This window comes from Myxococcus sp. CA040A, from assembly GCF_013336725.1.
Lineage (GTDB): Bacteria > Myxococcota > Myxococcia > Myxococcales > Myxococcaceae > Myxococcus > Myxococcus llanfairpwllgwyngyllgogerychwyrndrobwllllantysiliogogogochensis.
Genome location: NZ_JABUMR010000012.1, coordinates 167,208 through 220,304, shown reverse-complemented (window position 1 = coordinate 220,304; position 53,097 = coordinate 167,208). Strand labels below are relative to the sequence as shown.

The following is a 53,097-nucleotide window of genomic DNA, read 5'->3' as shown; positions in this document are numbered from 1 at the left end:
CTCATGGTGCGGGTGCATGCCTACCTCGCTGCTCGCAACGCCCAACGCTCTGCCAGTCCATCCCTGCGCCGAGCCGACCTCAGGCGTGCCGTCTGAGGCCGTTCGAGAATCACGAACTCTGGTTTAGGGCGCCGGCGTCGGCGCGGTGGGCTCCTTCGCTGACCGCGCTTGCTCGCGCAGCAGCGCCTTACGCTCCCGCTGCGCCCGGTCCGCGAGGACGGAGGCTTCAAGTTCATCGGCGAACGGGCAGTTCAAGACTCCCGCATCCTTCGCTGCATCCCGGATGACCCGGCCCTTGCTCCCGGGCTCGACATAGGCGACCGCATTCAGCAATGCCAGGCCGTCCTCGGAGCGAGCGCGCTCGCCGGCCCAGGATGCCGCGATGGTCAGGACGTCCTCCTCCTTGATGGGCAGGTCGCGGGCCTTCGAGCGCTCCACGGAGTGGCAGAGGTTTTCCATGTCACTCTTGTAGCTGGCGCAGCCCGTGGTGAGCACGATGACGGTCAACCCCAGCAAGCAGCGGCGTCGCGATGTCTGACGGTTCATGGCCGTCAGTCTAATCCAAGTGCCGTTCTGTCGGGCGGCGCCAACTGGCCGACGCTACATGCAGTCCCCGCTCAGCGGGCCGATGCTCAAGGGGCCCTCCGTCCAGTCGGAAGAAGATGGAGCGGCTTCTCCTTTGGCCCGTGGAGTGCTCGGACGTGTCCTGCCGGGTTTCGAGGACGCGTTTGTCCGCCGCGTCGGAAGCTGCCCGGGTCTCGGGAACCACCGGTCCGGCGTGGTGCCAGGCACGTTCTTCGTGATGCCCTTTTCGTTCACGAAGACGGAGATGGCCTTGCCGCCACCGGAGGTGCGTCAACCCGTGGCTACCTGGAGCCCTGCCGCGTGCCCTCGCTCCCGGTGGCCTTGGGTGCTCCCGGGGGCCGCTGGTTCGGCGCGGTGGAGGCTCCACCGCCGGGCCGCAGTGCGTTCTGGCCCAGGCGCGAGAAGTTGATGGAGTTGCTCAGGATGCGCACCGCCTCCTGGTCCGCGTGGAAGCCCATGGAGTTCTCCGCCTCCACGAAGTCCAGGTAGAACTGGGCGCGCTTCTGGAGGTCACGCGCCTTGGCCAGTGCTTCCTCGGGGAGGCCCGCCTTCTGTGCGCTCTCGAGGTCGTGGATGAGGTCCACCAGCGCGTCCATGGCGATGTTGCGAGTCTCGAAGGTGCGCGTCTGGATGGTCTCCACGCGGTCGAGCAGCTCCGCCTCGCTCCACTTGTGGCATGTCTGGCAGGCGCGGTTGATGTTGAGCAGCGGGCTGCGCACGTGGTGGTCGCTGATCTTCATCGCCCCTTCACGCTGGTAGGGCATGTGGCAGTCCGCGCAGGCCACGCCGCTCTTCGCGTGGATGCCCTGGTTGTACATCTCGAACTCGGGGTGCTGCGCCTTGAGGACCTTCGCGCCGGTGAGCTTGTGGGTCCAGTCGGTGTGCCTGTCCTCGTCGTAATAGGCCATGATCTGGTCGACGTTGATGCCCTTGGCCCAGGGGTAGGTGAGGCGCTTCTCCTTGCCCTTGAAGTAGTACTCGACGTGGCATTGCCCACAGACGTACGTGCGCATCTCCTGGCGCGTGGCGTGCTCATTCACGCGGAAGTCAGGCACGCCCTGGCTGGCCTTGAGCGCGGCGATGCCCTCGATGAAGCCAGGGCGTGTGACGCGCAGCTGCATCGTGGTGGGGTCGTGGCAGTCGATGCAGGACACCGGGTGCTCCACGAGCTTGCGCGCCTCGGCGAAGGGCATCTGGTTCATCTTCTCGAAGCCCTTGATGAGGTCCCCGTCGCCCAGCTTCTTGTAGGGGACGTACACGCTGCCGTGACAGTGGATGCAGGTGCCCGGCTGCTGCGTTACGTGCTGGCGCTCTGTGAAGACCTGGTCCTCGAGCATGTGCGCGTGGCCACGCTCCTCCCGGAAGTCGGTGGCGAAGGCATAGCCGCTCCACATGGTGACCAGTCGCGGGTCTTCCTCGAGCCGGCTCTGGGCCACCACCGAGCGCGGGTCCGCCTGGGTGGGCGTGCGCGCCACCGCCTCGCTGCCACCGTAGCGGGTGCGCTGCTGGTCCACCGTGCGCTTGTAGCCGTCGTACTGCAGCGGGAAGTTCTTCCCCCACACGGCGGGGTCGGTGATGGTGTCGTCGAGTTCCACCACCCGGTAGAAGGGGTTCTTTGCCTCCTGCTTGCGCTCCATGATGTTGACCAGGAGCGCGGTGACGCCCGCCGAGGCCAGCGCCGCGGCCACAGCGACCGCGACCACGAGTCTGGTGCCGCTGAAGCGTCGGCGCTTCTCCGGAGCCTTCTCGGGCTCGGTCATCGTGCATTCTCCTTACGGATGAGCTCGGGGTTCCCCGAACCTTCGGGGTGGCCCACGGAGTTGTGGCAGGTGAGGCACTGCAGTTGTTCGCTGGGGGCCACCTGCTCGTGGCCCGTGGGGGGCGTTTCAATGGCCTCCACGATGGAGCCGTGGCATTTGCGGCAGGCGTTCTCCGTCACCACGCGATTGCCCGGACGCAGGCGGATGGGGTCCGGGAAGGTGCCGGTGGTGAAGTAGTAGGAGTGCCAGAAGCCGTTGCTCGCCTTCGTGTAGTACTTGGGCAGGAAACCCGCGGGCGTATGGCAGTCGTTGCAGGTGGCCACCGCGTGGTGGCTGCTCTTGCGCCAGCCTTCGTACTGCTCGTTCATGATGTGGCAGTTGGCGCAGGCGGCCGGGTCGTCTTGCAGGTAGGACGAGCCCTTCGCGTACACGAAGGTGAAGCCGCCGAGGCCAACCGCCACACCGATGGCAATCCCGAGGATCACGGCCAGCACGGTGCGGGAGGCGGAGGGCACGCAGGGCAACCTAGCAATGCTCGTGCTACGCGGAAGTGGGATGTTGCTGTCGCGTGCGGATGGTGAGGCCTGTCGGATTGCCGGAGTGTGGCTCCGGGCGCGGCGCTTCGTGATGACGCGCAACACTTGCGCGCTACGGCGCAGTCTTTGCGCGCCGCGCAGCCTTTGCGCCGCTGGCGCGTCGTTTTCGCGAGTGCGTTCTCATGGACCGACTCCCGCGCGTCGGCATCTACCGCGAGGACCGGCGGCGTGACGTTTGAGCAGAGGCTCCGTCCCGTGCTCCAGTTCCTTCCACGCGACTTCACTCATGCGCGTGGAACCCCGAGCGCGCGCTCATGCCGTGTCAGCGCTTTCGCGAGAGTCGACGGGGAGTGGAAGGGGACGACGTCAGCCCTACAGTGCCGCGCACCCGTGCGTCTGTAGCGCGGCGCCCTCGGTCTCGAGGATTCCCTCCAGCACCCAGAAGCCGTTGATCTTCTCGCCCTGGAAGTGGAGCACTCCGCGACCGGTCGACCCCGCCACTGGCATTCGCCAGTCCACCCGGCCAGAGGTCGCGGACCAGGCCTGACTTTTCCGAGGGACCTTCAGGTAGCCGTAGGACCAGCCCCACCACGCCGCGTCGATGGGCTCGCCCAGCAGGTTGCGAGCCTCCGCGCATGCCGCCAGTTTCTCCAGCGCGGCCCGGGGTGCGCCACTCATGCGCAGCCTCATCCGGTCGTACACCTGATAGGTCACCGTGAGGACCAGTAGCGCCAGCACGCCTTGAACCGCGCGTTTCGAGAGGCTGACGGGACGCGAGGAGGGCCGAGGCATCTGCCCAGTGTCCTCCACAACATCCGGAGCCATCAACCGCGTTCCCATCCAGTCTCGGGAGGAAGGGCAGGGCGAGTCTCCGATGGGCGGGAATGGGCACGCCCGCTCGACATGGCGGCCGGGATGGAGATGGGGCCCGGGAGGCTTCATCCCTCGGCCCGACGGTTTCGTCCCGCCGTAGAGGGGATTGAGCCCTTCCCGCGCAAGACGCCTGTCTCGGCGGCGTAGACATCCGGGTGGAACCACGAAGTGGCGACAGACCGCACGGCTCGTGGTCTCCGCCGACGGCCGAGGGAGTTACATGCGATTCATGAAGTCGTGGCGGCGCTTGCTCATGGTGGGCACCTTGTTTGTGGTGTGTGCTCCAGGATGTCGACCTGGTCCGGAGGAGGGCGCCGCACCGGAGGCGCCTCGCGCGGACCTGGCCCACCAGTCCCAGGAAATCACATGCGGGAGCAGCCAGGTCCCTGTGATGACGAGCGGCACGTTGCCAGTCGGCATCGTGACTCGCTCGGGGGCTTTTGGCCCCGGTTACGAGGCCTGGCTGGCATTCGATGAGGTCGATAGCTCCGGCTCGATGTGGATCTCCGGGCTACAGCAGAGCCCCGCGTGGATTGGCTACGAATGGGCGGACGGCCCGCGGCGAATCATCCGCTACGCCATCCGCTTCTCGAATGGCTCGCTTACGTCTCGCGCGCCCAAGGCCTGGACGCTCCAGGGCTGGAATGGCTCGCAGTGGGTGGTGGTGGATACCCGAACCAACGAAGTGAACTGGGGGGGCACGGAGCGCCGTGTCTACACCCTGGCGGCCTCCGCGACCTATCCGAAGTTCCGCCTCAACGTGACGGATGACAATGATTCGCGCGCGGGCATCGAGGTCGTCTCGATGGGGCGGCTCGAACTGCTCGGCTGTCTGCCGGATACGACGCCACCCACGGCGCCTGTCCTCGCGCACTTCACCCCGGCCCCACCGTCCACCACTTCGAACCCCAATCTGATTGGAAACGCGGAGACCGGGTCGACGGTGCGCGTCTACCCCAACGCCAACTGCTCGGGGACGCCATCGGTCTCGGTCACCGCGGGAACGGAGCAGCTCTTCCTGGCGGTCGTCCCCGTGAATCCCAACGCGACGACGGTCTTCACCGCCACGGCGACGGACGCCTCCGGGAATGTGTCCGCATGCTCGCAACCCCTGAGCTACGTGCATGACAGCATGGCTCCGGCGGCGCCCGTGATGACGGACTTCCAGCCCGTGTCACCGGGCAACTCACTGACGCCCCAGGCTCGCGGCACCGCGGAGAAGGGGAGCACGGTTCAGGTCTTCAAGGGCTCGGGCTGTGTGGCACCGGTCGTGGTGACCGCCGTGGCGGATGCCTCCACGGGCGCGTTCTCGGCCTCTGTGTCTGTCACAGCCAACACGACGACGAGCTTCTCCGCGCGGGCCGTGGACCTGGCGGGGAACGTGTCGGCGTGTGCCACCGCCATCAGTTACGTGCAGGACAGCATTGCCCCGGCGGTGCCTGGGCTGACGGGGTTCCTGCCGGTGTCTCCAGGCAACTCGCTCACGCCTCAGGTGCGCGGCACTGCGGAGAAGGGGGGCACCGTTCAAGTCTTCAAGGGCTCGGGCTGCGTGGCGCCTGTCGCGGTGAGCGCCTTGGCGGATGCCTCCACGGGCGTGTTCTCCGCTTCTGTGACTGTCACGGCCAACACGGTGACGGATATCTCCGCGCGGGCCGTGGACCCGGCGGGGAACGTGTCGGCGTGTTCGACGGCCATCAGTTACCGGCACGACGGCATCGCCCCTCCCGCGCCTCGGTTCATGCCGGGATTCATTCCCGTCGATGGGAACGCTAGCGGGGGGCTGGTCCGCGCGATGGGGGAGGTGGACTCGCGAGTCACGCTCTTCAGGGATGCTTCGTGCGCCACCCTGTTCTCGCCATCGGGTCCCTTCGTGGTGGGCGTGGATGGCTCGGTGACGATGGCGCTGACGCCGGGCCAGCGGCTCGGGCCGCTGTTCGCGGATGCGCGCGACGTGGTGGGCAATCGCTCCGCATGTGTTCCGGTGCCGGTGGGCTGCGACATGGGCTTCGCGGACTGCGACGGGAATCCGGCCAACGGGTGTGAGGGGGACCTGCTCGCGGACGAGGCGAACTGCGGGGCCTGCGGCATCGTGTGCGCTGGCGCTCCGTCTGCCCGTGCCGTGTGCGGCGCGGGGACCTGCGGGCTGGGCTGTGTGGTGGGCACGTTCGATTGTGATGGCAGCGCGGCCAACGGCTGCGAGTCCCCCAGTGCGTGCGCGCCGTTGGCGTGTGGCGTGGACATCTCGTCCGAGCTGATGATCACCGACCTGTCCGTGGTCGATGACCCCATGCGGACCACGGGTGACGGTGTGTGGACCTTCGGTCACCTCATGCGCGAGATGAACGGTGGTCAGGACCCGTCGGACCTGGTGCGCGACTGGTTGTCCACCTGGATGTCGGACCAGTTCATCGGTGCGACGGAGGTCGGGGCGCGGCCCAACATGGCGGCGATGGTGCTGCAGCCGTGGGAGAACAGCAGTGGGCCGGGACCCTCCCTGGACTTCAACGTGGCCCCGTTCCGTCTGCTGGCCATCGTCAACCGGATGGACTTGCGCAAGGAGGGCGAGTTCGCGGGCGAGGGGCGCTTCGTGTTCGGCGTGACGGACCCCAGCGGCCATCCCCTGCCGTTCACCGTCATCCTGGAATACATCCTGCCCGGGGGCTCACCGGATGAGTTCCAGCGCTGGGCGCGGGACTGGCACGAGTTGGGGCGCATCGGTGTCGGGAGCCCCGGCTACAACGAGAAGCTCGAGGCACTCACGAGCCGCTTCACGAAGTCCTTCGTCGCGCGGGGCGCGCACCTGGGCAGCGCCATCCACCAGGTCCGCACCAACGAGAACGCGTTGGTGCCGCTCTGGGAGCTGCGTGAGTTCCACCTGGGCCCCGGAGGGTTGATGCCCGCGCACGTCGCGCTTTCGCCCACCCTGTTCTGGGACGGCTCGCGCACCCTGGGGGACTATGTCAACCTGAACCTGTCCTCCATCCTCACGGAGACGCACACCGTCCCGGAGTTCTTCGAGAACCAGCCCCTGCTCGCGGGCTCCGCGTTTACGTTCCCCAACTTCGCGTGGGCCGTGCCGCAGGTCTCCACCGAGGCGCGCCACAAGTTCTCGTTGAACACCTGCAGTGGCTGTCACGGAGGGGAGACGGGCACCGTCTTCTTGCACGTGCACCCTCGCGCCGAGGGAGTGTCGTCGGCCTTGTCTCCTTTCCTCGTGACGTCTGGGCCCATTCCGGATCGGTTCGACCCCTCCGTGACGCGAACCTTCGCGGACCTGGTTCGGCGCCAGGCGGACATGACGTCGCTCGTGTGTGGCGTGCCCGCGGCGAATCCTCTCGCTCGGGCAATGGAAACCCTGGGCACGTCGATGCTCTCGGGTTCGAGTGAATCGGTCCGGCCCGCGGTGCCTGGCTTCCCGCCGCCCTCCAACCTGCCGGCGGGTCGCGTCCACTGAGGTGAGCCGTCGCTGAACGCAGCGGTCGGGGCAGGGCGCCGCGTGCATCGGGCGCCCTGTGGGGGGCATGGAGCCAGCCGTGGACCTCAGGATGCGGCGCTTCGTGAGCCGTTGATCGCGACGCTCGTTGATTGCCTCGCATCTCCCGACTCAGTCAACAGGGCCCCCACCGCTCTGATGTGTCATACTCCACGGGCAAGTCCTACTCGTTTCAAGTAGCGCATGGAGGCCGACATCAACAATGGCGGCTTCATGCAGTTCTTCTGCAGGAAGTATCCATCGCCTCTCATGACCACGATTCCATGAGGGAGCCCTTCAGGGGACTCCAACTCAGTGAGGGGCGGGCCCTGGACGTGGGCCCGCCGGGAAGTGTCATCGGGTGCGGCGTCAGCCCATGTTGCCGCGGAAGCCGATGGGGCCCTCACCGTTGTACGTCATGGTCCCGGTCAGTGACTCCCCGCTGTTGCCGGAGGTCAGGTCGAGGGCGATGACGTTCTGCCCCTGCCGGGAGCCGAGGACGAACGTGCCACCTGGATTCCAGGGCGCGGTCGGCCCACCCCACTGGTTCTCCACCACGTAGTTGTTCGGGCTGGTGAGGGTGGCGCGGAAGGCGATGGGCCCCTCGCCGTTGTAGGTCATGCTCCCGGTCAGCGTCTGGCCGCCATCGCTGGAGGTGACCTTCATCGCGACGACGTTCTGCTTCTCGCGGCCGCCAATCACCCAGTTGCCCCCCGGATTCCAAGGAGCCGACGAGCCACCCCATTGGTTCTGGACCTTGTAATTAGACATGCCTGGCATTCCTTTGTTTGTGGGTCGGATGCCCAAGGGCAGTCCTCAGTGCGGTTTCAGTCCGGGCGGGGGCGGCTGGGCTGCCTTCGGGTGCGCGGAGAATAAGTCGGTGAGCGCCTGGGATTGATGTGAAAGTCGTCGAGTGTCGATGTGTGGTCGATTGGTATGTGATTGTGTCTAGCCCTCAGGTCCCGGGTATCTGGGCGAAATGCGGCATCGTCATAGGTCTCGGCCATCGCGCCCTGGTGACGGCCAGCACCCTGCGCTGGCCACCTGACCCGCTGTGGGGTGGTCACCGCGCGGGAGCTGGCGAAGGCCACGCTCGACAGGCGACGTCCGCACCCGGAGAACGGCATCGGTGGGACTCCTCGTCGGAGGGGGATGATTGTCGGGTGATGGGGATTCAAGGGGCCTCTTGAATCCCATCCCGGGGAGAAGGTCTCATGGGTCGCTCGGGCCTGCTGGGGCAGGGGCCTGGATTGAGGAGACATCGGATGATGAAGGCAAGGTTCGCGGGACTGGGAGCCATCGGCGCCCTGGTGGGGCTGTCGACGGGGTGTGGCTTCGAGAAGAGTGTGTACGACATCGAGATGAACGAGGCCGAGCTGAGCGCCGTGCCCTATGTCTGCGACAACGGCCGCGAGGGCGTCGGCCGCGCCTGGGACGTCTCTTCGCAGCAGCGGTGGACCATCACCGCGGGAGAGCGCTCGGACACTCGTATCGAGGTCCCTGGCTTCTTCCGGGCCCTGCTCCATGGGTACACAGATGTGCCGATCGAGACGCCCTTCGTCCTCAACGGCACCTCGTCCGACAGCGGCCCCTACCAGTTCGTGGATCTCAATTCAGAGACCTTCGATGACATCGGCAGCGGGACCACGGTGCAGCGCTTTTTCATCGAGGGTGACTCGCTCGAAGCGGACCGGATCAAGGGCTTCGTCGACGTCCGGACCACCGCCGTGTCAGAAGACTTCAAGAACGTCACGTGCACCCATTGGGTGAGCTTCACCGGCCGCCGTGTGGACTGAGCGTCGTCCGCCACCATGGACACCCTTGATGTGATGGAAGGGTGTTCGATGTCGGAGAAGAGGCAGAGGCGGCGGCGACGTCGCTTCAGCCCTGCGTTCATGATGTTCCACCCGCATATCCTCAGCCGTGCCCTCGGTCGGCAGGGCCCGCCTCGGAAGCCGGCCGTGCTGCCTCAATCGGTGCCCGCGCCTTGCTTCGTCCTGCCGGCCGCCGCGTCGACCCGCGTGTCCTGGGCGATCCAGTTCACCTCCCAGGTCTTGCCTCCGTCGTCCGAGAAGGCCTGCTCGAAGCGGACGGAAGTAGGCGTCACGTTCGAGATGACGAAGCGCACCAGGATGGCGCGCCCGTCGAGTTGCTCCTGGGCGTAGAACTCACCGCGTCCTTCCTTGAACTCGCCCACGGTCGGCACGGCGAGGGTGCCATCGCGGCTGTTCGCGAAGTGCAGGCTCCACTGGCGCGTCCGCGGATTGTACAGGCGCAGGTTGAGGCCCTCGAATCGCCCACCCTCGCCGTCGGCCACGAGCTCCACGAGGTTTCCGCGGCCGTTCCACACCTTGCGCACGACAGTGGTCCCCTTCATCTCCACCCAGGTGTTCGAGCCCGTCAGCGGACGCAGGCGCCGCTTCAGCTGCGTGCGCCAGGTGCCGATCTCGAAGTCGAAGTCGCGCTGGCCATCGCGCGGGGCAGGCGCAGAGGCTTCGCGCTCCTGGGCAAGCCCCGGGAGTGGGTACAACACGAGTGCGGGCAAGCAGGCGAAGAGCAGCGGCCGGAGCAGGTGGAGGGGGTTCATGCACGCGAAGCTAGAGGCGTGCGCGCCGCCCCGCTGTCAGGAACCTGCGCGGACCTGCTGCAGCTCCGCACGCAGGCGCGCGGGGCTGCTCCCCAGCACCTGGCGCACGCTCTGCGAGAGGTGGCTGTGGTGCGAGAAGCCCAGCTCCAGTGCGAGCCGCGCGAGGTCCTGCTCGCCCTCCGCGAGCCGCTGCAGCGCCGTGAGCACCCGCAGCTGGCGGCGGTAGGCGCGCAGGGACAGCCCCGTCTCCGCGTGGAAGAGGCGCATGAGGTGGAAGGGTGAGCAGCGGGCCTCCTGCGCCACGGTGTCGAGCGAGAGGTTCGCCGAGAGCTGGGCCGCGAGCAGCGCGCGCACGCGGCCGACCGTGCGGCGCCGTGCGCCCCGGTCTCCGCGCGCAGGGGCCTCCGCGCGCTGCCTGTCCGAAGCGGCTACCTCGAGCAGTGCGAACACCGTCTCCTCACGCGAGAGCCGGTCTCCGCGCGGGTCGCGCAGGGCGGCACACACGCGCGCGTGGCGCAGGTGCACCGCGGCGCTCAGCCCCAGCTCTGGATGGTCCGGGCCACGCCGGCCCCACAGCTCGTCGAAGAGCTCCGGTGCGAGCTTGATGACCGTCGCATCATCTCCCTCCGCGCCCGGATGGCCGACCCGGTAGTCCACGCGCGGGTGGTGCAGCAGGGCGGTGCAGGGGTCCGCGACGAAGCGCCGCAGCCCCCGGTGGTAGCTGAAGCAGCCGCGGCGCAGCAGCACCAGGTGTCCCGGGTCCCCGCCTCGCTCCTCCGCGGGCCCCGCGCGCGGATGCCGGCAGCGCGAGTCGAGCACGCGGAACTGCTCGGACTCGAGGAGGGTCAGCAACTGGGCCATGGGACTCCACCATCCTCCTGTGCGGGGCGCGTGTGAAGCCCTCCGGCAGGCCTACGCGTCGCGCGCTGGCCCTTCGCCACGTCCAGCCGCGCGAGCAGGTCTGCCCCCAGCACGAAGAAGCGGATGGCCGAGCGGCTCGAGCCAACAGGCCCAGGCTCCTGCCACACACCTGATGGGAGCGCGGCCTGTCAACGGGACGCGAGGATGCCGTCCGGGCTGCACTGACCCATCTGGGGCAGCGTCCAGTCCGAGGGCCAGATCATGAAGCTCAACCTTCCCGAGCGTCAGCTGTGTGGCCGCGCCAGCTTTGACCTGCTGCGTCGTCGCGTGCTGCTCACGGTCGCGCCCCTGAGAATCCTCTGCACGGTGCTGGCGGCCACGCCGCGCGGGATGGACTCCGGGGTGGCCGAGCGCGTGCTGAACCGGCGGTACCACGGGGCGCCCGGTCAGGTCTGAGCCCGATTGGCAGAACCTGCTTGCTATCCCACCGGTCGTCCGATTCAGACTGTCCGTATGAACCGTATCCTCCTGCTGGCCGGATTGCTGAGCCTCGTTGCGTGCAAGGGCTCCATCACGCCAGGCACCGACCCCGGAGACCCCAACAACCCCGGTGGTCCCGGGGGGCCAAGTGGTCCCGGGGGGCCCGGTGGTCCCGGGGGGGGCTTGGGGGCCGCGTGCGTGGTGCAGTCGGTGCTCGCCGATCGCTGCGCCACCTGTCACGGCGCGCTGCCAACCCAGGGGGCGACGATGCCGCTGCGCACCCTGCACGACATGCGGGTGAGCTCGGCGATGGATGGGAGGCTCAGCACCGCCCAGCGTGCGCTCATCCGCATGCGCGACGACGCGTCTCCGATGCCGCCGGCTCCGCATGCGCGCGCGAGCGCAGCCGAACTCACCGCGCTCGAGACGTGGATCGGGGAGGGGATGCCCCTCTGCAGTGGCACGGGCGGCCCACCCGTGACGGTGGTTTCCGAGCCCAACCTGCTCGATCAGTCCACGCTCTTCAGCTGCACCGAGGGCGTGCGCTCGGATGCGTCGACGCGCATCCGCCGCATGAACCGGCGCGAGTTCACCCGCAACGTTGGTGGCTCGGTCGAGCGCAGTTGGACCGGGTTCAGCTTCTACGACAACCCGCTCGATCCCAGCGCCATCGAGCAGTACAGCTCCTGGGCCACGGACGAGACGCTGGACGAGGCCACGGTGGAGCTCTTCCTGCCGGTGGTCGGCGAGGCCGCCGCGCCGTGGACGATGAACTACCCGGACGGCAACCGGATGGAGCGTGTCTACACCGACAGGCGCTTCAACTGCATGTTCGTCGACGCGAACCCGAGCGACACCTGCAAGCGCTTCCACCTCGGCCAGATGCTCGAGTTCGGCGTCTTCTTCCGCCCGCCCACGGAGGATGAGCTCACCCGCCTCACCGCCTTCGCGACCGAGGTCATCGCGCAGGAGCCGAGCAACTCCCCGACAAACCGCGCGGCCTCCATCACGCGGATCTCCAACGCCGCGTGGATGATGACCGGCGCCGTGTTCCGCCGCGAGATGGGCGGCGAGCCGGCCGACGGTCGCGTGGAGCTGACCAGCCTCGAGCTGGGCTCTCAGCTGGCCTACGCGCTGGCGGGGCGGGCTCCCTCGGCCACACCGAGCTTCGTGTACCCTCACTACTCCGCGCCCCTCGAGGGGCATCTGGCGGACGTGGCCACCGCCGCGAAGGACGGCTCGCTCACGCAGGATGCGACGACCACCGCCCTGATCGAGAAGTACCTGGGCGGAGTCGACGCCAACCAGAACGGGACGCCGCGGTTCGATCTGGTGCAGGACTACAATGAGGACCAGCGCTCCAAGCGCGGGCAGTACTGGCTGGGTGACGGCGTCGCGGGCTTCTTCCGCGAGTGGCTCGGCTACGAGCACGTGTCCGCGGTGTTCAAGGAGTCTCCGGCGGCGACCTCGCGCTTCGAAATCGAGGGGCTCGGCTACATCAGCGCGGTCTCGTACGACAACCTGCTCACCAACTTCCATCCGCTGGAGCCGACCTTCATCCAGCAGTTCGACGATCTGATCGCACGGGTGGTCGTCGAGGATCAGGACGTGCTGGCGAACCTGCTCACCACGCGCACCTTCTACGTGCCCTCCATGCAGCACGCGGCGTACGATTCGCACAAGGGCCTCTCGCACCCCTACAACGTCAGCGAGATCCTCCCGGCGACCGTCGAGGGCCGCTGGAAGACGCTGCCTGCCACCGAGCGCGCGGGCGTGCTGACCCACCCAGTGTGGCTGGCCGCGCACGGCGGCAACTTCGAGGACGATCCATCCATCGTCCATCGCGGCAAGTGGGTGCGAGAGAACCTCCTGTGCGGCTTCGTCCCGCCGCTCAGCAGCGTGCAGGTGGCAGCCCAGGTCGGCGCTCACGCGGCCGACAAGAACGCGCGCCGCCGCCTGCAGGAGGCGACCGCCGGATCGCAGTGTCAGGGCTGTCACCGCCTGATGGAGCCGCTCGGCCTTCCCTTCGAGATCTACAATCACGCGGGCTTCTTGCGCGCGCGGGATCACTCGCCCAGCGGAGGCTGGACTACGCCGGACGGAAGCTCGACGCTCACGTCGATGCCGGACCCCGCGCTGAACGGCACGGTGCGCGACGCGGTGGAGCTGAGCGAGCGCCTGGCGACCTCGCGGCACGTGAAACGCTGCTTCATGCGACAGGCCTTCCGCTACTTCATGGGCCGCCCGGAGAACCCGAGCGACGCCTGCACGCTGACGCAAATGGAGCAGGCCTATGATCAGAACAACGGCTCGTTCTCCAAGATGCTGACCACGTTGATGACCAGTGACACCTGGAAGACGCGGCGCGTGCCGCAGGCTGGAGAGTGACTGCCATGTTCTCGCGACGAACCGTCCTGAAGGGCATGGCCGCCGGCCTCTTCGCGCCCTACTTCCACGACGTCTACGCCCAGTCGTCAGCGCGGCCGGCGCGTCTGGTGCTGGTCCTCGAATGCAATGGCGTCTACCCCCGCGCGCTCCTGAGCACGGGCACCCGCGCGGCGCTGGGTGGACGCGCCAACACCTCTGATCGCCTCTTCTGGGACGCGTACAAGGACACGCCACTGGTGCGTGAGGGCGACAATCTCGCCAGCGCGATCAGCCTCGGGCCGCTGGCGGCGTCTTCCGGCAACATCGACCTGGTGAACCGCTCCGCCGTGCTGCTGGGGCTCTCGAGCCTCATCGCGGGCGGCGGGCACTCCAGCGGGACGGGCGGGCTGAGCTGCGCGGTGAACGGCGCGGGCGCGACCTTCGACGCGGTGATCGCCCCTCGCCTGCGTCGTGGTGCACCGTTCGACGTGCTGCGCCTGGGCACCAGCTCCGCGCGCGTGTCGATTGTGTACGAGACCTGCGCGCTCGGACCGCGCAAGCCCGCGGGCATCATCGTCAACCCGTCGCTCGCGTTCGACAGCACCTTCGGCTCGCTGCTCGGCGGCTCGACGAACGGGCGTGATCGCAAGATGCTCTTCGACTTCGCGCTGGCCGACTCGCGCAAGGCGCTGGCGGAGTTCAGCGGCAACTCCAACGAGCGGCTGAAACTGGAGCGCTACCTCTCCTCGCTCGAATCGCTGCGCACGCGGGAGGATCAGCTCGCGGGCATGGCGGACCGCGTGCGGCCCTACCTGCCGCTGGCGCCGAAGGACAACCCGCTCATCACTGGCGCGGGCTCACCGCCCGACTCGCTGAAGTGGTTCGAGGCGCAGTTCCAGATCGCCACGGCATCCCTCCTGGGTGGGCTGACGAACACGGTGGTACTGGCGACGGGCACCTCGGGTTTTGACGTGGCCTACGGCCCGGACGTGGCCGACATCGCGCGACACAGCCTGCAGCACGGCCTGGATGCCGGGCAGAACTGGGATCGCGTCGCGGAGGTCACCCGCCGGCACGTGCAGTTGGTGGCGAACCTGGCGAGGACGCTGGCCGCTACGCCAGAGGTCGGCGCGAGCGGCTCGATGCTGGACCACACCGCGATTGTCTTCATGTCCGACAACGGCGAGCAGCACCACTCGACCTCGCGTGAGTGGCCGAAGCTCGTGGTGGGTGGCAACGCGCTGGGCCTGAAGACCGACGGGCGCACAGTGGTGTACCCGAAGTACGACGCGGCCCGGAACCGGCAGGTCTCCAACCTCTTCAACACGCTCGGCCACGCGTTCGGAGACGCGGACTTCAACACCTTCGGGCAAGAGGGCAGCACGCGCATCGCGCCGGGACCGCTGAGCGAGCTGTATGGCTGAGTCGCGAGAGTGGGCTGGGCGGGTGTGACACCGCCACGGGCGCCCAACAGGAAGCGGCGCGGTGCCCCTCCATTTGTGGAGTGCCAGCCGCGCCGCGCGGGTGCCTCGAGTGTGAAGGCAGGCTGCAGTGGACTCGCGCCAGCGAGCATGGAGAGGGTGGCCTGTACACGCTGCTGCTCAAGGTGGGCGCAGAGGGCGCGCGGGGACGGATTTTGACCTGAGTCCCCGCGGGCCGGCCCGGGTTACTTGTCCAGCACCACTACCGGCGCGAAGCCGCCGTAGATCATCCGCGCGCCGTCGAAGGGCATCGGGTTCTGCTCGGGGCTCATGCTTGGGTCCTTCATCATCTTCTCCATGCCAGCGTCGCGCGTGGCCTTGTCGGGCCATTCAATCCACGAGAAGACCACCGTCTCATCGTCCTTGGCCTGCACGGCCCTGCGGAAGTCGGTGAGCTTGCCGCTCGGCACGTCGTCTCCCCAGCACTCCAGCACGCGGAGGGCACCGTACCCGATGAAGGCGGGGTCGCCCTTGCGGGCATGTGCGATGAACTTCTCCTTGTTCGCGGTCGGCACGGCGATGACGAAACCATCGATGTAAGACATGGGATGCTCCTCTGGGAATGAGAGGACGCCGGCAGGGCGCCTTCAAGAGCGCGACGATTGGGCGGTACGGGGATCGACATGAAGCGCTCCGCGGACTCGTGAATCTGGCGACGACGACGCCTCCGCGCGCCATTCCGGAGTCAGTGGACGGAGCCCTGGCTGGGGAGCCCACGGCCTGCCGAACCGGCGATTTCCCGTCCAAGGGGGCGTACGGGACACCTGGGTCTGGGGGCACTCGTCGTGACGGCTCCCCCTGGACGTGGGCCTTGAGGCTTTCCGTTCAGTCTGGTGTCCCCCGGAGGGGGCGCATCGCGGACGTGACGCCGTACTTCAAGCCCTGGAACCATCTCCAGAATGCGATTCGGGGACGCCTGGAGGCCAGCCGAGTTCTGTCGAGCGGAGATTGTGAGCAGCAATTCTCGGCCCTCTGCACCAGCCCAACCCTCAACACAGTTCCTATTCGTCTTCCGCTCGTTTCCTTCTCACGGTTGGTTCTTCATTCTCCTTGATGTGACAATCACGGGCCGACCATGTTGAAACGTGACGACGTCATCCACGGAATTGACCTCGCCTTCAGAGATGCGGCCATTCCACGAACCGAGGAAGAGCTTGCACCGCCGGGCATCGAGGCCAAGTACGTTATCGACCACTTCTTCGGCAAGATGCGGAACGACGTGGAATCCCAGCCATTCCCTGGCTCGCTGTACATGGAAGACTTCTCGTACATGACGGACGCCGCCGTCCTGTACTACCTGCCTTCGGTTCTCCGCGTCATGCTGGCGAATTCGACCGACTTCGAGCTGTGGATTCATCTCCACGGCTTTCTTTGTCGCATTGATGGTGACTATCCCGTCCCTGCGTTGACGGCGCTCAGCGTCGCGCAGCGCAAGGCGATTGCGGACTGGGCAGACACTCTCAGCCAAGAGTGGGCATCGTCGAAGTGGATGTCGCAGTTCGCCAAAAAGGCCGCCAAGCTGGCTCGGACTTATCGCTCAGAAGGAACCTGAGCTTGGGTCGGACGGCGACGTTTGGCGGCGGAGCACATTGAGGACGCCGATGCGCTCGTCGCGGACGCACAGCCACCCGCTGCTAGCGCAGCGCCGCGAGTGCCGCGCCGACCTTCGCCACCGTCACCGACACGGGCGTCGTCACCTCCGGCGCGAAGATGGCCACGCGGAGTTCCTCGAAGTCCCATCGCAGGGCCTGCGCCGCCTCCTGGTCCCGCACGGTGGCGCGCCTGGCGAGGAATGTCTCCCACAGGGGGGTGAAGGGCGCGGCCTTCCCCGCGTCCTTGCCGGGGTTCGCCACCGCACGCGACAGCCGTGCCTGGGCTGCGCGGAGGAAGCGCGGGTAGTTCAGCAGGCGCGCGAAGGGAATCCACTCGATGAGGTTCGCGGGGAACAGATGCCCGAGCTGCGCGCGGATGTCCCGCACAGCCGCCGCGCCGCTCGGCCCCTTTGATGCCGCCTTGAGTGCGGCGAGCGTCGCGGAGAGTTCCGCGGAGGTGACAACGACGGCGTTCGCCCAGTCCCGGGCCGCGGGCTCGATGCGCGGTGAGCCCTCACGGACCAGCGCCTCGAAGGCCGCCTTCGTGCGCGGCAGCGGCGCGCCCGGTGCGAGCTTGAACGCATCGTCGACGCTGCGTGCGAGGACGAGCGGCCGGAAGGCGTCGGCCTGGCCCCGCGCGGGCGGCGCGCCGTCCAGGGACGGGAAGGGCAGCGGCATGCGCGAGGCGCTGACGGCCACGTGTCCGCGCGCGGCGAGCATCAGGAGCCGGCGGACCCCCGTGCGAGTGGCCGCCTCGGCTGCGGAGGATGTCTCGAGCAGCACCAGGTCCACGGCAGCACCCCGGTCGACGAGCGCGGGGTAGCTGCGGACGTCGAGCCCGCCGACGCGGCGGGTGACCATCGAGGGCAGCTCGCCGAAGGTCCAGGTCGTCAGCCCCTGGCGCTCCCAGTCCGAAGTCGGCGCTGCGCTGCGCAGCGCAGCCCGTGCGCGTCCCCCGTACTGCTCCAGCAGCGCGTCGGCGTCGCGGCTCCGCGCGAGCTCCTTTCCTCGCTCGTCGAGCACCCGGAGCGTGATGCGCAGGTACGGCGCCACAACTTCCGCCCGGAGGGACTCCTCGGGCACGTCCACGCCGCACAGCCGGGACACCGCACGCACGAGCGCTGGAATCATCGGCCCGCGGAAGGGCACCAGTTCCTTCTCGAGACGGTCGACCAGCGTTGGCAGCGGCCCCAACTGCTTGCGCTGGGCGCGGGGGATCTGCTCGAGCAGGGCGGTGAGTTTCTCCCGCTGCCACCCGGGGATGGTCCAGTCGAATTCACCCGGGACCAACTGGGCGAGCAGCAGCAGCGGCACGCTCAGGGTGATGCCATCGTCCTCGGCCGAGGGGTCGAAGGTGTACGTCACCGGCACGGACGCGCCGTTCAGGGTGATGGCGTCCGGGTAGTGCGCCGGGGACAGGCCCGGGTCGTGCGAGAGGGCATCCTCCATCGAGAGGACGAGCACATCGGGGTCGGCCGCCTCGGCCTTGCGGCGCCAGGCCTCGAAGCTCGCTCCGTCCGTCACGTCCGCCGGGAGGCGCTGGTCGAAGAACGTCAGCATCGCCTCGCTGTCGAGCAGCTCGCTGCGCCGGGCCTTGTCCCGCAGGCGCGCCACGCGCTCGAACACCTGGCGGTTCTTCTCCTGGAACGCCCCCCGGGTGCGGTACTCGCCGCGCACCAGGGCATGCTCGAGGAACATCAGCCGTGCCCGGGCGGGGTCCATGCTGGCCAGGGCCACGGGGCGCTCCTTGAAGACCTGAAGCCCGAAGAGGGTCGCGTTCTCCTTCACCACGGCGCGCGCGGACTTCTCCGACCAGTGCGGGTCGGAGTAGCTGCGCTTGAGCAGGTGGGGGGCCGCCGCCGCGAGCCACTCGGGGTCGAGCTTCGCCACGGTGCGCGCGAACAACTGGGACGTCTCCACGAGCTCGAACGCCATCACCCAGGCAGGGGGCTTTTTCGCGAGCGCCGACGAGGGGTGAACCATGAAGCGCGTCTGCTTCGCACCCGTATAAAGGCGCTGCTCAGGATTCCACTGGCCGATGCGGGACAGGAGCCCGGTGAGGAGCGCCTGGTGCAGGACGTCCCCGCGCGCCGGGGTGCCCCGGCCCTTTCGCGGCAGGCGCAGCTCGCGGACGGTCTCCTCGAGCTGTCGCTGGACGTCCCGCCACTCGCGCACCCTCAAGAAGGACAGGAAGTTGTCCCGGCACACGCGCCGCAGATGGGACGTCCCCCGGCCCTCGGCCTCGCTCACGAACGCCCACAGCTTGAGGAGCCCCGTGAAGTCCGAGTGCTCGTCACGGAAGCGCCGGTGCAGCTCGTCCGCCTTCTGCGCGAGCTCCCGTGGCCGCTCGCGCGGGTCCTGCAGGTTGAGCGCCGCGGCGACGATGAGCACCTCGTCCAGGCACCCGTACTCGGCGCCGGCGAGAATCATCCGTGCGATGCGCGGGTCCACCGGGAAGCGCGCGAGCTGGTGCCCGAGCGGCGTCAAGGTGCGCTCCTGGCCCTCGATGGCCCCGAGTTCCTCGAGCACCCGCCAGCCCTCGGCGATGGCTCTCGGCTGGGGCGGGTCGAGGAAGGGGAAGTCCTCGACGTCACCGAGGCCGAGGGACTTCATCCGCAGGATGACCCCCGCGAGTCCGGTGCGCTTGATTTCCGGGTCGGTGAAGGCGGGGCGCGTGGTGAAGCTCACCTCGTCGTAGAGGCGCACGCAGATGCCCTCACGCACGCGTCCGCAGCGCCCTTTGCGCTGGTCGGCGCTGGCCTGGGAGACCGGCTCGATGTGCAGGCGCGTGGTGCCCGAGCGGGGGTCGTAGCGCGACAGGCGCGCCACCCCCGTGTCCACGACGTAAACGATTCCCGGGATGGTGACCGACGTCTCCGCGACGTTGGTGGCGAGGATGACCCGGCGCTCGGGGATGGTGGAGAAGACGCGCGACTGCTCGGCGGCCGACAGGCGCGAATACAAGGGCTGCACCACCGTGCCGCGGAGCGCGCGCGCGTTCAGGGCATTCTCGGCCTCGCGAATTTCCCGCTCCCCGGGGAGGAACACGAGGACGTCCCCGTCCGGGTCGAGCGAGAGCACGTTTGTCACCGCATCGGCGACGGAGTCGGTGAGCTCGTCGTCCTCGGGGGGCGGCTCGTAGAGCACGTCCACCGGAAAGGTACGGCCCTCCACCTGGATGACCGGAGCCCCCCCGAAGAACTGCGAGAAGCGCTCGGTCTCGATGGTGGCCGAGCTCACCACCACCTTGAGGTCGGGGCGCCGGGGGAGGATGCGCTTGAGCCACCCCAGTAGGAAGTCGATGGTGAGGCTGCGCTCGTGGGCCTCGTCGAGAACGATGGTGTCGTAGCGGCTCAGGAGCGGGTCGCTGTGAATCTGAGCGAGGAGGACTCCGTCGGTCATGAACTTCACGGCCGTTCGCCGGGACGAGCGGTCCTCGAAGCGAATCTGGTAGCCGACGTCCGTGCCCAGCTCCGTGCCGAGCTCGCGTGCCACGCGCGCCGCCACGCTCGTCGCGGCGATACGCCGGGGCTGGGTGACACCAATCTGGCGCGGGCGGCCGCGCCCCATGGCGAGCAGGACCTTCGGCAGCTGCGTCGTCTTCCCCGAGCCGGTGGCCCCCGCGACGATGACGACCTGGTGGGCGGAGATGGCCGCGGTGATGTCTTCCACCCGGCTCGAGATGGGGAGCTCGGGGGGGAAGTGCAGGGTGGGCAGGCCGCCGGGGGCGGGGACGGGTGAGTCGCCGGACATGACAGCAGGGCCTAGCACTGACGCGCACGCTCCGCCCCTGACGAATCGGCTGGAGGAGGGCGGGATGCGTCTCCGGCTCAAGATATCCAGGAGACGAGAAAGAGCCTGAAAGAACCGAGGCCGGAAGCCGCTGAGATTCCAGCGGCTTCCGGCCCCGATTGCAGTGTCCCCGACGGGATTCGAACCCGTGGAGGAGGGGTACCCTAAACCCGCGACGGCACACGCCTTTCGCTGAATCGTGAGTGAATCCGGGCACTTCGAGTCCACGGGCCAGTCTTCGGCTGTCCCACCTGTCCCCAGAGTGCCCTTCCGTCTTGGAGACATTTTGGAGACGAGCCGGACTTGGTTATCACCACTCATCTACGCCGCGCTGCATCAGTGCACCGGTGATGCTGCCGAGGGCCATGCTGATGCAGTCCTCGACCGTTTGGCCGTCTGCCGAGGGCAACTCCGTGGTGGCATCAGCCCATAGGGGTACATCATCGTGGTCACCCAGGCGAATGTTCACTAACCACTCGTACCGCGCGGTGAAACGGTCCATCTGCCCCGGTTTTGCTCGCTCCAACACCCAGATGCGGAAGTGGTTGGAGGCGAGCTTCTTGTCATGCGACTGGATCGCCCTGTTGCCGGTCACCACCTCCAGCGCGGTGGGACCAGCCCAGTACATCTCGGAAAACTCGGTGAATTCATCGGTTTTAAACAGGTGCGCCACGAAGACCTCGAATGGAAGGTGCCCTCCTCATGCCACACCCCTTCGAGTGACTAGGCGGGTGTTTGCCCTCTTGTCTACTGGCCAACCCCGGAGGCGACTTCTACCCCTCCGGTGGGCCTCACAAGGCGCGAAGCACCAGAAGTCACGGGAACGCCGGGTTGTCCCCGGGGGAGGAGAGGGCTCTGTTTCGCGTCCCACTGCTTGTGGGTGTTGGGCCCTCGGGCTCTCTGTCTATGGATGCCTCAGCAGCCAACATCACGCGCCGGCAGAGGCGCATAGGGCAATGGAGGGGGCCAGTAGGGCATCCCCTCCACTCGCCCTTGCGTAACCGCAGCATCAGCCGAAATAGACGTCCTTCGCCGCATCGAACTTGCGGGTGATCCCCTTGGCTTCCGAGGGATGGTCGCTTCCCCTCAGGAGCGCATCCCAGAACGTTTTATCGAAGAGCTTGTGCAGGAACATGTACCGGCACGTCGCGATCAGCTTGAACCGCCCCCACTCCGAATGCCCCGAGCGCACATCGTAGTGGCTTTCAAGCTGGTAGAAGCTTGGCACATCCTCCGCCAGCCAGCGGTCATCCAGGTACTTTGAGAGTTCCTCGACCATGGCTTTCGGCACCTTGAACTGCTCGGCGAAGGGTTCGTGAAGGTGGGCCGACTCATTGAAGAGGGGATAGACGCACTCGTCCCAAGCGTAGATGTAACTATCGGGGAACAGCTTTACTGCAGGATCTGCGGTCTTCGCCGCGACGAGCACGTTGAAGCGGGCGAGTTGAAAGAGCCGCTTGTCGTCCTCGGGCCGACCAAGCCCAGCCTCGACGAGTTGGCGCACAGCTTCCGAGCGGGACAGCGATTCCGACCGCTCGTTGCGCCACTTATCGATGCGTTCCAGGGTTTCTGCGTCGAGCCGCAGCTCGAAGCGCTCACTTTTCGCGATCATAAATATCTCCGTAAATACGCCGGTCAATCCGTACGTATGTACGTAACTTACGGTCGTTTGTACGGCATGTCAATATGTGGGTCGCAGAGCCGAATAGGCGAGCCCATCGGCATGAATTGGGCTGTTCTTGCGTCCAGGGCTCCTGAAGATCGCTCCAGCTCGTCAAGAGCCGCGCATCCTTCGGGATAAGGTTCGTGGTGGAGACTTATCCGCCGACGCGCTGGCAAATCGGCCAGTGCGCCTTCCTCTAACAGCCCCACAGCTCGGCGCGCCGCGAGGTGCCGGATTAGGACTTCATGGTTCTTGCCCGAGCGCCCGAGGTGCGCCTTCTTCAACGGAGAGGAGGAGCGCCATGCCTCATGACATCCACCAGATGATGTACGTCGGCCAGGAGTCCTGGCACGGCCTGGGCACGCCGCTGCCAGCGAACGGCAGCTACGAGGGGATCGTCCACGCGGTGGGCTTCTACACGGCGATGAAGCGCCACCTCTACTCTCCACCCATGAAAGGCCCCATCCCGGCCAGGAAAGCCTCTTCCGGGAGGACACGGACGACCACCTCGCCACTGTCAGCACGGGCTACGAGGTGGTCTTCGTGGACACCTCACGGCTCTGGCTGGTTGCGTAGGGGAGGTGGCTCATGCACTGGCTCAAGAAGATGCTGACCTCGCCGCTGGCCCGGACGATGACGGCGGCCCTCCTTGCCGTGGTGGCTGACCACCTCCGGGACATGACGCGGCAGGGCCGGTAGTCGAGGAGGAGTCCGCGGACTCCCCATCCACAACGCGAAGACGGATCCGGGGCCTTCATGTCGCTGAGGAGCGGCATCGAGGGCCCTGGTCTTTCCGGGCGCAGCCGCGCCCAAGGAGGAACTGCTTGAATCCGAAGGCCATCAGCCTGTCCGCCGAGCTGGCCGAGGTGCGGTGCGCCATCGCGGGGGCGCGCTTCATCGCAGATGCACTGGCCACACACTCGCTGGACAGCCGGGAGCAGGAACTGCAAGCGCCCGTCTCCATCACCGCCATCCTCGTGCTGGCGGAACTCCGGCTCCAGCAGGTCGAGCGGGTTCTTCGTGGTGAGGAAGATCCGCAGCACCTGTGGGCCCCGCACAACGACGTCACCCCGGACAGTGGCGAGGGAGACAAGCAGGACCTGGTGCTCCGCCCGTGGAGCCAAGCCAAGGAGACGAAGGAGCCTGCGGCCCGGAAGAAGCTGGAGCGGTCCGGGCCCAGGAAGCGGCGTGGGCAAGCTCCCTCACCGGAGCCAGAGCCGCCAGCGCAGCCCGAGGGCGGCGGAGAGCAACCTCCTCCTGGTGGGACGCCGAGCTAAGCGCCCGGACATCAATTCTGTCTACCTGCGCTACCTCCGGAGAGATAGCGCATCAGGAAACCCCGCACCGCTCAGCGGCGCGGCCCAATCGAGTTCTACGGGACAGCGAGAAGCACAGGTAGGTCATCCCAGGGCTGCGCATCAGTACATCAGGCTGTTGTGGTGCGACCTCACCACCTTGATGCCCGCCGTCTTGATCCCCTCGTCGATGCTGTAAGCCGTGTTCGCGATAAGCCGCGCCAGAGTGAACTGGAGATCGTCGATCTCCAGTCCCTGCGAGGTCGGAAGGGGCAACATGTACCGGCCCCCATCCGCGCTGACGAAGAGGAACGTGTGGAGGCGCGATCCGCCGTACATCACGTGAACATCGTACCGATGCCCCGTCTTGTCGGGAAAGTTGTTCAGCCAGGGCTCATTGAACTGGCGAGAGGAGTCCTCGTCCACGATGACCTGAAGCAACACGTCCTCCCGGTAGACACGCGTGAATTCATCGACCTCGTGGAAGTCGCCGGGACTGGAAGTCGCCAACTTGCCAAAGATCTCCTTGAACGTCGCCACGTCACCCTTCTTTCCAGGCCTTCGATGTGGAAGAGGCGCAGAGTACACCTCCAGTGAAGCGCGCGTGGATGTAACGTGCGTAGAGCGTGCAGGCAAGTCGCGCAGCCAAGCTGGTGCCGTCGTCCTGTTCTTTAGCTCTCCGGTGGTGGACCGGGGCGGCGCTCGGCCACGCCTCAGGTGGTCGCGGAAGTATCCGGGGAAATTTGCCGCTGCCCACCGAACTTCAGAAGTCCGCCAGGACACCCGACCCCTCGTGCGCGAAGAGCGAGAGGGCTTACACAGGGGGGGACGGTCATCAGTAACCGATGGGTGAAGGCGGCTCCGCCCGGGCCGGCCCAAAAAATTCGAGGCCTCCACCACCCGGGGCCTTCTTGAAGATGGCGGGGCCCTTTTTGAAAGGGACCTGTAAGAAGGGAACCCCTGTCCCCCCGGGGGAGGGGGGCCTCTCCCGGATGCGGATAGCCCTACCGATTAGCGAGGGGACCAGGGGTCTTCAGCGCCCGGGAGGGCCGTCAGAACGAACCCGGGGCGTCACTTCACTACCCTCAGGCGAAGGCGCAGTTCCTGGGCCTCGGCCTGCGCCTCGGGCTTAGAGGCGGCCATCTGGAGCCGCATCTGGCCGAGCAGGTCGAGCTGTCGCTGCATGGAGGACTCCAGCAGCTTGCGGTGGCGCTCCAGCTTCTTGAGGTCCGCGTCCTCCAGCAGCAGCACCTCGGCGGCCAGCCGCTCACGCACCGGCACGAGCGCGGCCTCCTCCTGGGCGAGCTTCGCGGCGAGGGCTCCTCGCGCCAGCTTGGCCATGTTGCCCAAGTGCTCATAGGCGCTCTGCTCCAAGGGCCCCTCCTTGCTCGTGTCGCGTGCCTCCTGAAGCGCGAGGCTCAGCGGCTGGAGCACGGCCTCCGGCAGCCCCGGCACCTCGCGCAGAAGGACCAGGGTGCCCTCCAGGCCGCGCAGGAGGGCCTCCGTCATCTCCGGCTCCTTCGGGGCCGTGGGGCGGGCGTCCACGGCGGCTACGAGGCTGGAGAGCGCCTCCAGGGCCCGGCGCGTGCTGGTGACAAGCTGGAAGGCATCGGTCCCCTCCAGCGCCTCCTCCAGCAGGGCGAGTACCCGGCCATCCTCCATCTTGGACAGGCGCTTCAACTTCCAGGCGAGGTCCGCCACCTGCACGACAACGTGCGCCTCGGGCAGGGTGGTTGGCGCGAAGCTGGAGAAGTAGCCGTCGAGGTGCTGCTCATACTCGGCGGCATCTTCCCCGGGCAGCAGCAGGTTGCTCGCGCTCAGCCCATGCCGGAGGGCGTTGAGCGAGGAGCGGGTCTTCCCCTCCCGCGTTTTCGGGCCGTGGGACTTGGCCCCGTTGAGCGCGCTGGTGGCGGCCTGGAGGGAGGAGCGGACGGTGGCGTTCATGAGGGAAGTCTCCGGCGGGGTCTGCTCGCGTGGGAAGGGCGAGGTGTACGGCTCGGGGGGGCGCGTCACAGCTTGCGCTCCTGCCAGGTCATGGGCGCGAAGGCGGGCAGGCGCCGGTGTTCGCGCCAGCGCTGGAGGGCCACGTTGACGCTGGGCCGCTGGTAGAAGGGCGCGATCAGTTCCACCGGCTCGCCTACGTCCTGCGCCACGCGCTCCAAGTCGAAACCGTGACGGATGAGCAGCAGGACGAAGGCGGCCTCGCCCTCGGTGCAGCAGTAGCGGGGCATCTTCAGCCCCAGCTTGCGCGTCTTGGAGTTCCGCCACTCCGACTTCGCCGTGGTGCGGGGGATGGGCTCGCCGCTGTCGAGGCCCTTCATCGCATCCCACAGCGCCTCCAGTCGCTGGGCCAGCTTCCACTCCACCCCGAGGACTCGCTCGCGCAAGGTGGGCACGCGCGGGGGCGTCCTGGCCACGGGAGCGGGGAGGCCCACCAGCTCGGAGCGGTTGACAACGCGGGCAGGCTGGGGCGGGCGGAAGCGAAGGCCGCCGAGGTCATGGCGCTCCCGAGGGCTGTAGCGCCGAGCCTTGGAGTTGTGCGCCCGAGCATGGCTGGTGGGGGTGCCCCGCCCCAGGCGCTTGAGGCGGGCGTCCAGCTTGTCGCCCCGCTGGTGGTGGATGACGTCTCCCTTCTTGCGCTCGGGACGCAGGCCCCGTGCGGCGTAAAAGTCCCAGACGAAGAGGTGCAGCCACATCCACCGCATCGGGGCGCGAGGGTGGCTGCAATGTGCGAGGCCGCACGAGGGACACAGCGGCCTGATGGTCGCCACCCATGGGTAGCAGTCCTCGCCCATGATGATGACGAGGCCCTTGGCCTGAAGCTCGGCCAGCACCTCGTTGTTCACCTTGATGCCGTTCACCTCGATCCAGTTCTGCGTGCTCATCGCCGTCCTCCTCCTCGGGGCGTTCACCTCCCGGAGGCACTGGAGGGGGACCTGGGCGAGGTGGATGGCGGAAGGTGAAGAACGCGCAGCGTTCACACCCCCGGCCTGTAGAGACACCTCGCCCAGGTCCCCGATCTATTTAGAAGGGGAACCTCTCTCGAACTCCTCGGGGGCCAGCTGGAAGCTGCCTCGCTGCTGCATCGGGCCAGGATCGAGCGTGCTGCTTGCCGTCCGAGGGGAACTGCCGTGCGCCCCGGCCTATGGGAGGCGGCCCTGGCGCACGGTCACCAACTGCGTGACGCTGCGAACCATGGGGCGCTCCGGGAACGAGCAACAGCGGGAGGCGAGCTACGTTCGGCGGGCCGGAGTCCTCCCCCTGGTGACGGACACCCGGCATGAGGGAGAGGGGGAGACATCGAGCTGTCTCGGGTCCGGAACCCTCCCCCCAGCCCGAGACCGGGAGAGCCGTGGCGGGGGGAGACATCAGGCCCTTTTCAATGCGGAACTCTCCCCCTGCCCACCACGGCCAGCCATGGCAATGCTGGGGATGGGGATAGGGTTCGCGACCCGAAAGGCCGTCTTCCTCGGCGGCTTGCCCCTCTTACCAACCCGAGGACCGCCGTGCCCGCCAGGGACGCACGAGGAGGCGGATGCAGATGGGAACAGCTCGCCCGAGTACTGGCCCCTTGCCCGAGACGCCCAGGCATCGGTTCAAGGATCAGCCCGACGCCATGAAATTGCTTCACCTGCGGCGGACGCAGGAATGGGTCGGTAGAGTCGCTGCGAATGCCGAGTCGGGCTACCGGACGGCGCGGACGTTCGCGTGGGTGCACCACAACAAGGAGTGGCTGCTCTCGGGCGACTACCTGCGTGCACCGCCCGCGCTTCCAAGGGAGGCAACAGGCACGGACACCAGCTTGCTAACCCTGGTGTTGGCCCCGCAGGCGAGCCTCCTCGCTCATGGGCAGGAGGTCTTGGCGGCGTACCACCGCCTCGTTCAGGCGGGCCAGCAACTCCTGGCCTCCGTCCACCGATTCTACGAGCAGCACCCCTGGGCGAAGGAGCACACACGGCTGTGGCAGAGTGAGCAGCGGCTGTTCTGCGCCTTCACCATGCTCGCGGTGGAGGCCGAGGACATGGGGCCCAAGATCTCGCCGCAGGAGATGGAGGCGCTGGCGCTCGTCGTGGGCATTTGGCTCCCGGGCGATGAGTTTGAGCAGGACCCCAAGTCCAACGAGCAGCGGCAAGCCGCTTGGAAGGCCATGATGCGGGACGTGGATGAAAGCGGCGTGCTGCCGCTTCTCCGGAAGATTGCCGCCGAGCACCGCCCGCTGGAGCAGGCCACCGGGACGGCTCCGGCCGCAGCCGTACCGCAGGCCGTCTCGATGCCGAGCCCCGCAGCGCCTCTCTCGGAGCAGCCCGTCACGACATCTCCCGAATCGTCTGCAACGGTCCCTCCCGCGCAGCCCACAATGATCTCCGCCGAGCAGTCCGAGGAGGACGGGGGGGGATAAGAAGTAGGCCGGGACAAGCGGAATCCTCCCGCTCCCCCTCACCTGGCGGCACGTCCACCATGAGCCTCGTCTTCACGAGGTTCCGATGCAGGACGGGATTCATTCCAGCAGTGACGATGGGAGGCCGTCGTGTCCAGCGTAGAGGCCGGGCTGCGTGACCTCATCCGCGCCCTGGTGCGCGATGAACTGGCGACGCTCCACGGGGGTGCAGCTCACCGCGAGCCGGTGCAGGCGGGGGCTCTCGGGAGCACCACCCCGGACGGCCAGCCCCCGCTCGACAAGGCCATCTACACCGCCGAGGAGGTGGGCCGCCTTCTCGGGTGCAGCCCCAAGGCCGTGTACGCGAAGGTCTCGCGCAGTCAGCTTCCAGGCGTCTTCCGCGTGGGCCGCTCGCTGCGATTCCGTGGGCGCGAGTTGTTACCGTTCATTCTCGAAGGGCGTGCGCCGTCGCCGAGGAGGTCTCGGTGATGAGCGTGAAGGTCAGGCAGTACAAGAAGCGCGGCAAGAGCGGATGGGAGGTGGACATCATGTTCAAGTGGCCCGATGGCGAGCTGTACCGCGAGCGCGTGAAGGCTCCGGTGGGCTCCAAGTCGGGCGCAAAGGTGTGGGGCGAGCGGCGGCAGGCGGAGTTGCTCGCTCGCGGCAAACAGGTCAAGGAGAAGGCGAAGACGAAGCGGGAGGTCCCCACGGTGGAGGAGTTCTTCCCCCGGTTCATCGAGGGCTACGCGAAGGCCAACCGGCAGAAGCCGTCCGGGGTCGACAGCAAGGAGTCGCATTTCCGCAACCACCTTCTGCCCCGGTTCGGGAAGAAGCGGCTGGTCACTCTCGCTGACGAGGACGTGCAGAAGCTCAAGTCGGCCCTTCAGGAGCGCAGCGTGAAGACGGTGAACAACTGCCTCTCCACGCTCTCGACGATGTTGAAGGTCGCGGTGAAGTGGAAGGTCATCGACCGGATGCCGGTGGAGGTCGAGCACCTCAAGGCGGCGGAAAGCACCGTCGATTTCTACGAGGTGGAGGACTACGAGCGACTGGTGCAGGCCGCCGAGAAGCTCGGCCCGGCGCAGCAACTCGTGGTGCTGCTCGGCGGTGACGCGGGCCTGCGCATGGGCGAGATGATCGCACTGGAGTGGAGCGACGTGGACCTCAAGCGCGGGCTGCTCAAGGTGCAGCGCTCGGACTGGAAGGGGCACGTCAATCTCCCCAAGGGCGGGCGGCCTCGTGAGGTGCCGCTGACACGCGCTCTGGCGTCGGCGCTCGTGCGTGCCCGACACCTCCGAGGTGAGCGGGTGCTCTACCGCGAGGATGGGACGCCGGTGTCCCAGCAGACGGTGCGGAGCTGGATGTCCGCAGCGCAGAAGCGGGCCGGGCTCAAGGTGACGGGGGCGCTTCTCATCCTCCGGCACACGTTCTGTAGCCACCTCGCCATGGGAGGCGTCCCGCCGCTCTCCATCAAGGAGCTGGCGGGCCACCGCAGCCTCCGCACCACCCTGCGGTACATGCACCTGGGCAAGGGGGAGAAGCACCGCGCCATCCAGATGCTGGAGGAGGGGCGGGATGCGTCTCCGGCGTGGAGACATTCTGGAGACGAGAAGGACCCAGAAAGCACCGGGGCCGGAAGCCGCTGAGATTCCAGCGGCTTCCGGCCCCGATTGCAGTGTCCCCGACGGGATTCGAACCCGTGTTACCGGCTTGAAAGGCCAGCGTCCTGGGCCTCTAGACGACGGGGACGTCGCCACCTACATGAGTCGCGGGGGGATCGAACCCCCGACCCTCGGCTTAAAAGGCCGGTGCTCTACCATCTGAGCTAGCGACTCGCACTATTCTTTTGTTCAAAAAAACTCGCGCGGCCCGCCTGGGCCCGAAGGCAGGCGCTTCCTACCCGAACTCCTTCGCGCTTTCCACTGGCGAGCGCATGTCCCCCATCCTGACGGCGCTTCCACCGCCTCCCGGTGAACGCCTGGGGCTCCGCCGAACGCCGCCGTCAGTCATCGGTTGTATACAGCAGGCATGGCCCAGGACCTCCCCCCTGAAGAACATGAAGACCCGGAGGCCGAGGACGGCGACGAGAAGGCTCCCTTCCGCCGCTACCTCACCCGCCCGGGCGCCGAGCGGATGCACCGGGAGCTCGTCCGGCTGCTCAACGAGGAGCGCCCCAAGGTGACCGCCGAGGTCTCCGCCGCCGCCGCCCAGGGGGACCGCTCCGAGAACGCCGAGTACATTTACGGAAAGAAGCGCCTGCGCGAAATCGACCGCCGCATCCGCTTCCTACAGAGGCGCCTGGACACCGCCACCATCGTCACGCCTTCTGAACAGAGCGACCGTGCACGCGTTTACTTCGGCGCCACGGTCACCCTCGAGGACGAGGACGGGGCACGCACGAAGTACCAGATTGTCGGGTCCGATGAAATCGACGCCGCCGGAGGTCGCATCAGCGTGGAGTCCCCCATCGGTCGCGCCCTTCTTCGCAAGAGCGTGGGTGACTCCGTCGAGGTGCACCGCCCCCGGGGCGAAATCGAGCTGACCGTCATCGACATCCGCTACGACTAGGAGGCCCCATGCCTCGGACGCTGCCCATCAACCCCCGCTTCCGCCGCATCTATCAGCACCTGAGCGGGGCGGACCTGGCCGCGCTCGACCCCGAGGAACTCTCACTCGAGGACCTGGGCCTGGGCGACTCCCAGAAGACCCGTGTGGGCCTGCTGTTCGGGACCTACAGCCACCAGGGCCTCGAGCGCGTCCTGCGCACCTACGGCCTGTTCCAGCGCGCCGAGGAGCGGGTGGGGCCCATCGAGCTGCGCATCCAGGGAGAGGATCCGTTCCGCCCCCGGGTCGTCTTGTGGAGCCGCCGCTTCTACGCCCCCGTCGCCGACCTGTCCCTGCGCATGGCCACCGGCGCCGAGGTCGGCCTCGGTGACGCGCTCGCCACCGCGCCCCTGCTCTATGTGGACGCGCTGCTGCTCCAGAATCCGGGCCGCTCGTTCGACTGGCACCGCCCGCCGCTGCCAGGGCAGAGCCACCCCGGGCTCGCGCTCTCCGCGCCCTTGTTGGAACTCTTGATGCTCATGGCCCGCCGCATCGGCGCGGAGGCCCTCGCCCTCACGCCCTCCACCTTCGCCGCCGCGAGCGTCTATGACCGGCGCTTCCTCTTCGTGGACGGCGCGGCCCAGGGGCGCTTCCTCGCGTTGCGCGGCGCTGGCGGCAAGCGCCCTCGCTGGCTGCTCGCGTGGGCCGTGGAGCTGGGCTGCATGCGCGACGCGGAAGGCCAGCCGCTCCCCTTCACCCCCATGCCCATGCTGTCGCCGCTCAGTCGCCGGCTGATCCGCTCGTTCGACGCCAAGGCCTGGGCCGAGGCGCGCGAGCAGACGGGGCGACAGGTGGTGACGCTCGACGAGGAGGCGCTCCAGCAGCGCTTCCCCTGGGAGCGCATGCCCCCGGGGCCGCCCCCCGAGCGGCTGGCGGAGCTGCTGGGGTACGACCCGCTCGCCCCCGTGCTCGCGCACTGAGCGCCAAGGCGTGGGGTTTCGAACAACCGGCATCTCCGACGCCAACCTGGCTGCTTCCGTCGGAGCCGCTGTCTATATTGGAGTGGGCGTCAGGCTCAGCCACGTCGCACGGTCCCCAGCGGTCGCACCCGAACCAATCAGGTCGCGCGAACCCACGATGCGAAAGAACTTCATCCTCGATACCAACGTCCTCCTCCATGATCCGCGCAGCATCTACGGCTTCGAGGACAACAACGTCATCATCCCCATCTACGTCATCGAGGAGATTGATCAGTTCAAGAGAGATCTCTCCGAACTCGGGCGCAACGCCCGCATGGTGGCGCGCTACCTGGACACCTTCCGCGCGGAGGGCTCGCTGAAGGAAGGGGTGCCCATGCCGAGGGGCGGCCTCTTGCGCGTGTGCTTCACGGACCGCGACCTGCCGCTGTCCATGGCGGACAGCAACCTGATGGACAACCGCATCCTCGCGGTGGCCATCGACCTGATGGAGCAGGAGCCTGACACCCAGGCCGTCTTCATCACCAAGGACACCAACCTGCGCATCCGCGCGGACGCGTTGGGCCTCATCGCCGAGGACTACGACACCGAGCGGGTGGAGATCACCGAGCTGTACACGGGCTTCACCGAGCGGCTCGTCCCCAAGGAGCTGGTGGACCAGATGTACAGGCCCGGCGCGGAGGTGGAGCTGCCGGACGTGGACACGCTCTTCCCCAATCAGCTGGTGCTGCTCAAGGACGAGACGAACCCGTCGCACACCGCCATGGGGCGCCTGCACGGGCTCAAGAACCGGCTGGTGCCGCTGCTCCGCCAGAGCAAGGAAGGCACCTGGGGCATCCGTCCGCGCAACATGGAGCAGGCCTTCTGCCTGGACCTGCTGCTCAACGACGACATCAAGCTCGTCACCATCGTTGGCAAGGCGGGCACGGGCAAGACGCTGCTGGCCATCGCCGCGGGGCTCCAGAAGGTGACGGAGGAGAACCTCTACCAGAAGCTCCTGGTGAGCCGTCCCATCTTCCCCCTGGGGCGGGACATCGGGTATTTGCCCGGCAGCGTCGAGGAGAAGCTCAACCCCTGGATGCAGCCCATCTTCGACAACGTGGAGTTCCTGATGAACCTCAGCCGCGCGGACAAGAAGGCCGGCCGCGGCTATCACGAACTCCTGGACCTGGGGCTGATGGAAATCGAGCCGCTCACGTACATCCGTGGCCGGAGCATCCCCAACCAGTTCATCATCGTGGACGAAGCGCAGAACCTCACGCCTCACGAGGTGAAGACCATCATCACCCGCGTGGGTGACAACACGAAGATCATCCTCACGGGGGATCCGTTCCAGATCGACAACCCCTATGTGGATTCGACCAACAACGGCCTGGTGCACGTGGTCAATCGCTTCAAGAGCGAGAAGATCGCCGCGCACATCACCATGGCCAAGGGCGAGCGCAGTGCCCTGGCCGAGCTCGCCGCCAACCTGCTCTAGGCACCCGCGGGTGCCTGCGCGAAGAGACGTGTCATGACGAACGACGGCCCTGGAGACACCCCTCCGGAAGACGGAGAGAAGAAGCCCCTCATCGAGTACCCCGCGGTCTACACCTTCAAGGTGATGGGCCTGCAGGGGCCCGGCTTCGCCGAGCACGTGAGGGACTTGTTCCGGAAGATGATGGGCTCCGAAATCTCTCCGGATTCCATTCACGAGCAGCCCAGCAGCAAGGGCAAGTACCTGTCCCTCAGCGTGTCGGTGTACCTGCTGTCCGAGGAGCAGCGGCGCTCCATCTACGAACAGCTGAAAAAGGACCCGCGCGTCGTCTACTACCTGTGACGCCGGACGCGCGCGGCCTCCTCTGTCGGGTGGGGGGCCCGCGCCGTCTCTGGAAGTCCGGGCGGGGTTGGGTATATGAGGAGCCCATGAGCCCGGCAGATCCCTTTCCGCTGTACCACCCCGCGGACGCCCGGCGCGCGTTCAGCTCGGACGACGTGACTCGGCGGTTCGCCAAGGTGGCCCAACTGGAGCCGGGCGCCCGGGTGCTGGTGCTCGGGTGTGGCGCGGATGGCAGCGCGGCGCTGCTGCTCGCCCGGGAGATGGGCTGCACCGTGCTGGCCGCGGACATGGACGAGGCCCTGGTCTCCTCCGCCCGCGAGCGGGTGCGCCATCAAGGGCTGACGGACCGCATCGACGTGCGCGGCGTGGCCCTGGATTCGCTCGGACTGCCGGACGGCGCTTTCGACGCCATCCTCGTCCAGGGCCGGGTGCTGTACACCCTGCGCGGGACGCTGTCGGCCCTGCGGCCGCTCCTGGCGAGAAGAGGGCGGCTGGGAATGACCTTCCCCGCGAGGGTGGCGCGAGTCGTCCCCAAGGCCGCCGCCGAGCTCTGGGAGCGCCGTCTGGGCGCCCCCCTGTTGCTGCCGCGCGAGCTGCTCCAGTCGCTGGAGCTGGGCGGATTCGAGCCGGAGTCGGCGGAGACGCTGCACGACGTGGAACTCGACGACTACTACCGCGAGGTGGAGGCCAGTCTGAAGCCCATGTCGGGTTCCCAGGCGTCCCCGCTGCGCGAGGAACTGGCGCTGCACCGCGAGAGCAACGGCAAGGCCACGGTCAGCTACGCCTTCCTGGTGGGACGCCGCAAGGAGCCGGGCGAGAAGCCCCCGGCTTCACGCGACAGGGGCTAGTCGGCCCGGCGGGGGAGGGCGGCAATCTGGCCGCCCCCTTCCAGCCCAGCGGGCTAGTTCAGCGCGCCGTTGAAGTCGACGAGCTCGATGGACTCGGGCGCCACGGACAGCGACACCTGATCCCGATATCCGGCCGCGTCGCCGCCCACCTGGAAGGGCATGGGGCGCGCGAAGCGGATGGTGGCGTCGCGGACGTGGAAGTCGTGCAGGCCCTCGGGGAACCAGCGCCCGTTCCAGAGGCGGGGCAGGTTCGCCAGCACCTGCGTGGGCGTCACCTGGCCCAGCCGCAGTTGCATGAAGCCGCGCCGGCCACACGCGAAGGGGAACATGCGGAAGCCATAGCCGTAGAAGGGCATGGTGCCCGCGGCGGCCATCATCAGCCTGCCCCGGAAGAGCAGCTCGCCAGGGGCCACCGGCTCGCCCATGGGCTGGCCGTCCGCGCCCAGGCGGTACGCCTCGCCGGCCTGCCCGTTGACGACCTCGCACTCCACCCAGGTGGAGTTCGTCAGGTAGTGCGGCACCGTCTTGCAGGCCACCGCGGAGAAGTAGCCGCCGCTGCCGGACAGCACGCTCTTGAGGAGCCCCTTGCCCAGGTTCTCCTTCACCCAGATGTAGTCGTTGAGCACCTTGCCATCCACGCCCAGCCCCGCGAAGGGCGCGCGCTGCCCATCCACCATCAGCAGGTCCATGGGGCGGAAGCCCGGGACTTCACCGGTGCGGGCGCGCAGCACGTCGTTGAGGATTCCGTCGCCCCGGGTGCCGGAGGCGTTGACGTGGGCGGCGATACCGTTGCCCGTGCCCAGCTTGAGGATGCCGAAGCGGGGCGCCTGCTGACCGGCGAAGCGGCCTCGGGGGCCGACCAACTGGAGGACCTCGTTCACGAAGCCCATGAACGTGCCGTCGCCGCCGCCCGTGAAGACCAGGGGATAGCCCCGCTCCAGCACCGTCTGAGCGATGCGGCGGCCGTCCAACTGCGAGCGGGAGAGGAACAGGTCCTGCTCCGGCACCACGTGCGACAGCGACTTCACCACCCGGGCGTCCACCTTCCGGGCATTGGCGTTGAGGAGCACCGCGACCTTCGGTTCAGCGGATACGTCCGCCGACGGGGAGCGGCGGAGGTCCGGAGAGCGCAGGGGCTGAACCAACATGAGGATGGCTCCAGGGTAGGTGCGGGTGGGGGAACCCGACATCGACGCGTCGCCGCAATGTGCACTTTCATTGCCAACCGGTGACGCGAGGCGTCAGCAGGCGGGCAGGCATGTCATTCCAAGGGGTTGCAGCGTTGGTTGCTGTTCGAAAGGTCGCCCGGTTGCTACCTGGAGGTGACGGCGGTGTAGAGCGCGTTACGCACCCGTGCCGTGAAGGTGGCGATGACGTGACGCAGCAACCAGCCTCGTGCGCACTGCGCTACGCACCCGGGAGCACCACCTTGTGCCAGAGGGCCCGACGCCACCTCCGGTTTGACACAGGGGGGTGGGTGGTTACGTTGGGCGTACATCAGGAGCTTTCGCAGAAAACGCAGTTATTTCCGGAGGATACGAACCGTGGGCAAGATTATTGGGATCGACCTGGGCACCACGAACAGCGTGGTGGCGATCATGGAGGGTCGCGAGCCCAAGGTCATCGTCAACGAGGAAGGCAGCCGCATCACGCCCTCGGTCGTCGCGTTCACCAAGGACGGCGAGCGACTGGTTGGTCAGGTGGCGAAGCGCCAGGCCATCACCAATCCGGAGCGCACCATCTACTCCAGCAAGCGCTTCATGGGCCGGCGGCATGACGAGGTGACCGAGGAGGCGAAGCTCGTCCCTTACAAGGTTGCTCGAGGGCCGAACGGTGACGCGCGCATCGAGCTGGACGGCAAGCAGTACAGCGCGCCGGAGATCAGCGCGCAGATCCTGCTGAAGCTGAAGCGGGCGGCGGAGAACTACCTGGGTGAGAAGGTGACGGAGGCGGTCATCACCGTCCCCGCGTACTTCAACGACGCCCAGCGCCAGGCCACGAAGGACGCGGGTGAAATCGCGGGCCTCACGGTTCGGCGCATCGTGAACGAGCCGACCGCCGCGGCGCTCGCGTACGGCCTGGACAAGAAGAAGGACGAGAAGATCGCCGTCTACGACTTCGGCGGCGGCACGTTCGACATCTCCATCCTGGAGGTGGGTGAGAGCGTGGTCGACGTGCTCGCGACCAACGGCGACACGCACCTGGGCGGTGACAACATCGACCAGCGGATCATGGACTGGCTGATCTCCGAGTTCAAGAAGGACACGGGGCTGGACGTCAGCAAGGACAAGATGGTCCTCCAGCGCCTGAAGGAGGCGGCGGAGAAGGCGAAGATCGAGCTGTCGAGCGCGACGGAGACGGACATCAACCTGCCGTTCCTCACGGCGGATGCGACCGGTCCCAAGCACCTCAACCTGAAGCTCACGCGCGCCAAGTTCGAGGCGATGATCGATGACCTCATCGAGCGCTCGCTGGAGCCGTGCCGCAAGTGCCTGAAGGACTCGGGCGTGGACCTCAAGGACCTCAACGAGGTCGTGCTCGTGGGCGGTACCACGCGCATCCCGAAGGTGCAGGAAGCGGTGAAGCGGCTGTTCGGCAAGGAGCCGAACCGTTCGGTGAACCCGGACGAGGTCGTCGCCGTCGGCGCGGCGGTGCAGGCGGGTGTGCTCTCCGGCGAGGTGAAGGACATCCTCCTGCTGGACGTGACGCCGCTGAGCCTGGGCGTGGAGACGCTGGGTGGCGTGATGACCAAGCTCATCGAGCGCAACACCACCATCCCCACGCGCAAGTCGGAGACGTTCTCCACGGCCGCGGATGGCCAGTCGCAGGTGGAGATCCACGTGCTCCAGGGTGAGCGCGAGATGGCGAACGACAACCGGAGCCTGGGCCGCTTCCACCTGACGGGCCTGCCCCCGGCGCCGCGCGGCGTGCCGCAGATCGAGGTGACGTTCGACCTCGACGCCAACGGCATCCTCAACGTCAACGCCAAGGACAAGGCCACCGGCAAGGAGCAGAAGGTCACCATCACCCACTCGTCCGGTCTCGCGAAGGACGAGGTGGAGAAGATGGTCGCCGACGCCCGCTCGAACGAGGCGGCCGACAAGGAGCGCCGCGAGCTGGTGGAGCTGAAGAACCAGGCGGAGGCCCAGTCCTACGCCGCGGAGAAGCTCGTCAAGGAGAACAAGGAGAAGCTCACTCCGGACGTGGCGAAGGCGCTTGAGGACAGCGTGGCGGAGCTCAACAAGGTGCGCGAGGGCCAGGACAAGGACGCCATCAAGGCCGCGCTCGAGAAGCTCCAGGCCGCCAGCTACAAGGCCGCGGAGGAGATGTACAAGGCCACCGGTGGAGCGCCGGGTGGCGAGCCGCCTCCGGGTGCTGCTCCCGGGGCTCAGCCGGGCGCGAAGAAGGACGACGTGGTGGACGCCGAGTTCCGCCAGTCGTAACGCCGGGGCCGTGAGGCCCGGGTGTTGAAGCAGAGGGCCGGTACTCCCGCCACACACGGGGGGCCGGCCCTTCTTCGTTGCGGGACTCGGGGCGGACCTTCCGAAAGGATGGATGGCCGTGTGCGTGGCGAGACTTGGGGCGGGTGCAAGGGGTTGAGGGGACTGGGGTGGGGGTTGGTGGCGGAGGTGCAAAAGGGCGGGGCTCCACGTCTTCTTGAGAGGTGCCCGGCATGTCCCGTGTCTCGTCCCCGCTGTCTCCCGCCTCGTCCCTGCCCATCGAAGGAGAGTCCGGGGCTGCTTCCCTCGACTCCGCTCCAGTCCGCGGCACGCTGTCTCCGACGAAGAGTCCGTCGGCCAGCACGCTGGAGGTCTTTCAGGGCCCGTCCGGAACGGTTGGAGCCTTCTCCGTGCCCGGGCCTCGCTGCGGGCCCAGGACGGGGGAGTCGAACGGCTTCGACTTCGCGGTGGGCGGCTCCTTTCCTCCTCGCCCCACGGGCAACGTGCGGGAGCAGATGAAGCAGGGGGCCTTCACGCTCGCCCAGTCGGAGGCCGCCACCGCGAGCCTGCTGATGAAGGGCGGCAGCGTCGTGGACGCCTATGCGCGGGGGCACCTGCGGCTCCTGGAGCCCAGCCCTCCCATCCAGGGCGCGCCCACGTCCCTGACGGACTACACCAGCGCGCTTCCGGGAGTCCCTCCCGAGGCGGCCTGGGGCTACTTCGTGCGCAATCCCGGGCCGGTGTTCGAGTCCGCCGGCATCCGCATCCAGCCATCCACCGTCGCGCTGACGGATGGGGCGAAGGTGTTCCTGGAAGAGAAGGGGCCTCCTCCTGTCTGGGCCCCGGTTTCGTTCCGGTTGGAGGCGGAGACGAACACCGTGCACATCACCACCCTGGACGGGCACCCTCTGCGGGGGACGAACCGCTTCGTCTTCGAGGATGACGGGGAGGGTGGAACGCGACTGCGCCAGTACTCGGCCTTCCAGGGCAGCTCACCCGCGACGGCGGTGGGCCTCAAGCTGATGGACCCCATCGAACGGCAGCATGACATCTGGCGCGGCGTACATTCGCATCTGCATGACACGCTCGTCTCGCGCTGACATAGAACCGAGGGTTGGAGGTGACGCGGATGGTGCTGAGGACGACGCCGCCGGGACATGATGTGATCCTCTACGACGGGCATTGCCGCATCTGCAGCGGCGCGGCCCGCGAGTTCCAGAAGCTGCTGGGAGGGCGGGGGACGCAGCTGCGCTCGTTCCGGGACGAGGGCGTGCTGGTGGGCTTCCCGGGCATCAGCGCGGAGCGGTGCGAGAACGCCATGCAGCTCGTCCAGGCGGATGGGCGGGTGCTGGAAGGCGCGGAGGCCATCGTCCGGGCGCTGGGCAGGCACCCCCTGGGCCGCCTGCTGTACGTCTACTACGTCCCTGGCCTCCGCCAGCTTGTCGACGTCTTCTACCGGGCCTTCGCCCGCTACCGGTTCAAGATTGCCGGGCGGACCTGTTCGGACGGCGGTTGCGAGGTCCACTTCAAATAGACAGAGGCCGGCGGGTAGCATGGGGCCAACCCCGCTGCCCCTGGATTGTTCGTGCAAGCTCATCCGCCGCCGTACCTCCAGGCCGCTCGCGCCTTTCGCCACTTCTTCAGCGAGCTGCGGGACGTCTACCTGGAGCGAGAAACGCTCTTCACGCAGCTCGAGCTGGCGCTGCTGAGCCGGGAGCATGTGCTCGTCGTAGGGCCACCCGGGACGGCCAAGAGCGCCATCGCCAGCGCGGTGCTGGGGCGCATCTTCGACGAGCACACCGGCCTGCCCTCGCTGTTCTCCAAGCAGCTCGCCGAGTCGACCGTGCAGACGGACCTGCTGGGTCCGGTGGACTTCAAGGTGCTGACGGAGACGGGGCGCACGGAGTACCTCACCGACGAGGGCATGCTGGGCTCGCAGCACGCGTTCCTGGATGAAATCTTCGACGGCCGGGACATGCTGTTGCGCTCCATCCTCAACGTGCTCTTCGAACGGGAACTCAAGCACGGTCGGCGGGTGACGGCGGGACGCACCGAGTGCGTCATCATGACGAGCAACCGGTATCTCTCCGAGGTGCTGGCGCGCTCGCCGGAGCTGTTGCTCGCCTTCGCTGACCGGCTGAGCTTCATCAGCTTCGTGCCCAAGTCCTTCGCCCGGAAGGAGAGCCGAGCCGCCATGCTGCAGCGCTTCGCGCAGGGCGCGCGCGCGGACCTGCGGGCTCCTCTTTCGTTGCAGCAGATGGACCTGCTGCAGGACGCCGTTTCGCGGGTGAAGGTGCCCAGTGACGTGCTGGAGGGCGTGGAGTTGCTGGCGGATGCCCTGGAGCGGGCCCTGACGGCCCAGGTGTCCAAGCTGCCCGACTACGTGCCCACGAAGTACTTCTCCCAGCGCTCGGCGGTGAAGGCGCTGTGGGCGCTCAAGGCGGCGGTGGTGAGAGACCAGATCTACCGGCGGCCGGAGCGACCGCTGGAGGCGTCCGTGGAGGACCTGGACTCGCTGCGCTGGTTCTTCCTGTTGGGCGGTCCCCCCTCGACGGAGACGGAGGCGCTGCTCAAGTCGGTGGTGGACCCCCGTGAGCGGGCGCAGCTCGAAATCGTCCGGTTGGAGCAGCGCACCTTCGACGAGGTCATCGCGAAGGTGCGGCAGGAGCTGGGCGGGGGCCTGGAACGCGAGGCCCAGGTGCTGGGCTCTGCGGAGGAGGCCTCGGCAGTGGAGGCCCTCTCACGCAACTGGCAGCCTTCCATGGCGTCCACCTCCGCGCGGGGCCTTTTGACGAAGCTGGTCCCCGGTCCGCGTCATGCGCAGAACCGCGCTCCGTTGCTGGTGTCCGCCCGGGCGCTGGTGGCGGCGATGGACCAGCGGCTCGCGCGCGGCATGGCGGGGCAGGGAGAGGGACGGGGAGGGCTGGCCCTGCTGTCCTCATTCCAGGACGTGCTGGAGCTGTGCCGCGTCATCCCTGAACTCAAGGTCGGCCTGTCCCCCCTGAGTGAGTCCACGGCCCGATTCCTCGAGGGGGCCCTGGAGATGATTGCCCTGACCGCGGAGAGCGCGGACTTCGAGGAGGGCCTCAAGCTGGAGGGGCTGGTGGGGCTGGCGGACAACCTGGAAGAGGAGCTGTCCAGGTCGGCGGACCTGGTGGGCATCCTGGCGGAAGGTGCTCCGGTGGCGGTGGAGCGGCTGCGCCAGTCGGAGGCCGCCGCGCGAAAGCGGGTGGTGGGGGCGTTGCGGCGCCGGGCGACCGTTGCCTTCCAGGGCGCATCCGCGCGCGGACGCAAGGAGCCGCTGGAGACGCTGGCCGCGGACTCGCGCCGACTGTCGCAGCTGGAGCAGTCGCTGGTCGCGCTGGACCCGACGCAGCGAAGCTTCAAGGAGGAGCTGCTGCTGCCCCTGGGCCTCGCCTATGCGCGCGAGGTGCTGGCCTCCACGCCGTTCGAGCGCATCGAACAATACGGGCGCGCGGTGCAGGCCGTGGCGGAGAACCTGCGGCGCGAGGGACTGCCCGTCGACGTGGTGATGGGGGAGTGCCAGAGCATCCTCGACGGTCGGCTGCGCGAGCACGCTCGACTCCTCACGCGCGAGGTGCCGAGCCCGCCTCCGCCGGCCGCCTCCGTCCTCAACGGCGACGCGTACGTCTTCTACCGGGGCGATTTCTCCGCCAAGGCCCCGGACGGCGAGCTGGCGGCGTTGTTGGGCCTGGACGGACAGCTCGCGTTCACCCGAGGGGGTTCAGCGTCGGCCTTCTTCTCGGAGAACGCCCGCGCGGCGGTGGCCCAGGCGGAGCTCACGTTCATCCAGACGCGCGTCAAGTACCTGCGCAGCTGGCTGACCCAACTGCTCACCTCGCTGCCCTCGCCGGAGGCCCTGACGGAGCGGCCCGAGGTGGAGCGCACGGTGGACCGACTGGTTCGCAGCCGCTTCCCCCTGCTGGCGTTGAAGGAAGGGGAGCTGGTGCGCCTCAAGGGGGTGCTGTCGCTGCTCGCGGCCATTCCAGGCGAAGTGGGCGAGAGCGCGCAGCGCCTGGAGGCGCAGCTACGGGGCATCGACGAGGACTTCGGGCGGTACAGCCGTCAGGTGCTGGAGCGGCGGTCCGCCGCATGAGCACGCCCGAGTCGCATAGGGCGCGGAGGGACGGCTGAGCATGCTCTCCCGGCGGCTCACGGACCTGCGACGGCGCCTGGACCTGTTCCGTCAGCCCGCGCCCCCGGTAGGGGGCATGCGCCGGTGGACGTTCGGGCGCAAGGTGACGGGGCCCGGCGACCTCGCACTTCCCGTGCTCGCGGTGCTGGACCGGGAACTCGACAAGGTGGGCATCCACACCTCGGCGGACGCGCAGTTGCTGCGTGAGCTGGGGGCCCGTCGAGGGCTCGCGGGGGCATTGTCCCAGGGGCTCCAGGCCCGGGCCGGGCAGGCACTTCAAGAACTCGAGGCGTGTGTGGATCGCGTGGAGCGCGCCTGGCGGGCGGGAGTGATGCCGCCGGGAACCCTCACGGTACTCGATAGGGCCTTTGTCCAGCTCGCGAGGGCCGTGAAGGTGGCCGACCTCTTCGCCCGTCCGCCCACCGAGGACGTCGACGACGACGAGGGCTTCATCGCCTTCGAGCGTCCAGCCTCCCCGCGCAGGCAGCGCGCGCCCAGCAGCTCCCGGATGGCCGTGGCCGAGTACTTCGCGCTGCGCGCCCGGGAGAACGTCGTCGACGTCGTGCAGAAGCGCAGGGACCTGGACCTGGCCCACGAGATGTTGCTGCGCCTGGGAGCGGACCACGACCGGGAGCGCGGCCTACCCCTGCGCCGCGAGGTGGCCGAGGCCCGGGAGCGCACTCGCGCGGTGCCGGCCGTGCGCTCCCTGGAGGAACTCCTGCGGCACGTGCGGCACGCGGCCCGGCATGACCCCCAGGCAGCCTACCGTTCGCTGCGCGGCCTCTACGAGCGGGCAGTGGAGGCGGGGGATCTGGAGCTGGCGGCGGCGGCTCGCGCGGCCCTGGAGCCCCTGTTGCCCTCACGCTCCCAGTTGACTGCCCTCGTGGAGCGCGCCGAGCGGGACGCGCTGGCCCACTGGTTCGGCGAGTCTCCCCCGGAGGAGAAGCCCGAGGTGGCCACTCCACGTCCGGACGAGCTGCTGGCGGACCTGGCCTTCTCGCTGCGGCCCGAGCAGCTCGCCACCTTCGAGCTGGCGGCGGGGTGTGCCCGTTACTTCGACGTGGAGGACGCGCTCTCCGAGGAAATCGTCCTGGCGGAGACCCAGGTGGCGAGGCCCGTGCCCCGGCGCGTTCCCTATCCCACCCAGACGATGACCTTCGAGGTGACTGGCGGCCTGCACGAGGTGAACAACTTCGTCCTGACAGACCCGAGGATGTTGCTGAGGGACCTCGCGGCCAACCGGCAGCTCGTGCGTGCATACCTGGAGGAAGCGCCACCTCCCCAGTCGAAGAAGGTGAAGCGCACCGCCGTGCGCGTCTATGTCTGTGACGCCTCCGGCTCCATGCATGGCGCCCGGGCCCGCTTCCGTGACGCCCTCATCATCGCGGAGCTGAACAACCTGCGCGTCAAGGCGCGCCGTGGGGAGACGTTCGACCCGCTCTACTTCAGCTTCTTCAACGACGTGCCCACCGAGCTGGCCCGCGTGGACACCGCCGCCGAGGCCACCCGGCAGATAGAGCGACTCTTCCGAGACTCGCCCGCCGAGGGGCAGACCGACATCTCGCTCGCGCTGATGTCGGCCTTCGACTCCATCCGCGCCGCGCAGGGCAGGGACCCCTACCTCGCCCGGGCCACTGTCGTCCTCGTCACCGATGGCGAGGACCGCGTGGACCTGGAGCTCATCCGCCGCACCCGCGCGCCCATGGGTTCGCTCGACATCGCCCTGAGCTTCATCTCCCTGGGCGAGGAGAACCCGGACCTCCGCTCACTGGTTCGCGAGCAGCGCGCCTCCGGCATCCGCGCCTTCTACCACCACCTCTCCGACGAGGAGATTCAGTGGGCCCGTACCGAGTTCGACACGCCCTGGCGCACGCTGCTGCCTCGGGACGTGCCCGCCACGCCGGATTCGCTGGAGCAGCTCGCGCCTCACCTGGAGGCCCTGGAGCGCGTCGCCGGTGGGCGGAGCACCTCGGCCACCGTCGCCGTGGAGGCCTCGTTCGAGGCCCTCTTCCCCGAGTCACCGCCGCGCCCCGAGGGCGGGCAGGTGCCCGGCTCCGACGTCGTGGGCCGCGTGGTGGACATCCTCGGCGCGCTGGTGGAAGCCGCCTCGCTGGCTCCGGCGGACAAGCGCGCCACGGAGAGCGTAGTGCTCCTCCAGCACCTGTTGGCGGTGTATGGGCTGACCCCGGCGCGGTACCTCGCGGCCCTGTCCGTGGGTGGACCGTCGGTGATGGATGCGCTCGCGCGGGTGCGGCTGTTGTGCCGGCCCTTCGGGTAGTCTCCGGCCCACGCCATGTTCTTCGGCCTCTGGAAACGGAAGAAGGAGCCCGCCGGCCCGGCGGACCCGCTCGTCGCCTTCGACGAGCTGCTCGAGAACCTGGACCGGCAGGCCGCCGAGCTGCGCAAGTCCGCGGCCACGCTGCTCGCCCTGAAGGGGGACCTTGCTCGCGCCGTGGAGCGCTACTCCCGCCGCCTGGAGGACCTGGCCTCGCGCCATGCCACCGCCGCGTCGCGAGGGGACTCGAAGGCCGTGGGGGTGCTCGCGAGGGATTCCACCCAGGCCGAGGCCCTGCTGGCCACCACGCGGGAGTCGCTGGAGCGCGCGGACTCGGATGGAAAGCTGCTGCTGGAGGCCGCCGCGGAGCTGGGGGACCGGGTGGAGGAGCTGCGCCGCGAGCGGGAGAGCGCCTCCGCGCGCCTCACCCTGGGCGGCATCGTCACCGACGCGCTGAAGGAGCGTGTGGCCCGCTTCGAGCAAGCGTTGGTGGTGGATGCGGCGCGTGACGAGGTGGAGCGCGCGCACGCACTGGCGGAAGTCTACCGGGAGGAGCGCCGGGAAAAGGCGGACTGAGCCAGCCGTCTCAGGTGCGGCGCGCCGTCTGGTGCAGCTCCAGGACGATGTTGCCGCCCTTGAAGAGGCGCACCGCGCCGGACGTCTGGCTCACCACCAGCGCGATGCAGGCCGTGGAAGAGGTGATTCCCGCGGCGGCCGCGTGCCGGGCGCCCAGGCCGAGCGGAATCTTCACCATCTCGTCCTGCGCGGACAGGTAGCGTCCGGCGGCCAGCACCACGCCGTCCTCGCGGATGACGAAGGCTCCGTCCAGCACGGAGAAGTTCTTGATGGCCTCGCGAATCTTCGGGTCCAACACGTTCCGTTCGGCCTCGGAGAGGCCCTGGAACGGGTTGATGGTCATCTGCCGGCTCTTCTCCAGCACCGTCGTGTGGTCGCCGATGGTGATGATGGTGCCGATGGGATGACCCTCGAAGCCCTCCTGACCAATCTGGAGCGCCAACTGGATGAGCGCGTCCACCACCTGGGAGTTAAACTCCTCGCCCAATTTCACGCCTTCAATCGCGAGCCGATCATCCAGCGACCCACCAATCCGCATCTGCATCAGCGTATCGGGAGCACGACCCACACGCCCCGTCATGCAGAGCACCAGGTCGCCTTCCTTGAACGCTCCCTGCGAGAGCGCGGAGACGAGGGCCACCTTCACCCGTTCGGTGCGCGAATAGTCGTAGGCGGGGATGACGAGCGCACGGACCTTCCGAAGCAGGTGCTCCTGTGCCAGCTTGTCCAGCGTCACCGCATACACGAGCTTCTTGCGAGCAGGCCGGCCCCGGAGTTCCTCGGGAGGGATGGGCGTGTCACAGATGTAGAGAAAATGATCCACATCGCTCTTGGCGGCCAGCGAGAGGGCCGAGCGCAGGAACTCCCGATCAAACTTCGTGTTCTCGCTCAACCGCCCTCCCGTTCACCCGCAGTCGTGACTGGGTCAGCTTGACACCGACGGCTCTCTGAATAAAGCTTTCGGGCCCGTTTTTTGGGGGACAGGGCCCAAAAACCCTCGCGCACTGGAGCGAAGGCTGTGAACCAGAAAGATCTCAAGCGTTACAAGAAGATGCTCGAGGACAGCAAGACGAGCCTGCTCGAGAGCGCCAAGAAGACCCTGGTGGAGGAGTCGAATTTCGACACGGACGACCTCCCCGATGAGATTGACCTGGCCTCTTCCGAGTACGCGCAGTCAATGGTGTTCCGACTGCGGGACCGAGAGAAGTTCTTGCTGCAGAAGATTGATCGGGCGCTGACCCGGATCGAAGACGGCACGTTCGGCGTCTGCGAGCGTTGTGAAGAGGACATCTCCCCCAAGCGGTTGGAGGCACGTCCGGTGACGACGCTCTGCATCCGCTGCAAGGAGGAGCAGGAGAAGAAAGAGAAGTCCTACGGCTGAGTGCCGTGGGAGCCCAGGGCCGCGCGGGAATCCCCCGTGCGGCCCGGGTGAGTCCGGGGAAGAACGGCGCCGCCTCAGGCGAGGGGCGCTTGGATCTCCACCCGGAGCAGCTGTCGGCCGATGAGGTAGTGGTCGCCGTTGTCCACGAAGGTGGGGCCGGCCAGCCGCATGAAGGTGCCGTTCGACGAGCCGACGTCACGCACGGTCAGCCGGTCCTGGCGGACCTGCAGCACCGCGTGACGCCCGGAGACGAAGCCGTCGGTGGGGAAGGTGAGGTCACCCTGCTCGCGTCCCAGCAGGTTGTCGCCCTCGCGAAGCGGATACGCCGCGCCCCGGAGTCCCCCCTCCAGCAACTGGATGAGCCGCAGGCGGTAGCCGGGATCCGGCGAGCCCCAGATCTGCGTTCCTCCAGGCCCCTGCGTCGCGGTGGGGATGGGCTCCAGCACCAGCCGCTGACGTCCCAGGCGCACTTCACCGCCGGGTGACAGCTCGCGCTCCTGGCGCAGCCGCACGAAGACGCCGTTGGCGCCGCCCACGTCCTCTACCGCCAGGCGCGAGCCGGAGAAGAAGAAGCGCATCTGGACGGGCATGATGAAGGGGTCGTCCGGGAGCGAGAGTTCCCCCTGCTGGCCGCAGGTGAGGGTGTCTCGCTGCATGCGGACGACGGACTCGGGGCCGCCGTCGGCCCGCACCACGCGGATGGAGACCTGGGGGCGGGAGGACAGGCTGGCCACGGCCATGACCATCGTTCCGGAGCGCAGCGGCGAGCCGCACGCTCGGCAGACGGTGGCGTCCCGGGGGTTTTCGGTATCACAGCGGGGGCAGTATTCCATCGCTTCCATGAGGGCTCCGCGTTTCTACCAGGGGTGACGCGAGGTTGCTCGTCTTGCGAGCGGCTTGCTCAGTACCCGAGCGACGTGGTGAACTCCGTGACCCACCCTTCGGGGAAGTTGACTTGCACTGCCCCTCCTGCGGCGCTGACGCCCAAGAATCCTCCCGTTTCTGCCCGGCCTGCGGTGCGACCCTCGTGCGCACGCCGGATGCTGACGACTACGTCGGCCTGACCATTGCCCAGAAATATCGGGTCGAGGCCCTCATTGGCGAGGGCGGCATGGGGCGGGTGTTCCGAGCCCGGCAGATTTCGCTCGACAAGGTCGTGGTGCTCAAGGTGCTCCGGCACACGTTGCTGTCGGACGAGCGCACCGTGGCGCGCTTCCAGCGCGAGGCCAAGGCCGCCAGCCGACTGAACCACCGCAACTCCATCAGCGTGCTGGACTTCGGCCAGGCCGAGGACGGGGCGCTCTTCATCGCCATGGAGTACGTGGCGGGGCAGGACCTGCACCAGATTCTCAGCCGCGAGTGGCCCCTGGGCGAGGGGCGCGTGGTGCGCATCGTGAGCCAGGTGCTCGGCGCGCTGTCGGACGCGCACGGCGCGGGCGTCATCCACCGGGACCTCAAGCCCGAGAACATCATGGTGGAGCAGCGGCGCAACGAGCCGGACTTCGTCAAGGTGCTCGACTTCGGCATCGCGAAGATCACCGACTCCACCGACGACGGACCGGCGCTCACGCGCGCGGGCTTCGTCTGCGGCACGCCCGAGTACATGTCGCCGGAGCAGGCGCGCGGCGCGACGTTGGACCACCGCTCGGACCTGTACGCGGTGGGTGTCATCCTCTACCAGCTCATGACGGGCCTGCTGCCGTTCGAGTCGGACTCGGCGGTGGGCTTCGCCACCAAGCACCTCACCGAGGAGCCGCCGCCCCCGACGCGGCGCCGGCCCGACGCGCGCATCTCCCCTGCGATGGAGCGGCTCATCCTGCGCACGCTCTCCAAGAGCCCGGATGACCGGCCCGCCAACGCGGAGGCCTTCCGCGCTGAGTTGATGGCGGTGGAGAAGGAGCGTCGTCGCTCGGAGGCGCCTCCTCGGCGGCCCCAGCCCTCGGCGGTGCTCGCGCCGCTGCCGCGCAAGTCGACGGGACGCAACGACGACAGTCGTGACGCCACGGCTCCGGGGTGGGGCAGCGAGGTGACGGTTGAAGCCACCGTCCGCGCGCTTCCAGACGTGCTCTCGCCGCTGCCCTCCAATGCCGACGCGATGCCCGCGACGCGGGAGAAGACGGACTCCATCATTCCCACCCAGCCCGGGGTGGGTGGCGGAGGGCTGGGCTTCTTCTTCAAGTCGCTCACCGTGCTGCTGGTGGTCGGCGCGGGCCTCTTCTTCGCGTACTACTTCTATTACTTGAACGGCGGGGGGAAGCCGGGCGTTGTCTCCCCCTTCTCGCTGCCGCGTAACGCGCCCGTTCCCGGGAACGTCGGGAGCACGGCGGGGGACTCCGAGCAGCCGCTCTACGAGCAGCAGATCCCCGCGGCGAATCGCAACCTGGAGGAATCCAGCCGCCATGCGCAGGCGGGAGATCAGGCGCTGGAGCGCGGCGACCTGGGGCTCGCCAAGTCGAAGTACAAGGACGCCTTCCAGAGCAACCCGGACCCGGAGCTGGCCCTCAAGCTGGGCGAGTTGTACTGGCAGCAGGATCAGCTCGACGAGGCCAGGGGCTGGTGGTCGCGGCATCTGCGCGAGGTGTCGAACTCGAAGGCCAGGCCCCTCATTGAGCAGCGCCTGGGGGGCACCGTGGCCCGCCCGTCGAGTCCGTAGCGAGGCGCCACTCGACTCCCCCGAGACGCTTGCTCTGGCTGGGTGTCTCTCCCTCGAGTACGCGGTGCTCGGTACCCCGGGGCCACTCGCGCGGGAGGACAGGCTGGGTGTCTCTCCCTCGAGTACGCGGTGCTCGGTACCCCGGGACCACTCGCGCGGGAGGACAGGCTGGGTGTCTCTCCCTCGAGTACGCGGTGCTCGGTACCCCGGGACCACTCGCGCGGGAGGACAGGCAGCGTGTCGTCTCGGCGAACACGCGACGCGTGGCCCCCAAACGGGTGCTCGCAATGGCCGCGCGTCGTCTCAGCGAGCAGGTGATGCGCGGACCCAGAAGAGGTGCTCGCAATGGCCGCGCGTCGTCTCAGCGAACAGGTGACGCGCCCGCGCCCCGAGATGCTCACAGCGACCGCTCGCCGTCTCAGCGAACACACGAGGCGCGGTGCCCCACGACGCTCGCAATAGCCGAGCATCGTCTCAACGAACACGTGACGCGCGGTGCCCACGAAGCGCGTAATGGCCGAGCATCGTCTCAACGAACACGTGACGCGCGGTGCCCCACGAAGCGCGCAATGGCCGAGCATCGTCTCAACGAACACGTGACGCGCGGTGCCCACGAAGCGCGCAATGGCCGAGCATCGTCTCAACGAACACGTGACGCGCGGTGCCCACGAAGCGCGCAATGGCCGAGCATCGTCTCAACGAACACGTGACGCGCGGGTGCCCCGAGACGCTCGTAACGACAGCTCGCTGTCTCAGCGATCACATGATGCGCGGTGCTCCCGGAGGTGCTCGCAATGGCCGTGCGTCGTCTCAACGAACACGTGACGCGTGGACACCATCAGTGCTCGCAAGGGCAGTGCGTTCTCTCGACGAGCACATGAATCGCGGTGCTCCCGGAGGTGCTCGCAATGGCCGCGCGTCGTCTCAGCGAGCACATGAGGCGCGGTACCCCGGAGGTGCTCGCAATGGCCGCGCGTCGTCTCAACGAACACGTGACGCGCGTACCCAGAGGTGCTCGCCATGGCCGTGCGCCGTCTCAGCGAGCACATGAGGCGCGGTGCCCCGAGGTGCTCGCAATGGCCGTGCGCCGTCTCAACGAAGACGTGACGCGCGGACACCAGAGGTGCTCGCAATGGCTGCGCGTCGTCTCAGCGAGCGCATGGGGCGAGGTGCCCCGGGCCGCTCGCGCTAACCGAGCGTTTCGACCTGGAGCACGTGCTGCCCCAGCCGGACCCGGTCTCCTGGACGCAGGGGGCGCTCCTCGCCCGCGGGGATGCGCACGTAGGTGCCCAGGCCGCCGGACAAGTCCCGCAGCAGCGCTCCGGTCGGCGTGGGGGACAGCTCGCAGTGGCGACCCGCGAGGCCCTCGTCCCCCGGGAAGCTCAGGTCGCAGTGCGCCTGTCCCAGCGTGAGCAGCGGGGCGGCTGTCACCACCGCGCGGCCTCCCCTGCCACCGAAGATAACCTCCTCCACGCCGTACACGGCCTGCCCGAGCGGCACGGGGGCGCCGTAGACGATGGGGCGACCGGCCACCGGCGCCGGTGTCTCCAGTCGGCCCGTGAAGCGGAACAACCGCTGCCCCGCGCTGAAGTGGGTGCGCGCGGTGATGGCCTCCGTGCCCGCCACCGTGACGAACACGCCGGAGGCGCTGGACTCGTCCCGCACGAAGAGCGCGCCGTCCTTCACCAGGAAGGTGGCGTGCAGCGGCGACACGAAGCCGTCATCCGGGAAGAGGATGGCGCCTCGCTGGCGGCCCACCACACAGCCCGTGACGGGCAGCTTGTAGCGCTGACCCCGCGTCGAACCCGCGATGACCGCCAGTCCGAAGCGCGAGGCCGCGGGGGCGGGGCGGGGAGCCGCGACGGGGGGCGCCGTGGCACCTGTCCGGCCAGGGAGGGCGGAGTCGGGCACCGGGGGCGGCGGACGCGTGTTGGCGGGCCCTGCGGGCGCGGTGCCTCGAGGGGACAGGGAGGGAGGGGTCGCCGGAGGCGCGGTCGGAGCGGGGGGGCGGGTGGCGGCGGGCCGCTCCACCATCAACCCGGCAGCGGCCGTCGGAGGCGGCGTCCGGGCCGAGGGGCGCATTCCCGGAGGGATGGCGCTGGGCGGAGGCGGCGTGACGGGGGGGCTGGCGGGCTCCGCCGGCCGGGGGCCAGGGAAGGAGGCCACGGCCGCGGGCCGGCCCCCCTGGGGCGTCGCGGCGGGTGGGCGCGCCGTCGCCGCGGGCTTCGCGGCGGCAGGCCGAGCGGCCGGGGCATCCCCGAGAGCCTGGCCGCAGAGCACGCAAGAGGCCGAGCGCGGCGGATTGAACCCGTCACAGTTCGGGCAGACCACGGAGAGAGCCGACAACAAGAGCTGTGACATGGGCGAACCAGAATCTACGGGCGCGTAAAACGTCGGGTCAACGAAAGCGAACGCGATGGGTGGGACAAGCCCGGAAGAGAAATGTGACAGGTTCCGTGGGGCAACGTTGCCCCCCCTCCGGCACGAAGTTACGATTCCCCCTGCTTCGATGATCCGCCTGAACGACATCCTCCAACGGGTTTCCTCGTACCACCCGGACCCCGACCTGGACATCATCAAGAAGGCCTACGTCTACTCGGCCAAGGTGCATCAGGGCCAACTGAGGAAGTCAGGCGAGCCCTATCTCGTCCACCCGCTCGAGGTGGCCGGCATCCTCGCGGACCTCAAGCTGGACGAGGCGTCCATCGTCACCGGTCTGCTCCACGACACCATCGAGGACACGCTCGCCACCGCGGAGGAGCTCACGGAGCTGTTCGGCGCTGAGGTGGCCCAGCTGGTGGACGGCGTCACCAAGCTGTCCAAGTTCTCCGCGTCCGCCACGCTCTCCCAGGAGGAGAAGCAGGCGGAGAACTTCCGGAAGATGATCATCGCGATGGCGCAGGACATCCGCGTCATCCTCGTGAAGCTGGCGGACCGCACGCACAACATGCGGACGCTGGACCACATGAACGAGGAGAAGCAGGCGCGCATCGCCCAGGAGACGCTGGACATCTACGCGCCCCTGGCGAACCGGCTCGGCATCTCCTGGATCAAGACGGAGCTGGAGGACCTGAGCTTCCGCTACGTGAAGCCACAGGAGTTCTTCGGCCTCCAGGAGAAGCTCAACAAGCGCAAGAAGGAGCGGGAGAAGTACATCGAGGACACCTGCGACCTCATCCGCTCCAAGCTCGCGGAGCGCGGACTGAAGGGCGAGGTCTCCGGCCGCTTCAAGCACGTCTACAGCATCTACAAGAAGATCAAGTCGCAGGGCATCGACTTCGATCAGATCCACGACATCATCGCCTTCCGCATCATCTCCCCCGCCGCGCCCGCCTGCTACGAGGCACTGGGCCTGGTGCACGAGATGTGGAAGCCGGTGCCAGGTCGCTTCAAGGACTTCATCGCGATTCCGAAGCCCAACATGTACCAGTCGCTGCACACCACCGTGATTGGCCCGTTGAGCGAGCGCGTGGAGGTGCAGATTCGCACCGCGGAGATGCACAAGATCGCCGAGGAAGGCATCGCCGCGCACTGGAAGTACAAAGAGGGCAAGGCCGTCATCTCCAAGGATGACGAGAAGTTCGCCTGGCTGCGCCAGCTCATGGAGTGGCAGCAGGACCTGAAGGACCCGAAGGAGTTCCTCGAGACGGTGAAGGTGGACCTCTTCACCGACGAGGTCTTCGTCTTCACGCCCAAGGGCGACGTGCGCTCGCTGCCGCGCGGCGCGACGCCGGTGGACTTCGCGTACGCCATCCACTCGGATGTGGGCAATCGGTGCGTGGGCGCGAAGGTGAACGGCAAGATTGTTCCCCTGCGCTACAAGCTGAAGAACGGCGACACGGTGGAGGTGCTCACCAGCCCGCAGCAGCACCCGTCCAAGGACTGGCTCACCTTCGTCAAGACGAGCCGCGCGCAGCAGCGCATCCGCGGCTTCATCAAGCAGCAGCAGCGCGAGAAGAGCCTGCAACTGGGCCGCGAGCTGACGGACCGCGAGTTCAAGCGCTTCCAGCTCAACTTCAACAAGCTGCTCAAGTCCGGCGAGGTGAAGAAGGTCGCCGAGGAGCTGGGCTTCCGGATCGAAGACGACCTGCTGGTGGCCATCGGCTACGGCAAGGTGACGCCGCAGCAACTGGTGCAGCGCCTGGTCCCCGAGGAGAAGCGCAACGAAGCGGAGGCCACGCCCCGAGGCGATGGCTCCGGCAACGGCTCGCACGCGGGGGCCTCTTCCATGCTCCCCGGGCTGTCCCGCGTGACGGACCTGGCCAAGCGCCTGGTGGGCCGCAGCAACCGCAGCGGCGTGCAGATTGGCGGCGTGGACGATGTGCTCGTGCGCTTCGGACGGTGTTGCAACCCCGTCCCCGGCGACCCCATCGCCGGCTTCATCACCCGGGGACGGGGAGTCACGGTGCACACGGTGGGTTGCGAGAAGGCGCTGGCGACGGACCCCGAGCGGCGCGTGGACGTGAGCTGGGACGTGCGGGGTGACTTCAAGCGCCCCGTCACCCTGCGCGTACTGACGGCGGACCGGACGGGTCTCCTGGCCGACATCTCCAACATCTTCTCGAAGAAGGGCGTCAACATCTCCCAGGCCAACTGTCGGGCCACGGGCGATGACCGGGCGGTGAACACCTTCGAGGTCATCATCTCGGACCTGAAGCAACTCACGGACCTGATGCGCACCATCGAGCGACTGAGCGGCGTCTACT

At 68.0% G+C, this 53,097-nt stretch carries 41 protein-coding genes, 2 tRNA genes and 1 pseudogene (1 of these 44 cut by a window edge); 24 read left to right on the top strand and 20 right to left on the bottom strand.

What is annotated here, in order from left to right; translation table 11 throughout:
- Positions 1-123: 123 nt before the first annotated feature.
- The 4 genes from HUA75_RS40425 to HUA75_RS40410 all read right to left on the bottom strand — a co-directional run bounded on the left by HUA75_RS40425 (position 124) and on the right by HUA75_RS40410 (position 3,673).
- Positions 124-546, bottom strand: coding sequence for a hypothetical protein (locus HUA75_RS40425; protein WP_174489466.1), 423 nt, complete (start codon positions 544-546; stop codon positions 124-126).
- A 320-nt stretch (positions 547-866) separates the two neighbouring features.
- Entirely contained in the window at positions 867-2,345 is a 1,479-nt protein-coding gene (locus tag HUA75_RS40420) for an ammonia-forming cytochrome c nitrite reductase subunit c552 (RefSeq protein WP_174489465.1), read from the bottom strand.
- The gene (gene nrfH / locus HUA75_RS40415) at positions 2,342-2,860 is read right to left on the bottom strand and encodes a cytochrome c nitrite reductase small subunit (RefSeq protein WP_174478970.1); all 519 of its coding nucleotides are present in this window, start codon (positions 2,858-2,860) and stop codon (positions 2,342-2,344) included. Before nrfH ends, HUA75_RS40420 begins: the two co-directional genes overlap by 4 nt.
- A 393-nt stretch (positions 2,861-3,253) precedes the next feature.
- On the bottom strand, positions 3,254-3,673 hold the full coding sequence (locus HUA75_RS40410; RefSeq protein WP_174489464.1) for a cytochrome c oxidase assembly factor Coa1 family protein: 420 nt from the start codon (positions 3,671-3,673) through the stop codon (positions 3,254-3,256).
- 487 nt (positions 3,674-4,160) lie between these two features.
- On the opposite strand from HUA75_RS40410, the gene HUA75_RS40405 reads away from it, so the two are divergent.
- Positions 4,161-7,208 (top strand): hypothetical protein, encoded by a 3,048-nt coding sequence (locus HUA75_RS40405; RefSeq protein WP_217446502.1) that lies wholly within the window; start codon positions 4,161-4,163, stop codon positions 7,206-7,208.
- A 387-nt stretch (positions 7,209-7,595) separates the two neighbouring features.
- On the opposite strand, the pseudogene HUA75_RS40400 reads toward HUA75_RS40405, so the two are convergent.
- A pseudogene (locus tag HUA75_RS40400) lies at positions 7,596-7,988 on the bottom strand (lectin ESA-2); the annotation flags it as partial.
- Between the two features lie 503 nt (positions 7,989-8,491).
- Here HUA75_RS40400 and HUA75_RS40395 point away from each other — a divergent pair.
- A complete protein-coding gene (locus tag HUA75_RS40395) occupies positions 8,492-9,022 on the top strand; it encodes a hypothetical protein (RefSeq protein ID WP_141647444.1) in 531 nt (176 codons plus the stop codon).
- Between the two features lie 173 nt (positions 9,023-9,195).
- Here HUA75_RS40395 and HUA75_RS40390 read toward each other — a convergent pair whose 3' ends face one another.
- Both HUA75_RS40390 and HUA75_RS40385 read right to left on the bottom strand, forming a co-directional pair.
- Positions 9,196-9,813: a hypothetical protein gene (locus tag HUA75_RS40390; RefSeq protein ID WP_174489462.1), complete on the bottom strand. Its 618-nt coding sequence runs from the start codon at positions 9,811-9,813 to the stop codon at positions 9,196-9,198.
- A 36-nt stretch (positions 9,814-9,849) separates the two neighbouring features.
- Entirely contained in the window at positions 9,850-10,674 is an 825-nt protein-coding gene (locus HUA75_RS40385; protein WP_141647442.1) for a helix-turn-helix transcriptional regulator, read from the bottom strand.
- 261 nt (positions 10,675-10,935) lie between these two features.
- Here HUA75_RS40385 and HUA75_RS40380 point away from each other — a divergent pair, with 261 nt between their 5' ends.
- From HUA75_RS40380 to HUA75_RS40370, 3 genes are read left to right on the top strand one after another with little or no spacing between them, the layout of a single operon-like run.
- Positions 10,936-11,130, top strand: a complete 195-nt coding sequence (locus HUA75_RS40380) for a hypothetical protein (protein WP_174489461.1) — start codon at positions 10,936-10,938, stop codon at positions 11,128-11,130.
- Between the two features lie 57 nt (positions 11,131-11,187).
- Complete coding sequence (locus HUA75_RS40375) at positions 11,188-13,542, top strand: DUF1588 domain-containing protein (RefSeq protein WP_174489460.1); 2,355 nt, start codon at positions 11,188-11,190, stop codon at positions 13,540-13,542.
- A gap of 5 nt (positions 13,543-13,547) precedes the next feature.
- A complete protein-coding gene (locus tag HUA75_RS40370; RefSeq protein ID WP_174489459.1) occupies positions 13,548-14,945 on the top strand; it encodes a DUF1552 domain-containing protein in 1,398 nt (465 codons plus the stop codon).
- Positions 14,946-15,187: 242 nt separating this feature from the next.
- On the opposite strand, the gene HUA75_RS40365 is transcribed toward HUA75_RS40370, so the two are convergent.
- Positions 15,188-15,547 (bottom strand): DUF1428 domain-containing protein, encoded by a 360-nt coding sequence (locus HUA75_RS40365; RefSeq protein WP_141648852.1) that lies wholly within the window; start codon positions 15,545-15,547, stop codon positions 15,188-15,190.
- A 530-nt stretch (positions 15,548-16,077) separates the two neighbouring features.
- Between HUA75_RS40365 and HUA75_RS40360 the strand changes: the two genes are divergently transcribed.
- Positions 16,078-16,554 (top strand): hypothetical protein, encoded by a 477-nt coding sequence (locus HUA75_RS40360; protein WP_174489458.1) that lies wholly within the window; start codon positions 16,078-16,080, stop codon positions 16,552-16,554.
- Between the two features lie 82 nt (positions 16,555-16,636).
- Here HUA75_RS40360 and hrpA read toward each other — a convergent pair whose 3' ends face one another.
- The 3 genes from hrpA to HUA75_RS40345 all read right to left on the bottom strand — a co-directional run bounded on the left by hrpA (position 16,637) and on the right by HUA75_RS40345 (position 21,998).
- Positions 16,637-20,347, bottom strand: coding sequence for an ATP-dependent RNA helicase HrpA (hrpA, locus tag HUA75_RS40355; RefSeq protein WP_174489457.1), 3,711 nt, complete (start codon positions 20,345-20,347; stop codon positions 16,637-16,639).
- Between the two features lie 349 nt (positions 20,348-20,696).
- Entirely contained in the window at positions 20,697-21,059 is a 363-nt protein-coding gene (locus HUA75_RS40350) for a hypothetical protein (protein WP_174489456.1), read from the bottom strand.
- 336 nt (positions 21,060-21,395) lie between these two features.
- The gene (locus HUA75_RS40345) at positions 21,396-21,998 is read right to left on the bottom strand and encodes a CopG family transcriptional regulator (protein ID WP_174489455.1); all 603 of its coding nucleotides are present in this window, start codon (positions 21,996-21,998) and stop codon (positions 21,396-21,398) included.
- Between the two features lie 875 nt (positions 21,999-22,873).
- Between HUA75_RS40345 and HUA75_RS40340 the strand changes: the two genes are divergently transcribed.
- A complete protein-coding gene (locus HUA75_RS40340; RefSeq protein ID WP_174489454.1) occupies positions 22,874-23,326 on the top strand; it encodes a hypothetical protein in 453 nt (150 codons plus the stop codon).
- Between the two features lie 141 nt (positions 23,327-23,467).
- Here HUA75_RS40340 and HUA75_RS40335 read toward each other — a convergent pair whose 3' ends face one another.
- The 3 genes from HUA75_RS40335 to HUA75_RS40325 form a co-directional block, all read right to left on the bottom strand.
- Positions 23,468-23,884: a hypothetical protein gene (locus HUA75_RS40335; RefSeq protein WP_174489453.1), complete on the bottom strand. Its 417-nt coding sequence runs from the start codon at positions 23,882-23,884 to the stop codon at positions 23,468-23,470.
- 531 nt (positions 23,885-24,415) lie between these two features.
- Positions 24,416-25,288, bottom strand: coding sequence for a hypothetical protein (locus HUA75_RS40330; RefSeq protein WP_174489452.1), 873 nt, complete (start codon positions 25,286-25,288; stop codon positions 24,416-24,418).
- A 65-nt stretch (positions 25,289-25,353) separates the two neighbouring features.
- A complete protein-coding gene (locus tag HUA75_RS40325) occupies positions 25,354-26,229 on the bottom strand; it encodes a hypothetical protein (RefSeq protein ID WP_174489451.1) in 876 nt (291 codons plus the stop codon).
- 686 nt (positions 26,230-26,915) lie between these two features.
- Between HUA75_RS40325 and HUA75_RS40320 the strand changes: the two genes are divergently transcribed.
- The 3 genes from HUA75_RS40320 (at position 26,916) to HUA75_RS40310 (ending at position 29,368) form a co-directional block, all read left to right on the top strand.
- Positions 26,916-27,743, top strand: coding sequence for a hypothetical protein (locus tag HUA75_RS40320; RefSeq protein WP_174489450.1), 828 nt, complete (start codon positions 26,916-26,918; stop codon positions 27,741-27,743).
- Positions 27,744-27,872: 129 nt separating this feature from the next.
- Complete coding sequence (locus tag HUA75_RS40315) at positions 27,873-28,211, top strand: helix-turn-helix domain-containing protein (RefSeq protein WP_371746306.1); 339 nt, start codon at positions 27,873-27,875, stop codon at positions 28,209-28,211.
- Positions 28,211-29,368 (top strand): tyrosine-type recombinase/integrase, encoded by a 1,158-nt coding sequence (locus HUA75_RS40310; protein ID WP_174489449.1) that lies wholly within the window; start codon positions 28,211-28,213, stop codon positions 29,366-29,368. The genes HUA75_RS40315 and HUA75_RS40310 overlap by 1 nt, the downstream gene beginning before the upstream one ends.
- A 30-nt stretch (positions 29,369-29,398) precedes the next feature.
- On the opposite strand, the gene HUA75_RS40305 is transcribed toward HUA75_RS40310, so the two are convergent.
- Positions 29,399-29,471 (bottom strand) — tRNA-Glu (locus HUA75_RS40305).
- Between the two features lie 13 nt (positions 29,472-29,484).
- A tRNA-Lys gene (locus HUA75_RS40300) sits at positions 29,485-29,557 on the bottom strand.
- A 193-nt stretch (positions 29,558-29,750) separates the two neighbouring features.
- Here HUA75_RS40300 and greB point away from each other — a divergent pair.
- The 5 genes from greB to HUA75_RS40275 all read left to right on the top strand — a co-directional run bounded on the left by greB (position 29,751) and on the right by HUA75_RS40275 (position 33,910).
- Positions 29,751-30,290 carry a transcription elongation factor GreB gene (greB, locus tag HUA75_RS40295; protein ID WP_174468445.1) on the top strand — a complete coding sequence of 180 codons (540 nt, stop codon included), beginning with the start codon at positions 29,751-29,753 and terminating at the stop codon, positions 30,288-30,290.
- Between the two features lie 8 nt (positions 30,291-30,298).
- The gene (locus HUA75_RS40290; protein ID WP_141648843.1) at positions 30,299-31,246 is read left to right on the top strand and encodes a deacetylase; all 948 of its coding nucleotides are present in this window, start codon (positions 30,299-30,301) and stop codon (positions 31,244-31,246) included.
- 157 nt (positions 31,247-31,403) lie between these two features.
- On the top strand, positions 31,404-32,723 hold the full coding sequence (locus tag HUA75_RS40285) for a PhoH family protein (protein ID WP_141648842.1): 1,320 nt from the start codon (positions 31,404-31,406) through the stop codon (positions 32,721-32,723).
- 33 nt (positions 32,724-32,756) lie between these two features.
- Positions 32,757-33,062 (top strand): YbeD family protein, encoded by a 306-nt coding sequence (locus HUA75_RS40280; RefSeq protein WP_141648841.1) that lies wholly within the window; start codon positions 32,757-32,759, stop codon positions 33,060-33,062.
- Between the two features lie 86 nt (positions 33,063-33,148).
- A complete protein-coding gene (locus HUA75_RS40275; RefSeq protein WP_141648840.1) occupies positions 33,149-33,910 on the top strand; it encodes a cyclopropane-fatty-acyl-phospholipid synthase family protein in 762 nt (253 codons plus the stop codon).
- A 53-nt stretch (positions 33,911-33,963) separates the two neighbouring features.
- Here the strand turns inward: HUA75_RS40275 and HUA75_RS40270 are convergent, their stop codons facing one another.
- Positions 33,964-35,058: a diacylglycerol kinase family protein gene (locus HUA75_RS40270; RefSeq protein ID WP_141648839.1), complete on the bottom strand. Its 1,095-nt coding sequence runs from the start codon at positions 35,056-35,058 to the stop codon at positions 33,964-33,966.
- 396 nt (positions 35,059-35,454) lie between these two features.
- Between HUA75_RS40270 and dnaK the strand changes: the two genes are divergently transcribed.
- The 6 genes from dnaK to HUA75_RS40240 all read left to right on the top strand — a co-directional run bounded on the left by dnaK (position 35,455) and on the right by HUA75_RS40240 (position 44,357).
- Entirely contained in the window at positions 35,455-37,353 is a 1,899-nt protein-coding gene (gene dnaK / locus HUA75_RS40265; protein WP_141648838.1) for a molecular chaperone DnaK, read from the top strand.
- 230 nt (positions 37,354-37,583) lie between these two features.
- Entirely contained in the window at positions 37,584-38,450 is an 867-nt protein-coding gene (locus HUA75_RS40260) for a hypothetical protein (RefSeq protein ID WP_174489448.1), read from the top strand.
- Positions 38,451-38,479: 29 nt separating this feature from the next.
- The gene (locus HUA75_RS40255; protein WP_141648379.1) at positions 38,480-38,884 is read left to right on the top strand and encodes a thiol-disulfide oxidoreductase DCC family protein; all 405 of its coding nucleotides are present in this window, start codon (positions 38,480-38,482) and stop codon (positions 38,882-38,884) included.
- Positions 38,885-38,935: 51 nt separating this feature from the next.
- Positions 38,936-41,467 carry a MoxR family ATPase gene (locus tag HUA75_RS40250; protein ID WP_174489447.1) on the top strand — a complete coding sequence of 844 codons (2,532 nt, stop codon included), beginning with the start codon at positions 38,936-38,938 and terminating at the stop codon, positions 41,465-41,467.
- Between the two features lie 40 nt (positions 41,468-41,507).
- A complete protein-coding gene (locus HUA75_RS40245; protein WP_174489446.1) occupies positions 41,508-43,784 on the top strand; it encodes a vWA domain-containing protein in 2,277 nt (758 codons plus the stop codon).
- Between the two features lie 15 nt (positions 43,785-43,799).
- Entirely contained in the window at positions 43,800-44,357 is a 558-nt protein-coding gene (locus HUA75_RS40240; RefSeq protein ID WP_174489445.1) for a hypothetical protein, read from the top strand.
- Positions 44,358-44,367: 10 nt separating this feature from the next.
- Here the strand turns inward: HUA75_RS40240 and HUA75_RS40235 are convergent, their stop codons facing one another.
- Entirely contained in the window at positions 44,368-45,249 is an 882-nt protein-coding gene (locus HUA75_RS40235; protein WP_141648375.1) for a diadenylate cyclase, read from the bottom strand.
- 126 nt (positions 45,250-45,375) lie between these two features.
- On the opposite strand from HUA75_RS40235, the gene HUA75_RS40230 reads away from it, so the two are divergent.
- Positions 45,376-45,738 (top strand): TraR/DksA C4-type zinc finger protein, encoded by a 363-nt coding sequence (locus tag HUA75_RS40230; RefSeq protein ID WP_141648374.1) that lies wholly within the window; start codon positions 45,376-45,378, stop codon positions 45,736-45,738.
- Between the two features lie 74 nt (positions 45,739-45,812).
- On the opposite strand, the gene HUA75_RS40225 is transcribed toward HUA75_RS40230, so the two are convergent.
- Entirely contained in the window at positions 45,813-46,580 is a 768-nt protein-coding gene (locus HUA75_RS40225; protein ID WP_174458615.1) for an FHA domain-containing protein, read from the bottom strand.
- Positions 46,581-46,693: 113 nt separating this feature from the next.
- Between HUA75_RS40225 and HUA75_RS40220 the strand changes: the two genes are divergently transcribed.
- A complete protein-coding gene (locus HUA75_RS40220; protein WP_141648373.1) occupies positions 46,694-48,391 on the top strand; it encodes a serine/threonine-protein kinase in 1,698 nt (565 codons plus the stop codon).
- A gap of 1,188 nt (positions 48,392-49,579) precedes the next feature.
- Here the strand turns inward: HUA75_RS40220 and HUA75_RS40215 are convergent.
- A complete protein-coding gene (locus HUA75_RS40215) occupies positions 49,580-50,752 on the bottom strand; it encodes an FHA domain-containing protein (protein WP_174458616.1) in 1,173 nt (390 codons plus the stop codon).
- Positions 50,753-50,900: 148 nt separating this feature from the next.
- Between HUA75_RS40215 and HUA75_RS40210 the strand changes: the two genes are divergently transcribed.
- Positions 50,901-53,097, top strand: the 5' portion of a protein-coding gene (locus HUA75_RS40210) for a bifunctional (p)ppGpp synthetase/guanosine-3',5'-bis(diphosphate) 3'-pyrophosphohydrolase (protein ID WP_141645287.1). 17 nt of this gene lie beyond the right edge of the window; only the first 2,197 of its 2,214 coding nucleotides appear in the window; the start codon lies at positions 50,901-50,903; its stop codon lies beyond the right edge, outside the window.

What these genes read in the sequence shown, in the direction of transcription:
- HUA75_RS40215 (WP_174458616.1), bottom strand. Translation starts at nt 50,752, where the DNA reads ATGTCACAGCTCTTGTTGTCGGCTCTCTCCGTGGTCTGCCCGAACTGT.
- greB (WP_174468445.1), top strand. Translation starts at nt 29,751, where the DNA reads ATGGCCCAGGACCTCCCCCCTGAAGAACATGAAGACCCGGAGGCCGAG.
- HUA75_RS40245 (WP_174489446.1), top strand. Translation starts at nt 41,508, where the DNA reads ATGCTCTCCCGGCGGCTCACGGACCTGCGACGGCGCCTGGACCTGTTC.
- HUA75_RS40330 (WP_174489452.1), bottom strand. Translation starts at nt 25,288, where the DNA reads ATGAACGCCACCGTCCGCTCCTCCCTCCAGGCCGCCACCAGCGCGCTC.
- HUA75_RS40380 (WP_174489461.1), top strand. Translation starts at nt 10,936, where the DNA reads ATGAAGCTCAACCTTCCCGAGCGTCAGCTGTGTGGCCGCGCCAGCTTT.
- HUA75_RS40270 (WP_141648839.1), bottom strand. Translation starts at nt 35,058, where the DNA reads ATGTTGGTTCAGCCCCTGCGCTCTCCGGACCTCCGCCGCTCCCCGTCG.
- HUA75_RS40375 (WP_174489460.1), top strand. Translation starts at nt 11,188, where the DNA reads ATGAACCGTATCCTCCTGCTGGCCGGATTGCTGAGCCTCGTTGCGTGC.
- HUA75_RS40325 (WP_174489451.1), bottom strand. Translation starts at nt 26,229, where the DNA reads ATGAGCACGCAGAACTGGATCGAGGTGAACGGCATCAAGGTGAACAAC.
- HUA75_RS40410 (WP_174489464.1), bottom strand. Translation starts at nt 3,673, where the DNA reads ATGCCTCGGCCCTCCTCGCGTCCCGTCAGCCTCTCGAAACGCGCGGTT.
- HUA75_RS40310 (WP_174489449.1), top strand. Translation starts at nt 28,211, where the DNA reads ATGAGCGTGAAGGTCAGGCAGTACAAGAAGCGCGGCAAGAGCGGATGG.
- HUA75_RS40420 (WP_174489465.1), bottom strand. Translation starts at nt 2,345, where the DNA reads ATGACCGAGCCCGAGAAGGCTCCGGAGAAGCGCCGACGCTTCAGCGGC.
- HUA75_RS40385 (WP_141647442.1), bottom strand. Translation starts at nt 10,674, where the DNA reads ATGGCCCAGTTGCTGACCCTCCTCGAGTCCGAGCAGTTCCGCGTGCTC.
- HUA75_RS40290 (WP_141648843.1), top strand. Translation starts at nt 30,299, where the DNA reads ATGCCTCGGACGCTGCCCATCAACCCCCGCTTCCGCCGCATCTATCAG.
- HUA75_RS40425 (WP_174489466.1), bottom strand. Translation starts at nt 546, where the DNA reads ATGAACCGTCAGACATCGCGACGCCGCTGCTTGCTGGGGTTGACCGTC.
- HUA75_RS40280 (WP_141648841.1), top strand. Translation starts at nt 32,757, where the DNA reads ATGACGAACGACGGCCCTGGAGACACCCCTCCGGAAGACGGAGAGAAG.
- HUA75_RS40240 (WP_174489445.1), top strand. Translation starts at nt 43,800, where the DNA reads ATGTTCTTCGGCCTCTGGAAACGGAAGAAGGAGCCCGCCGGCCCGGCG.
- HUA75_RS40365 (WP_141648852.1), bottom strand. Translation starts at nt 15,547, where the DNA reads ATGTCTTACATCGATGGTTTCGTCATCGCCGTGCCGACCGCGAACAAG.
- HUA75_RS40370 (WP_174489459.1), top strand. Translation starts at nt 13,548, where the DNA reads ATGTTCTCGCGACGAACCGTCCTGAAGGGCATGGCCGCCGGCCTCTTC.
- HUA75_RS40275 (WP_141648840.1), top strand. Translation starts at nt 33,149, where the DNA reads ATGAGCCCGGCAGATCCCTTTCCGCTGTACCACCCCGCGGACGCCCGG.
- HUA75_RS40255 (WP_141648379.1), top strand. Translation starts at nt 38,480, where the DNA reads ATGGTGCTGAGGACGACGCCGCCGGGACATGATGTGATCCTCTACGAC.
- HUA75_RS40260 (WP_174489448.1), top strand. Translation starts at nt 37,584, where the DNA reads ATGTCCCGTGTCTCGTCCCCGCTGTCTCCCGCCTCGTCCCTGCCCATC.
- hrpA (WP_174489457.1), bottom strand. Translation starts at nt 20,347, where the DNA reads ATGTCCGGCGACTCACCCGTCCCCGCCCCCGGCGGCCTGCCCACCCTG.
- HUA75_RS40345 (WP_174489455.1), bottom strand. Translation starts at nt 21,998, where the DNA reads ATGATCGCGAAAAGTGAGCGCTTCGAGCTGCGGCTCGACGCAGAAACC.
- HUA75_RS40395 (WP_141647444.1), top strand. Translation starts at nt 8,492, where the DNA reads ATGATGAAGGCAAGGTTCGCGGGACTGGGAGCCATCGGCGCCCTGGTG.
- HUA75_RS40225 (WP_174458615.1), bottom strand. Translation starts at nt 46,580, where the DNA reads ATGGAAGCGATGGAATACTGCCCCCGCTGTGATACCGAAAACCCCCGG.
- HUA75_RS40390 (WP_174489462.1), bottom strand. Translation starts at nt 9,813, where the DNA reads ATGAACCCCCTCCACCTGCTCCGGCCGCTGCTCTTCGCCTGCTTGCCC.
- HUA75_RS40360 (WP_174489458.1), top strand. Translation starts at nt 16,078, where the DNA reads ATGTTGAAACGTGACGACGTCATCCACGGAATTGACCTCGCCTTCAGA.
- HUA75_RS40285 (WP_141648842.1), top strand. Translation starts at nt 31,404, where the DNA reads ATGCGAAAGAACTTCATCCTCGATACCAACGTCCTCCTCCATGATCCG.